This is a genomic window from Streptomyces sp. NPDC002092 (assembly GCF_053593775.1).
Genome location: NZ_JBSFDG010000004.1, coordinates 111431 through 169101 on the forward strand (window position 1 = coordinate 111431; position 57671 = coordinate 169101).

The window sequence follows — 57671 nt, forward strand, 5'->3', positions numbered from 1 at the left end:
GGCCGCATAGGCCTGCAGCAGAAGCTGGTGAAGGCGCTGCTGGAGCAGATCTCCTCGACGAACCTGTTCACCGACCCCGCCAAGCTGTACACGGTGGCCGAGGCGGTGACCAGCAGCCTGACCACCGACACCGGCCTGGACTCGCTGAGCGAACTGGTCGGCCTCGGCGAGAGCCTGAAGGGCCTGTCCGCGGACCGGGTGAGGACGGTGATGATGCCGGTGGTGACCGCGCCCTCGGACCCCAACCGGGTGGTGGCGAAGGAGCCCGCGGCGAGCGAACTCTGGGAGTCGCTCCGCTGAGCCCTCGCTGACGTGTTCACCGAAAAACTGGGCGGTTGCTGCAACCAGCGGGCGTCCAGGGGTGTCTGTTGCGGTGACCGCACAGCAGTAACAGGGGGAACACTGATGTCCAACTCGCGTTCGTACAACGCTTGGTCCGTACCGCTGATCGCCGGATTACTCGCGCTCGGCGGGATCCCCGCCCTCGCGGGCAGCGCCGCGGCCGCCCCGCAGTCCGTCCACAGCGTCAAGGACGACTTCAACGGCGACGGCTACAAGGACCTCGCCGTCGGCGCCCCGATCGCCACCATCGACGGCAAGCGGGGAGCGGGCTACGTCACCGTCATGTACGGCGGCCCGCACGGCCTGACCAAGGACCACCGCACCATCATCAGCCGCTCCACCAGCGGAATCCCGGGCGATCCCGCAGAGGGCGAGAACTTCGGCTACCAGCTGTCCACGGGGGACCTGGACGGCGACGGGCGCACCGACCTGATCATCGGGCAGGCCTCCTCGACCCGGGACGCGGTCGTCGTCTGGGGCGGCCAGAACGGCCTGTCCGGCGGGGTGTCCGTGCCGGCCGCGACCACCCAGGCCGGTGACTTCGACGGCGACGGCAAGCAGGACCTGGTCCTGTTCCGCGGCGGCCGCGCCCCGGGCGACGACCCGCTCGGCACCAAGGCCACCGTCTGGCGCGGCCCGGTCTCCAGGACTGGGAAGCCGACCGCCACGCAGGACTTCGGCTCGACCCGGGTGGAGCCCTTCGACGTGATGTACGCGGCCGCCGGGGACGTCAACGGCGACGGCCGCGACGACCTCGCGCTGACCGTCTACACCGGCGACGGCGGCATCGGTTCCCAGCTCTACCTGGCCAACCCCTCCGGAGGCGCCTTCACGTACGCCGCCTCCCCCGAGGGCAGCGGCCAGGTGGCCTTCGGCGACGTCAACGGCGACGGCTTCGACGACGTCGTCCGGGGCGTCCCGAACGACTCCACGGTCACCGTGGCCCTCGGCTCGGCCTCCGGTCTGAAGCCGGCTTCGACCTGGAAGTCGTACAGCCAGGACACCGAGGGAGTTCCCGGCGGCAAGGAGGAGGAGGACCTCTTCGGCTATGCGGTGTCCGCCGGTGACGTCAACGGCGACGGGTTCGCCGACGTGGCCGTGGGCGCGCCCGGCGAGAAGCTCGGCGACAAGAACGGGGCGGGCATGGTCGACGTCCTCTACGGCGGGCGCGACGGTCTGACCGGCACGGGCGCCCAGGGCTTCACCCAGGACACCGACGGCGTCCCCGGTGCCGCGGAGGCGAGCGACAACTTCGGCAACGCGGTCAGCCTCCTCGACATCAACGACAACGGCTACGCGGATCTCGCGGCGGCGGCGGCCGGCGAGAACAGGCCGGAAGGCGCGAGCACCGGTGAAGGCGCGGTCTGGTCGCTGCGGGCGCGTCCGGCAGGCATCGTGACGGACGCGGCGTTCACCTTCGGTCCCCGGACGGTCGGGGCGCCGACCGACCGGGCGTGGTTCGGCGGCTCGCTGTCGTAGCAGGTCAGGCCCCCGCCTGAGGGGCCGGAAAAAAATCTCCGAAGAAATCCGCGGGGTCTGTCGATCCCGGCCCCTCCCGATCGACGCACTGGTGAGAGGCCGGGAAGGACCGGCCCCGTAGGACCGAGGAGTCACCATGCCGCGTTACCTGTCGATCGTGAAGCTCGACGAGAGCACCGTGCCCGCGGAGGGCCCCAGCCCCGAGCTGATGGAGCGCATGGGCGAGCTGATCGAGGAGATCACCAAGGCCGGGGTCATGCTCGACACGGCCGGGCTGACCCCGCAGACCCAGGGCAAGCGGGTGCACTGGGAGGGCGGGGACCTCACCGTCACGGACGGGCCGTTCACGGAGTCCAAGGAGGTCATCGGCGGCTACGCCATCATGCAGTGCAAGGACATGGACGAGGCCCTGGAGTGGACCAAGCGGTTCGTGAAGGTCCACGAGGAGCACTGGACGGTGACCTGCGAGGTCCGGGAGATCGCGGAGGGCTGAGCGCCCTTCCTTGGCCTGACGCCGGGGCGGGTGTCGAATGGGGGGCTGTGAGCCCACAGCCCCCCGCCGACCCCCGCCACGCCATCGAGACCGTCTTCCGTCTCGAATCCCCGCGCATCATCGCCGCCGTCGCCCGTCTCGTCCGCGACGTCGGCATCGCCGAGGAGCTCGCCCAGGACGCCCTGGTCGCCGCCCTGGAGCAGTGGCCGCGCGACGGCGTCCCCGACAACCCGGGCGCCTGGCTCATGGCCACCGCCCGCCACCGCGCCGTGGACCTGATCCGGCGCCGGGAGAACTACGCCCGCAAGCTGCAGGAGATCGGCCGCACCCTCGACACCACCGCCCCGCCCGAGGAGCCCGCCGACCCCGACGACATCGACGACGACCTGCTCCGCCTGGTCTTCACCGCCTGCCACCCGGTCCTGTCCGCCGAGGCCCGCATCGCCCTCACCCTGCGCCTCCTGGGCGGCCTGACGACGGCCGAGATCGCCCGCGCGTTCCTCACCCCGGAGCCCACGGTCGCCCAGCGCATCGTCCGCGCCAAGAAGACCCTCGCCACCAGGAACATCGCCTTCGAGGTGCCCTACGGCTCCGAACGCGAGGCCCGGCTCGGCTCCGTCCTGGACGTCATCTACCTGATCTTCAACGAGGGTTACGCCGCCACGGTCGGCGACGACTGGCTGCGCCCCGCGCTCTGCGAGGACGCGCTGCGCCTGGCGCGCGTGCTGTCCGGGCTGATGCCCAAGGAGCCCGAGGTGCACGCCCTGACCTCCCTCCTGGAGTTCCAGGCCTCCCGCGCGGCCGCCCGCACCGGCCCCGACGGCGAACCCGTCCTGCTCAAGGACCAGAACCGCCGCCGCTGGAACCGCATGCTCATCGCCCGCGGCATCACGGCCCTCCACCGCGCCGACGCCACCGCCACGGGCGCCCCCGGCCCGTACGCCCTCCAGGCCGCCATCGCCGCCTGCCACGCACACGCGTACACCTACGAGGAGACCGACTGGAAGAGCATCGCGACGCTGTACGGCCTGCTCGCCGCCCGCGCCCCGTCCCCGGTCGTCGAACTCAACCGCGCCGTCGCCGTCTCCATGGCGGAGGGACCGGCGCAGGGACTGGCGATCGTCGATACCCTCGCCGCCGAACCCACTCTGCGCGGTTACCACTTGCTGCCCAGCGTGCGCGGCGACCTGCTGGCACGGCTCGGGCGTACGGCCGAGGCGCGCGAGGAGTTCGTACGGGCGGCGGGGCTTGCGCGCAACGAGCGGGAGCGGGAGCTGCTGCTGCGCCGTGCGGCCGGTCCGTCCTGATCAGACGGGGTGTCCGACAAGCATGGTCGGCGCTCCCGCCACACGGGTCAGGAACACGGTGGCCGAGCCCGGCCCCTGCGGCTTCACCTTCTTCCGCAACTCCTCCGGCTCCACGGCCGACCCCCGCTTCTTCACGGTCAGGATCCCGACCCCGCGCTCACGCAGCAGAGCCTTCAACTTCTTGACGTTGAAGGGGAGTTGATCGGTGATCTCGTACGCCGTGGCATACGGCGTCGGCCGCAACTCGTCGGCGGTGATGTACGCGATGGTCGCGTCGACCAGCCCGCCGTCCAGCTGCTCGGCCACCTCGGCGACCAGATGGGCCCGGATGACGGCGCCGTCGGGCTCGTACAAGTACCGCCCGACGGGCCGGACTTGAGGGTCGGGCAGCCCCTTCCCGAGCAGCGTGCGGGGCCCCGGGAGCAGTGTCGCCCGTACCGCCCCCGGTGTCACTTGAGGGCCGAACCACAGCACGGCCTCCTTCACATCCCCGCCGTCCGAGATCCACTCGGCCTCGGCGTCGGCGGGCACGGCCTCGTGCGGAATGCCGGGTGCGACCTTCAGCGCGGCGGCGCGGGACGCCTTGCGGGCGGCCTCGACGGCCCACGACAGCGGCGGCGAGTAGGCCTCCGGGTCGAAGATGCGGCCGCGCCCGCCGCGCCGGGCCGGGTCGACGAACACGGCGTCGTAGCCGGACGTGTCCACCTCCGTGACGTCCGCCTCCCGCACCTCGATCAGCTCGGCCAGCCCGAGCGCGTCGGCGTTCGCGCGCGCCACGGCCGCCGTCGCCGCATCCCGGTCCACGGCCAGCACCCGGATCCCGGCCCGGGCCAGCGCGATGGCATCGCCGCCGATCCCGCAGCACAAGTCGGCGAGCGAGGTAACCCCCAGCGCCTTCAGCCGCTCGGCCCGGTAGGTGGCGACACTCGCCCGCGTCGACTGCTCCACCCCGTTCGGCGTGAAGAACATCCGCTCCGCGTCCTCGGTGCCGAACTTGGCCGCCGCCCGCTGCCGCAGCCGCGTCTGCCCGAGCGCCGCCGACACCAGCTCGGCGGGGTGTCCGCGGCGCAGCCGGGTGGCGACGGCGAGCTCGTCGGCAGGGGCCGTGCCGCGTACCTCGTCGAGGAGGATGCGGCCTTCGGGGGTGAGCAGGTCGGCGAGGTCGGTCACCGGCCCATTGTGGGCCAGTCGGTGGACGGTGCGCCTCCGGCCGCGTGGCGGGCCGGGATCCGGACGGTGGCCTGCGATGATCCGGCACCATGCGAGCAGTAGTACAAAACGATAAAAATCGCGCCTATGGGGTGACATGGCTCCGCGGTGGGATCGCCGTGCTCGCCGTCGCGGCCATCGCCTCGGGCTGTGCCCAGTTCGGCGGCCCGCCGGTGCACCCGGCCCCCGGCCAGGAGCCGCCCCTGCACGCGCCCCCGGCCCGCGCCCTCGACTCGTACGCCGCGAACCTGCGCTCCGCGTACCTCGCCCGTGCCGCCGCGGCGCGCCACTGGGACCTGGCGAGGGTCCCGCTGACGGCTCCGCCGCCGCCCGTGAAGAAGCCGAAGATCAGGGCACGCAAGGGCTTCGAGGTGGACGACCAGGAGGAGCTGAACCTCCCGCCCGTCTTCACGACCGTCCCGACCAAGCAGAAGGTCGTCTTCCTGACCATCGACGACGGCGCCGAGAAGGACCCGGCGTTCCTGCGGATGATGAGCGACCTGAAGATCCCGTACTCCGCCTTCCTCAGCAACTTCGCGATCGAGGACAACTACGCCTACTTCCGCCGGATGCAGTCCGAGGGAGTGACCCTCAACAACCACACGCTCACCCACCCCTACCTGCCGGGCCTGTCGTACCGGGAGCAAAAGCACGAGATCTGCGGCATGCAGGCGATCATGCGGAAACAGTTCGGCGAGCGCCCCGTCCTCTTCCGCCCGCCCTTCGGCGACTACAACCAGGACACCCTGGTGGCCGCCAAGTCCTGCGGCATCAAGTACGCGCCCATCTGGGACGAGGAGGTCTTCGTCGACCACTGGGAGTACCGCGAGGACGACCGGGACCTGCACCCCGGCGACATCGTCCTCACCCACTTCCGCGGCCGTGACGAGTGGAACGGCACGATGGTCGACGACATGCGCCGCTTCCTGAACAGGGTCACGGCCGAGGGATACGCGGTGGCCCGCCTGGAGGACTACCTGTGAGCCTGAGGGGCCTGGCGGCCGCCGTCCTGGCGTGCGCGCTCCTCGGCGGCTGCGCCCAGTCCGTCGACCCCATCGAACGGCTGGGCGAGAAGGCGGCCCAGCGCGTACGGCCGCACGGGCCCACCGGAACACCCCGGCGGCCGTACCGCCGCCGGGGCCTCACGGGCCAGTATCCGTACCCACGACAAGGTCGTCTTCCTGACCTGCGAGGACGGCGCCGAGAAGGACCCCCGCTTCGTCGACCTGGTCCATGAACTGCGGCTGCCGGTCAGCTTGTTCCTCGCCGACGGCGTGGCCTGACCGGGGTACGGCCCCTTCGCCCGGCTGCGGTCGGACGGCGCGGGCATCCAGAACCACACCCTCGACCACCCCGCCGCCCTGCGCGGCCTGCCCTGCGCCGGCCGGCGCGCCGAGCCCGCCGAGCGGCCGCCGGCTGGGCATCGCGGCCCTGTTCCTGCGGCGGGCGTCGATGGCGGCAGAGCCCTGACGGTGGGCCGTCCGGAGGACTGCGTCTGGTTCCAGGGCCGGTGACTTTCCATCAGCGTCGGTCGCGGCATTTCAGCCCGTCCGACGTTCGAGGACGAGGCCGTTCAGGCCGAAGCGGGGGGTTCGGGGCGGCAGCCCCGGGACGTTCACCGAGCCCCCGGTCAACCGAAAACCCCGCCGACGCGCCGCAGGCATTGGCACTCCGCTTGACCGAGTGCTAATCGCGGTCATAGTCTCGGCTCTGGCACTCCCCACTGGAGAGTGCCAACCACGCGACGGGCAGGTCCGGCACCCGCGACGACGGATCCACCTGGTCGCCACCTCAGACAGTTAACCCCGTGAGATCTCCGAAGGGGGAGGTCGGATCGTGACGACCACCAGCTCCAAGGTTGCCATCAAGCCGCTCGAGGACCGCATCGTGGTCCAGCCGCTCGACGCCGAGCAGACCACCGCCTCTGGCCTGGTCATCCCGGACACCGCCAAGGAGAAGCCCCAGGAGGGCGTCGTCCTGGCCGTGGGCCCGGGCCGCTTCGAGAACGGCGAGCGCCTGCCGCTCGACGTCAAGACCGGCGACATCGTGCTGTACAGCAAGTACGGCGGCACCGAGGTGAAGTACAACGGCGAGGAGTACCTCGTCCTCTCGGCTCGCGACGTGCTCGCGATCATCGAGAAGTAAGGGGATCTGGGGGTCACCCCCAGAAATCCTGCACCGGCTTCCTTACCGAAGCACATTGCTTGTGAGCTGCGCCCCGGGCCCCCGCGACCTTATGAAGCCGGGCGTCAGGGGCGCAGTTCGTTTCACCCACGTTTTCCGAGAGGGCTGAACCGCTCCCATGGCGAAGATCCTGAAGTTCGACGAGGACGCCCGTCGCGCCCTCGAGCGCGGCGTCAACAAGCTGGCCGACACGGTCAAGGTGACGATCGGCCCCAAGGGCCGCAACGTCGTCATCGACAAGAAGTTCGGCGCGCCCACCATCACCAACGACGGCGTCACCATCGCCCGTGAGGTCGAGGTCGAGGACCCGTACGAGAACCTCGGCGCGCAGCTGGTGAAGGAGGTGGCGACCAAGACCAACGACATCGCGGGTGACGGCACCACCACCGCCACCGTGCTCGCTCAGGCGCTGGTGCGCGAGGGCCTGAAGAACGTCGCCGCGGGTGCCTCCCCGGCGCTGCTGAAGAAGGGCATCGACGCGGCCGTGGCGGCCGTCTCCGAGGACCTCCTCGCCACCGCCCGCCCGATCGACGAGAAGTCCGACATCGCCGCCGTGGCCGCGCTCTCCGCGCAGGACCAGCAGGTCGGCGAGCTCATCGCCGAGGCGATGGACAAGGTCGGCAAGGACGGTGTCATCACCGTCGAGGAGTCCAACACCTTCGGTCTGGAGCTGGACTTCACCGAGGGCATGGCCTTCGACAAGGGCTACCTGTCGCCGTACTTCGTGACGGACCAGGAGCGCATGGAGGCCGTCCTGGAGGACCCCTACATCCTCATCAACCAGGGCAAGATCTCCTCCATCGCCGACCTGCTGCCGCTGCTGGAGAAGGTCATCCAGACCAACTCCTCCAAGCCGCTGCTGATCATCGCCGAGGACGTCGAGGGCGAGGCCCTGTCCACCCTGGTCGTCAACAAGATCCGCGGCACCTTCAACGCCGTCGCGGTGAAGGCACCGGGCTTCGGCGACCGCCGCAAGGCGATGCTGCAGGACATGGCGATCCTCACCGGCGCCACCGTCATCTCCGAGGAGGTCGGCCTCAAGCTCGACCAGGTCGGCCTTGACGTGCTCGGCTCCGCCCGCCGCGTCACGGTCACCAAGGACGACACCACGCTCGTGGACGGTGCCGGCAACTCCGAGGACGTCGTCGGCCGCGTCGCCCAGATCAAGGCCGAGATCGAGAACACGGACTCCGACTGGGACCGCGAGAAGCTCCAGGAGCGCCTCGCGAAGCTGGCCGGCGGCGTGTGCGTGATCAAGGTCGGTGCCGCCACCGAGGTGGAGCTGAAGGAGAAGAAGCACCGTCTGGAGGACGCCATCTCCGCGACCCGCGCCGCGGTCGAGGAGGGCATCGTCTCCGGTGGTGGCTCCGCGCTGGTGCACGCCGCCAAGGTGCTCGAGGGCGGCCTGGGCAAGACCGGCGACGAGGCCACCGGTGTCGCCGTCGTCCGCCGCGCGGTCGTCGAGCCGCTGCGCTGGATCGCCGAGAACGCGGGCCTGGAGGGCTACGTCATCACCTCCAAGGTCGCCGAGCTGGAGAAGGGCCAGGGCTTCAACGCCGCCACCGGCGAGTACGGCGACCTGGTCAAGGCCGGCGTCATCGACCCGGTCAAGGTCACCCGCTCCGCCCTGGAGAACGCGGCCTCCATCGCCTCCCTCCTGCTGACGACCGAGACCCTGGTCGTCGAGAAGAAGGAAGAGGAAGAGCCGGCCGCCGCGGGCCACGGCCACGCCCACTGACCGCGGTCAGCAGTCGCTGGAAGGCCCGGCACCCCTGGGGGTGCCGGGCCTTCGGCGTCTACTGCTCCAGGGCGTCCAGCGCACCCAACTGCGCCATCAGCCCGAGCCGGTCGTACTGCCACCAGCCCTCGGCGATCTTCCCGTCCTCGTCGCACCGGAAGATGGTCGTCCCGGTCATGACGACGTTCCTGCCCGTGGGCGCCAGACCCATGAACTCGCCTTTGTGGGTCGCGTTCCCGGTCCACCGCGTGCACACGCGGTCCCCCTGGGAGATCTGGTCCTCGATGGTGAAGGCGATGTCGAAGCCGCCGCGCCACATCTCCATCTCGCGCCGCATGGCGTCCATGCCGATGGTGTCCTGGACGTTCGCGGGGTCGTGGTCGTGGTAGTTCTCGGCGAACAGGTCGTCCAGCGGCGGCAGTTCGCCCTGCGTGGCCAGCGTGTCGAAGAAACGCCGTACCGTGGCCGCGTACAGCTGGTCGTCCCGCACCACGTCCAGGTCCGTGAACGTCGGCATCTCGTCGCAGAGAGCCACCATCTCGCGGAAGATCTTGTCGGTCTCAGGCAGGTTGGAGTTCCGCATCGCCTCCTCGTACGACGGGAACTCCACGATCTCGATGAAGTGGGACGCGTCGGAGTGGTCCTTGCCGACCACCGCGTGCGTCGCCGTCCGCTTCCCCCTGGTCTGTTCGACCCATGTGTCCATCAGCCGGTTGATGTCGTCGAACCGGCTGGTCTTGCAGTCGATGATCTGAACGAAGGTCATGATCTTGCCTCCGGTCCCCGGGGTCCGGTTGAACAGCACCATTCTCCCACCGGGGCTCCACAGCGCCCCTTGAGCGCCTGGTGGCTACTGCGGCCCGTACTTCCGGCCGGTCCGGGAGGTGATGCCGCCCAGCAGGCCCCGGGGCGTCACCTTCACGATCCCCATCAGCGCCTTGTACCGCGCGTCCGGAACGGACAGCGACTTGCCCCGCGCCAGGTCCGACAGCGCCGCCGCCACCAGCTTGTCGGCATCGAGCCACATCCACCCGGGGATGTTGTCCGTGCCCATCCCGGCCCGCTGGTGGAACTCGGTCCGTACGAACCCCGGGCACAGCGCCATCAACCGCACCCCGCTGCCCGCCAGGTCCTTCGCCGCCCCCTGCGTGAACTGCACGACCCACGCCTTGGAGGCGCCGTACGTGCCGCGCGGCACGAAGGCGGCCACGGACGCGACGTTGACGACACCGCCGCGGCCGCGCTCGCGCATCGCCTCGGTCGCCGCCGCCGTGAGGCGCAGCACCGCCTCGCAGTGCACCTTGAGCATCGTCAGCTCGTCGGCCATCGCCACGTCGAGGAAGCGGCCCTTGTTGCCGAAGCCGGCGTTGTTGATCAGCAGGTCGACGGGGTTCTTGCGGTCGGCCAGGCGCGCGGCCACGGCCTCGATGCCCTCGTCCGTGGCGAGGTCGGCGGTGAGCACCTCCGCCTCGATGCCGTGCCGGTCGTGCAGTTCGGTCGCCTGTTCCTGCAGACGCTTGGTGTCGCGGGCGACGAGCACCAGATTGTGCCCGTCGGCCGACAGCCGCCGCGCGAACGCGGCGCCGATGCCCGCGGTCGATCCCGTAATCAGAGCCGTTGTCATGGCCCAAGGGTAGTGACCCGGACTGGGGGAATCCGATCTCTGCACAGGGCCCGACGATGGTGAAGCTCCTGGGTGCGGCGCCGAGCAGAGCGCGTGTCAGGAGCCGTACGTCTCCAGGTACTTCCGCGCCGCCGCCAGGCTCTCCGGATGCAGCGCCGCCCCGGCGGGCAGCAGGCGCGGCAGCAGCTCCCGCTCCGTCGTCGACGCACGGAACTGCAGCGCCACCGTCACCTCGTGCTCCGGTCGGTGCACGATCTCGACCGGGTCGCCGGACCGTATCTCGCCCGGCTCGATCACTCGCAGGTAGGCACCCGGCGCGCCCTTCCGCGTGAACCGCTTCACCCACCGCCGCTCACCCAGATGGCCCTGGAAGGTGCCGCAGGGAATCCGGCCGCAGGTCACCTCCAGGACCAGCTCCGGACCGATGCGCCAGCGTTCGCCGATCAGCGCGCCCGAGATGTCCAGGCCCTCGGTCGTGAGGTTCTCGCCGAAGGAGCCGTTCGCCAGCGGGCGGGCCAGCTCGCGCTCCCAGTCGTCCAGGTCCTCGCGCGCCATCGCGTACACGGCCTGGTCGTTCCCGCCGTGGTGCTGTCTCTTGCACACCGCGTCCCCGGCCAGCCCGCTGCCGCCGATGCCCTTCGGTCCGGGCGCGGCCACCCGCACCGGCCCGTCCACCGGCCGCTTGTCGATACCGGTCAGACCCTCGGGGTTGTCCGTGTAGGGCACGGCCTTCGCATCGCCCAGATTCACCGACAGAAGCTTCATGACGGCACGGTAGGCGACGATGTCTCAAAGTGTCGACGCATTATCGAGCGCCCAACCAAAGGATCACTTATCCTCAAACCGTGATCGAAGCCCGCCATCTGCGCGTTCTGCGCGCCGTCGCCACCACCGGCTCCTTCTCGGCCGCGGGTCGCGAACTGGGCTGTACGCAGCCCGCCGTCAGCCAGCAGATGAAGGCCCTGGAGGCGTCGGTCGGCACGCCGCTGCTCGTCCGCGGCGGGCGTGAGATGCGGCTGACCCAGGCCGGTGAGGCGCTGGTGCGGCACGCCTCGGGAATCCTGGCCGGGCTCACGGCGGCGGAGGAGGAGGTCGCCGCCATCGCGGGGCTGCGCGCCGGACGCGTACGGCTCGTCTCGTTCCCGAGCGGCAGCTCGACGCTCGTGCCCACCGCCCTCGCGGCCCTGCGCGCCGCGCACCCCGGCACCCGGGTCTCCTTGGAGGAGGCCGAACCGCCCGCCTCCGTCGAGCTGCTGCGCGAGGGTGACTGCGACGTGGCGCTGGCCTTCCGCTACGAGCGCGCGGCGGGCGCGGAGGAGTGGGACGACCTCGTCGTACGGCCGCTGCTGAGCGACCGGCTCGTCGGGCTCGTGCCCGAGCGGCACCGGCTCGCGCAGGCCCCGGCGGTGTCCATCGGGGACCTCGCGCACGAGCCGTGGATCGCCGGGTGCCCGCGCTGCCGCGGGCAGTTGGTCGAGGTGTGCGAGAGCGCGGGGTTCACGCCGCGCATCGACTTCGCCACCGACGACTATCCGGCCGTGGTCGGCCTGGTCGGCGCCGGCCTCGGCGTCGCGGTCCTGCCGCAGCTCGCCATCGAGTCGGTACGGCCGCGGCACGCGCGCGTGCTGACGCTGGAGCCGGCGGTGCGGCGGGAGATCGTGGCGCTGACGCTGCCCGACCTGGCGCAGGTGCCCGCCGTCGCGGCGACCCTGGAGCAACTCGCGCGCGCAGCCGCCCGGCAGTGAAGAAGGGCACGTACGCGTGCCCTTCTCATGGGGAGCTCGGGTTCCGGGAGCTCAGGGACCCGGGAACGCAGAAACGTTCCTTCAATTGTTCGAGCCGCCGTCCCCGGCGGTCGCCGCCGCCACCAGCCGGTTCCGCGCCCGCCCCATCAGCTCTTCGCGCTCGTCCTCGGTCAGGCCGCCCCACACGCCGTACGGCTCTCTCACCGCCAGCGCGTGCGCCGCGCACTGCGCGCGCACCGGGCACCTCATACAGACCTCCTTGGCCGAGTTCTCGCGAGCGCTCCGGGCCGCACCGCGCTCACCCTCCGGATGAAAGAAGAGCGAGCTGTCCACTCCGCGGCAGGCGGCCAGGAGCTGCCAGTCCCACAGGTCCGCGTTCGGTCCGGGAAGGCGGGAGAAATCTGCCATTGCGTGACCCCTTGTAGCCGTTCTGAGCGGATACGGTGCCCATGACCGTATATCTACGATCTAAGGAAATGAAAATATGACTCATTGCGAATCTAGCCTCAGACACCAGTAGATGGGAAGAAAAAGGGCTAAATGGGGCATGGGTTGTGATGAAACGTTGAGGGTCCGCCCTGCATGTCTGCACCGTGTCCGTGCCCTCACGTAGAGTGCCGAAGATGGCACACGCCCCCGTAACTCTTTCGAGTGACCATCGTTGAGAGTGCGGAGGCGGTTGAAGCAACAAGTGCTCGGGCAGGCGTCCGAGACGGTCGACCGCACAGGTGACGATTTCGTACCAGCCTGGAGGCTCAAGGTGACGTGCATCAGCTGCGGAGGGCGGCCATGACATCCGTCCTCGTCTGCGACGACTCCCCGCTTGCCCGAGAGGCGCTCCGCCGCGCGGTCGCGACCGTGCCCGGCGTCGAGCGCGTGACGACCGCGGCCAACGGCGAGGAAGTCCTCCGCCGCTGGGGCGCCGACCGTTCGGACCTGATTCTGATGGACGTACGCATGCCCGGACTGGGCGGCGTGGAGACCGTCCGTCGGTTGCTGTCCGCCGACCCCGGCGCGCGCATCATCATGCTCACCGTGGCCGAGGACCTGGACGGCGTGGCCCTCGCGGTCGCCGCGGGTGCCCGCGGCTATCTGCACAAGGACGCCTCGCGCGCGGAGCTGCGTGCGACCGTCACCCAGGCGCTCGCCGACCCGACCTGGCGGCTGGCGCCGCGCCGGCTGCGCTCCGCCGAGATGGGCGCCGCGCCCACGCTCACGGCGCGTGAGATCCAGGTCCTGGAGGGCATGAGCCACGGCCGCTCCAACGCGGAGATCGGCCGCGAGCTGTTCCTCTCCGAGGACACCGTGAAGACGCATGCCCGGCGGCTCTTCAAGAAGCTCGGCGCCTCGGACCGGGCGCACGCCGTGGCGCTCGGGTTCCGCTGGGGCCTGGTCCGCTAGGCCGGTCGGGTGTGTTGCAGCGGGGGTTCGAGAACCCCCGCCCACCGCAAGGTGGGCCGGACCGGGCGACCCCGAGGAAGTTCGGGCACGCGCCCACGCCGCCCGGCACGCGCGCTTCGGTGCACCGGTCAAAGGCCCTGGCGGCTCTGCTGCGAGGGCCTTCGTCCGGCATGCCGTGCGCACGCACCGGCCTCGACGCCGGCCGCTGCCGTGGGGTGCGGGAAAAGGCACCCGTGCCCTCTCGGAGCCGCTTGTCAAAAGGCCCCGCCGGGTACCCGATGCTCGTTTCGGCGCGGATGCCGCATCCTTGAGGTGTGGAGTCTCTCGGGGACGAGTCGGTCGAGCGGAAGGGGAGGGCGCAAGGGATGAGTTCCGGCGCACCTGCTCATAACGCTTCGGTGCACAACATCGGACACGGTGCCACGGCCCGCGCGGCCGCAAGGCACCATGGACCGATGCGCGACGACGAGGCGGCGAACGCCGCAGGGGCGATCGGTGCACTCGTCCACCGCGCCGTGGACGGGGACGAGCAGGCCACACACGACCTGCTGGCCCATGTCCACCCCCTGGCGCTGCGCTACTGCCGCACCCGTCTGTCCCGGCTGCCGGGTGATGCCCGGCACTTCGTGGAGGACCTCGCGCAGGAGGTCTGCGTCGCCGTCCTGCTCGCGCTGCCGCGCTACAAGGACACCGGCCGTCCCTTCGAGGCGTTCGTCTTCGCCATCGCCGCGCACAAGGTCGCGGACCTGCAGCGGGCGGCGATGCGGCACCCGGGGTCGACGGCGGTCCCGTCCGACGAGATGCCGGAGCGGCCGGACGACTCGCTCGGCCCGGAGGAGCGGGCGCTGCTCAGTAGCGACGCCGAATGGGCCAAGAAACTGCTGGCCAACCTGCCGGAGAACCAGCGCGAGCTGCTCCTGCTGCGGATCGCGGTGGGTCTCACGGCCGAGGAGACGGGACAGATGTTGGGAATGTCACCCGGAGCGGTGCGGGTCGCACAGCACCGGGCACTGAGCCGGCTCAGGGCACTCGCGGAGCAGTGACCGCACTGCCGTAAGCGCCTTCCTTGAACAGGGCTCTCGGCGATTCCGTACGAACATACGAAGCCCGGAGTCACGCGGAACCGTGGAATTCGAGAGCCATGCTTCCCGTTAGCATGGACATCCGCACCGATCAAGGCCATTTGGGGAAGGTGTCATGACTGCAAACGTCGACGGAGTGCCCGGTAAATTCGCGACACTCGGGCTGACCTACGACGACGTGCTGCTGCTGCCGGGCGCATCCGAGGTGCTCCCCAACGCGGTCGACACCTCGTCCCGCATCTCCCGCAACGTCCGGGTCAACATCCCGCTGCTCTCCGCGGCGATGGACAAGGTGACCGAGTCCCGCATGGCGATCGCGATGGCCCGCCTCGGCGGCGTCGGCGTGCTGCACCGCAACCTGTCCGTGGAGGACCAGGTCAACCAGGTCGACCTGGTCAAGCGGTCCGAGTCCGGAATGGTCACCGACCCGATCACGGTGCACCCGGAGGCGACGCTCGCCGACGCGGACGCCCTGTGCGCCAAGTTCCGCATCAGCGGTGTCCCCGTCACCGACCCGGCCGGCAAGCTCCTCGGCATCGTCACCAACCGCGACATGGCCTTCGAGTCCGACCGCAGCCGCCAGGTGCGCGAGGTCATGACGCCGATGCCGCTGGTCACCGGCAAGGTCGGCATCTCCGGTGTGGACGCCATGGAGCTGCTGCGCCGCCACAAGATCGAGAAGCTTCCCCTGGTCGACGAGGCCGGTGTCCTCAAGGGCCTGATCACGGTCAAGGACTTCGTCAAGGCCGAGAAGTACCCGAACGCCGCCAAGGACGCCGAGGGCCGGCTGCTCGTCGGTGCCGCGGTCGGCGCGAGCCCCGAGGCCCTGGAGCGTGCCCAGGCGCTCGCCGAGGCCGGTGTGGACTTCCTGGTCGTCGACACCTCGCACGGCCACAACAGCAACGCCCTCAGCTGGATGTCGAAGATCAAGTCGAGCGTCTCCGTCGACGTGATCGGCGGCAACGTCGCCACCCGCGACGGCGCCCAGGCCCTCATCGACGCCGGTGTCGACGGCATCAAGGTGGGCGTGGGCCCCGGCTCCATCTGTACGACCCGTGTGGTCGCAGGCATCGGCGTCCCGCAGGTCACCGCCATCTACGAGGCCTCCCTGGCCGCCCGCCCGGCGGGCATCCCGCTGATCGGCGACGGCGGCCTCCAGTACTCCGGTGACATCGGCAAGGCCCTCGCCGCCGGCGCCGACACCGTGATGCTGGGCTCGCTGCTCGCGGGCTGCGAGGAGTCCCCCGGCGAGCTGCAGTTCATCAACGGCAAGCAGTTCAAGTCGTACCGCGGCATGGGCTCGCTCGGCGCCATGCAGTCCCGCGGCCAGGCGAAGTCGTACTCGAAGGACCGCTACTTCCAGGCCGAGGTCGGCTCCGACGACAAGCTCGTGCCCGAGGGCATCGAGGGCCAGGTGCCCTACCGCGGCCCGCTGTCCAGCGTTCTGCACCAGCTCGTCGGCGGTCTGCGCCAGACCATGGGCTATGTGGGCGCGGCCACCATCGAGGAGATGGAGTCCAAGGGCCGCTTCGTGCGGATCACCTCCGCGGGCCTCAAGGAGAGCCACCCGCACGACATCCAGATGACGGTCGAGGCGCCGAACTACAGCCGCAAGTAGTCGCACAAGCAGTCAGCAGGCTCCTTCAAGGGCGGTCCCGCAAGCACCGGGGCCGCCCTTGTCGTACCCGTCGGCGATACTGGAAGACGCTGAAACGCATCAGGGAAAGGCCACAGACGTGACTGAGATCGAGATCGGGCGCGGCAAGCGCGGCCGCCGGGCGTACGCCTTCGACGACATCGCCGTCGTCCCCAGCCGCCGTACGCGGGACCCGAAGGAGGTCTCGATCGCCTGGCAGATCGACGCCTACCGCTTCGAGCTGCCGTTCCTGGCCGCCCCCATGGACTCCGTGGTCTCCCCGGCCACCGCGATCCGCATCGGTGAGCTCGGCGGCCTCGGCGTGCTGAACCTCGAGGGCCTGTGGACGAGGTACGAGGACCCGCAGCCGCTGCTCGACGAGATCGTCGGCCTCGACGACGACCGGGCCACGCGCCGGCTCCAGGAGATCTACGCAGCCCCCATCAAGGAGGAGCTGATCGGCGCGCGTCTGAAGGAGGTGCGCGACTCCGGCGTGGTCACCGCCGCCGCGCTCTCCCCGCAGCGCACGGCGCAGTTCTCCAAGGCGGTCGTGGACGCGGGCGTGGACATCTTCGTCATCCGCGGTACGACGGTCTCCGCGGAGCACGTCTCCGGTTCGCACGAGCCGCTGAACCTGAAGCAGTTCATCTACGAGCTCGACGTCCCGGTGATCGTCGGCGGCTGCGCCACGTACACGGCGGCCCTGCACCTGATGCGCACGGGCGCGGCGGGCGTGCTGGTCGGCTTCGGCGGCGGCGCCGCGCACACCACGCGCAACGTGCTGGGCATCCAGGTCCCGATGGCGACCGCGGTCGCGGACGTGGCGGCGGCGCGTCGCGACTACATGGACGAGTCCGGCGGCCGGTATGTGCACGTGATCGCCGACGGCGGTGTGGGCTGGTCCGGTGACATCCCGAAGGCGATCGCCTGCGGCGCGGACGCCGTGATGATGGGCTCCCCGCTCGCCCGCGCCACGGACGGGCCGGGGCGCGGCCACCACTGGGGCATGGAGGCCGTCAACGAGGAGCTGCCGCGCGGCAAGAAGGTCGACCTCGGCACGGTCGGCACCATCGAGGAGGTGCTGACCGGTCCGTCGCACACTCCTGACGGCTCCATGAATCTCTTCGGTGCGCTGCGGCGGGCGATGGCCACGACCGGGTACAGCGAGCTGAAGGAGTTCCAGCGGGTCGAGGTGACGGTGGCGGACTCGCAGCACAAGCGGTAGGGCTTACGGCGCCTGAAGGGCCGGTCATCCCGAGGGGTGGGTGACCGGCCCTTTTGCGTGCCCAAGTGGGCTGGTGGGGGCGCGCGTCGAGGGGTGGGGGCGCGCGGTTGCGTTCGGGGCGAATGTGGGCCGAACGGGCGTAAGCGGGCGGTAGTGTCTTTGATCGGCGACCCAAGCTCTCTTGGCCGCCCCCTTCCAAGGACACCGGTTCCGGACCCCGCCGTCGGGACCCGGCCCGAGTTCCGACGTGCTGCCTACCGGGTCAATGGGTGGCGTCGTGGAAGGGGGCGTGCCGATGGGCCGTCACCGCAAGCCCACCCGCTGGGATGGCATTCGGCTTCGGCTGGTGAAGTTCCGGAGGAGGTGTGTCTTGTGGATCAACAGCTGGTGAGCGGCCGCCCCCATGGAGACTAGGGGCGGACACCCGTGAACCAGCTCGGAGCCCGCTGCAGCGACCTCTGCGGTGGGCTCCACCTTGTCGGTGTGATGGTTAAACGGCCGCCCCTATAGAGAGTAGGGGCGGACACTCCGAGATCCATCCACGAGCCTGCCGCAGCAGCCACTACGACCGGCCCCACCTGTCTCCGTAAGGTACCCGCGCCGCGCCCCGCATGCCACCAGCCCCGGAGCCCTCCGCACCCGCGCGCCCCCCCTTCACCACCGACGCGCCGCCCCGGCCCCGCACCGGCAGCGTCAGACCGCCGCCTTCTTGGCGCCGGTGAACGCGACATACGCGGCGATCGCGAAGAACACGAACGTCAGCGGGTCGGCGTCCGCCTTCCAGGCCTCCTGGACCACGCTGAGGTGCTGGAAGAAGACCTCGTTGAAGCCGACCTTCACCTGGTCCGCGATGAGCATGGCCTCGCCCACCAGCTGGCCGACGTAGACGGCGCCCAGGGACAGGACCGCGCTCGCGACCGGCAGGACCGGGTTGCGGCCGCCGAGCCGGCCCGCGGCGAGGCCGATCAGGAAGCCGACGCCGACCGCCGCCCAGCCGATCTCGTGCTTGGTCAGGCCGATGATCACGCCGTAGACACCGGCGACGACCACGGCGGCAGCGAACGCGGCCCCCAGACCGAGCCCGATGTTGTTCTTCGCCGGAACGGGCGCGGGAGCGGGCGCGTACGGAACGCCCGGCGCCGGAGGCTGCGGTGCCGCGTCGGGCTGCTGGGCGTCCGCGTTGGCGTCGACCGGCTGGGGCTGCGGCGGCGGAGTTGGAGCTGACTGGCTCATGACAGAGATCCCCCCACGGGATGGAACGAGCGAATGGTGAAGCGAAGAATGTGTGCGCACGCGTGTGCGACGAGTGGAGGGAGAGTAACAGGTGGGGGTGACGGCGCGGCCAGCGAAATATGCGGTCAGAGGCGGTGGGCGGCCCCCGTCGGAACGGCTCCGCGCGTGTCCAGCAGCAACTGCGCCTTCACCGACAGGCCTTGGAGGTCGTATGTCCGGTGCTGCTGGAGCAGGATCGTCAGATCGGCCTCGGCCGCGGCCTCGTAGAGGGCGTCCGCGCGCGGGACCGGGCGGTCCTGGACGCTCCAGGACGGGACGTGCGGGTCGTGGTAGCTGATCGAGGCGCCCAGTTCCATGAGGCGGACGGCGATCTCCGGGGCAGGAGTGCCCTGTTGGTCGGCGAGGTCCGGCTTGTAGGTGACACCGAGCAGCAGCACGCGTGCGCCGCGGGCCGACTTGCCGTGCTCGTTGAGGAGCGCTGCGGCGCGCTGGACGACGTAACGGGGCATCTGGCTGTTGACCTGCTGGGCCAGTTCGACCATGCGCAGGCGGCCCGGGGCACCGGTCAGGTCCTGCGGGACGGCGTGACCGCCGACGCCGGGGCCGGGGCGGAAGGCCTCGAAGCCGAACGGCTTGGTCTCCGCGCAGCGGATGACGTCCCAGACGTCCACGCCGAGGTGGTTGCAGAGGACGGCCATCTCGTTGACGAGGGCGATGTTGACGTGTCGGAAGTTGGTCTCGAGGAGCTGCACGGTCTCCGCCTCGCGCAGTCCACGCGCGCGTACCACCTTGTCGGTGAGGCGGCCGTAGAACGCGGCGGCGGACTCGGTGCAGGCGGAGGTGAGGCCGCCGATCACCTTGGGGATGTTGGCCGGGGTGAAGGCGCGGTTGCCGGGGTCGACCCGGCTGGGGGAGTAGGCGAGGTGGAAGTCGCGGCCTGCCTGCAGCCCGGAGCCCTCCTCCAGGAGGGGGCAGAGGAACTCCTCGGTGGTGCCCGGGGGGACCGGCGACTCCAGGATGACCGTGGTGTGCGGGCGAAGCCGCTCGGCCAGGGCGCGGGCGGCCGCCTCCACCTGGCCGAGGTCGAGCTTGCCGTCGGCGCCGCGCGGGGTCGGCGCGCAGATGACCGCGGTGCGTACCCGGCCGAGCTCGGCCGGGCTGGTGGCGTGCCTGAAGCCCCCCGAGAGCATCCGGCGCAGTTCGGCGGGGCTGAGGGAGCCCTGCTCGGGCCCGGTCCGATAGCCGAGTGTGGGGATGCCGGCCGCGACGGCTGCCTGGGCCAGGGGCAGGCCGAACGGGCCGAGTCCGATGACGGCGAGATCTGCGGGCATGGGGTGGGCCGTCCTCCCAGTAACCGAAGCGGGGCAGGTGCGCAAGTCCTGTGGACAGGACAGGCGAAGTGCAATGTCACACTAGGAGTAAATATGACCGATTTGCGGGATTGGTTGTCCGTGTTTTCCGCAGGTCTCGGGAATGTTGTCCACAGGCTGGGGGCGACTGGTGGCTGAAGCCGGGCAAGACGGTCAGAATTTGGGCATGGGGGATGAGAACCGGGCTTCGCCCGACGGGTGCGGCCGACGCTACCGACAGCGGGAGGCAGCGGTGAGGACAGCGACACTGGGGCCGGCGCAGCGAGCCGAGGCACTGGCGGGAATGGCCGAGCGCGAGCTGGACGTACTGGTGGTGGGCGGCGGCGTGGTCGGTGCGGGCACCGCCCTGGACGCCGTGACACGCGGACTGTCCACCGGCCTGGTCGAGGCGCGTGACTGGGCGTCGGGCACCTCCAGCAGGTCCAGCAAGCTGATCCACGGCGGACTGCGCTATCTGGAGATGCTCGACTTCGCGCTCGTACGGGAGGCGCTGAAGGAGCGCGGCCTGCTGCTGGAGCGGCTCGCCCCGCATCTGGTGAAGCCGGTGCCGTTCCTGTACCCGCTGCAGCACAAGGGCTGGGAGCGCCTGTACGCCGGCTCGGGCGTCGCGCTCTACGACGCGATGTCGATGGCCCGCGGACACGGGCGCGGCCTGCCCACGCACCGTCATCTGACCCGCCGCCACGCCCTGCGCGTGGCACCCGCCTTGAAGAAGGACGCCCTGGTCGGGGCCCTGCAGTACTACGACGCCCAGATGGACGACGCGCGTTATGTGGCCACCCTGGTGCGCACGGCGGCGGCGTACGGCGCGAAGGCCGCCAACCGCGCGCGCGTGACGGGCTTCCTGCGGGAGGGCGAACGCGTCGTGGGCGCGCGTGTGCAGGACGTCGAGGGGGGCGGCGAGTACGAGATCCGCGCCAAGCAGATCGTCAACGCGACCGGGGTGTGGACCGACGACACCCAGGCGATGGTGGGCGAGCGCGGCCAGTTCCACGTCCGGGCGTCCAAGGGCATCCACCTGGTCGTACCGAAGGACCGCATCAGCTCCTCGTCCGGGCTCATCCTGCGCACCGAGAAGTCCGTGCTGTTCGTCATTCCCTGGGGCCGGCACTGGATCGTCGGCACCACGGACACCGACTGGGACCTCGACAAGGCGCACCCGGCCGCGTCCAGCGCGGACATCGACTATCTGCTGGAGCATGTGAACTCGGTCCTCGCGGTGCCGCTGACCCGGGACGACGTGCAGGGCGTGTACGCGGGACTGCGCCCGCTGCTGGCCGGCGAGTCGGAGGCCACCAGCAAGCTGTCGCGCGAGCACACGGTCGCCCATCCCGCGCCCGGCCTCGTCGTGGTCGCGGGCGGCAAGTACACGACGTACCGGGTGATGGCCAAGGACGCGGTGGACGAGGCGGTCCACGGCCTCGACCTGCGGGTCGCCGAGTGCGTGACGGAGGACGTGCCGCTGCTGGGGGCCGAGGGCTACCGGGCGCTGTGGAACGCGCGGGCGCGGATCGCGGCACGGACGGGTCTTCATGTGGTGCGCGTGGAGCATCTGTTGAACCGGTACGGGTCGATGGCGGAGGAGGTCCTCGACCTCATCGCCGCCGATGCCTCGCTCGGGGAGCCGCTGCAGGCCGCCGACGACTATCTGCGCGCCGAAATCGTGTACGCCGCTTCGCACGAGGGCGCCCGGCACCTGGACGACGTCCTGACCAGGCGCACCCGCATCTCCATCGAGACCTTCGACCGGGGGACGCGCAGCGCACGGGAGGCGGCGGAGCTCATGGCGCCGGTGCTCGGCTGGGACAAGGGCCAGATCGAGCGCGAGGTCGAGCACTACGAGAAGCGGGTGGAGGCCGAGCGGGAGTCGCAGCGGCAGCCGGACGACCTGACGGCGGATGCGGCGCGGTTGGGGGCGCCGGACATCGTGCCGCTGTAGGACGCCGGGCTTCCAGGCGCCGGGACCGCACTCGAACGAGTGGCGCGATCCGGGATCTTCGTTGGGAACCCGGCCGTTCTACGGAGTGCGAGGGCAGAACTCGGCGGCGAGCAGGGCCGGTTCGAGGCCGGGATCTGCGATCGCCGTCGTGTTCACGCGGAAGGTGAGGACATGCCGGCCGTCGGCGGTGGCTGCGGTGCGCACGTAGCTGCCGGTGATGCGTCCGTTGTGTCCCCACACCGTGATGCCGCACGGCAGCTTCTCGGGAAACAGCCCCATGCCGTACAGGCCGTGTGCGGTTCGGGTGTCGCGCATCTCGCGCAGCCAGTGCGAGGGCAGCAGTTCGCCGCCCAGCAGGGCCGCGTAGAAGCGGTCCAGGTCGGCGAGTGTGGTCACCAGCTCGCCCGCGGCTCCGGCCACCCGCGGGTCGAGTGCGGTGACGTCGGTTCCGTCGGTGGCGTAGGCGCGGCCGTGCGGAGAGGGCAGAGAGGTGCGGGAGCCGGGGAAGGAGGTGCCCGTCAGACCCAGCGGAGCGATGATGCGGCGCTCGGCCTCGGTGGCGTACGAGTGGCCGGTGACCTGCTGGATGACCATGCCGAGCACCACGTAGTCGGTGTTCGAGTAGGAGTAGCGGCCGGGGTCGGCCGGGGGGTGGGTGAGGGCGATGCGTACGGCTTGACGAGGGGAGAGGGGAACGAGGCCTTCGGTCTCCGCGGTGAAGTCGTTCAGGCCGCTGGTGTGGGTGAGCAGGGCACGCAGGGTCATGGTGCGGCCGTCGTTGCCGGCTCCGTGTACCAGGCCGGGCAGATGCTGCTCGACGGTGTCGGACAGGGACAGCCGTTGTTCCGCCGCGAGTTGCAGGACGACCGTCGCGATGAAGGTCTTCGTGATGCTGCCGGCGCGGAAGCGGTCGGCACGGGCGATGCCGCGGCCGGCCCGGGCGTAGCGGGTGCCGGAGCCCTCGCGGGAGAGGAGGGCTGCGGCAGGGGCTCCGCCCTGCGTGACCAGCAAGGGCAGGAGCGTGTCCGCGGCCGGTGCAGCGAGGGCCGAGGAGGGTGCCGGCGACAGGGTGAGGAGCACCAGCGACACGGGCGCGGCCAGTAGCGTCCTGAGCGGCGGCATCGCGAGGTCCTCCCTTGTCGCAGCCCATCATCCAGGGTGGCGCGACGTGCCGTCCGGCGGGGGCCCGGGTGCACAGGCTCCTCGTACGGCGCCACGGGCACCCTGGGCGTCGGGCACTTGTCGGGTGAGGGACAATGGAGGCTCTGTCAGGGCGGGTTGCATGAGGGGACGCATGTCGGAGGCGGAGCGGGCGGGGACATCTCGTCAGGACACTCGTCAGGACAACAGCGAGCGTCTTCTCGCCGGGCGGTACCGGCTGGGGAGGGTGCTCGGCCGCGGCGGCATGGGCACGGTGTGGCGGGCCGAGGACGAGACCCTCGGCCGGACGGTCGCCGTCAAGGAGCTGCGGTTCCCGTCGAACATCGACGAGGACGAGAAACGGCGGCTGATCACGCGCACGCTGCGCGAGGCCAAGGCGATCGCGCGGATCCGCAACAACAGCGCGGTGACGGTCTTCGACGTGGTCGAGGAGGACGACCGCCCGTGGATCGTGATGGAACTCGTCGAGGGCAAGTCGCTCGCCGAGGTCATCCGGGAGGACGGCCTGCTGGAGCCGAAGCGGGCCGCCGAGGTCGGACTGGCGATCCTCGACGTGCTGCGCTCGGCGCACCGCGAGGGCATCCTGCACCGTGACGTGAAGCCGTCCAACGTGCTTCTGGAGTCCGACACCGACCGGGTCGTGCTCACCGACTTCGGTATCGCCCAGGTCGAGGGCGATCCGTCCATCACCTCGACCGGCATGCTCGTCGGCGCGCCCTCCTACATCTCCCCGGAGCGGGCTCGCGGTCACAAGCCGGGCCCCGCGGCCGACCTGTGGTCGCTCGGCGGGCTGCTGTACGCGGCCGTCGAGGGCGTGCCGCCGTACGACAAGGGTTCCGCGATCGCCACCCTCACCGCGGTGATGACCGAGCCGATGGAGGAGCCGAAGAACGCGGGGCCGCTGAGGGACGTCATCTACGGTCTGCTGACCAAGGATCCCGCCAAGCGGCTCGACGACGCGGGTGCGCGGGCGATGCTGAACCGCGTGATCCACGCGCCCGAGCCGAAGGAGGCCGAGCCGGAGCCGCCGCTGGACGCGACGCGGGTGGTGCCGCTGCCGGTGCAGCCCGATGCGCCCAAGGGCAAGGGGAGTTCGGGCGGTTCCGGGAGCAAGCGGGGCGAGGAGGCGGCGGAGAAGCTGCGCGGGGCGCTGCGTTCCGTGCGGAAGGCCGCCGTGGCGGCGGGAGCGGCGGCCGGTTCGGCGGCTGCGACCCGCGGCAGGTCGGGGAGCGGTACGGGCGGTTCGGGGTCCGGCGGCACCAAGCCCGCCGGGGCGTCGGGAGCGGCCGGTTCCTCGGCTCCGTCGGCACCTTCTGCTCCTCCGTCCCCTCCCGCTGCGACGACTCCGATGCCTGCGGTGCCGCCGGCTCCGCGGTCGGCCGCGTCGCCGTCTTCGGCTCCGGTTCAGTCCTCGGCTTCGTCGGCGGCTTCGGGAGCCAAAGCGCCTACCGGTACCGCTGCCGATTCCGGTTCATCCGCGGCTTCGGGTTCCGCGGGTGCCTCGGCCTCGTCGGCCGGTGCGGCTTCCGGGGGCCGGGAGAGCGCTGCGCAGGGGACGGATGCGCAGGCCGGGGGGCGCAGTTCGGGGTGGCCGGTCGTGCCGCCGCCGGATCTGCCGCCGCGGCCCGTGCCCAGGGCGCCGCTCACCGACGTGGTGCCGAAGCGGACGCTGGTGATCATCGCGGTGGTGGTCGTGCTCGCCGTGGTCGGGACCGTGCTGGCCATCGTGCTCGGCGGGGACGGCAAGAGCTCGAACGGCAGCAAGAACAGCGGCGGGAAGGCGGCGGCCAGTGCCTCCGCCGGTGCCCGCACCAAGGAGGACGCGAGCGGTGGCACCCGTGCGGGCGGAGCCGACTCGAAGTCCGGGGCGGCGTCGACGGACGGCGGCACTCCCAGCAACAGCCCGACCGCGTCCGGCGGCAGCAGCGCGGGAGCGGGCGGGTCGTCCGACGACGGCGCGGCGCAGACGAAGTACACGGGGAGCCAGGGGTACTCGATAGGACTGCCCAAGGGGTGGAAGTACCAGTCGGCGAGTTCCGCCGGGGACCGGTTCACGGGGCCCGACGGGCAGAAGCTGCTCGTCGCCTGGACGTCCACGCCCAAGGGCGACCCGGTGGCCGACTGGAAGAACCAGGAGCGCTACATGACGCGCTCGCAGTACCAGAAGATCCGGATAGAGCAGGTGGACTACCGCAGCTGGAACACGGCCGACTGGGAGTTCACCTATGTGGAGAGCGGGACGGAGTACCGCACGATCGACCGCGGGTTCGTCGTCAACGAGCATCTCGGATATGCGCTGATGTACACGGCGAAAGCCGCGAACTGGGACAGCGACCTGCGTAAGGCCACCTGGAACACCCTTGCGAAGACGTTCGAACCCACGTCGTGAGCTGACCGAACCCGTGTTTGAGCCGTGAGATCTGGCATCCCCTCATTGCGGGTTGCCTCCGGCACGTATCGTGAGTGTTTGCGGACCGTACGCAGCCAGGTATGGGTGCGGAACGGGGCGCAAGGCGAACGGAATTGACCAACCGGGCGGCCGGGGGAGGCAACGTGGACGACTATGCGGGACGGGTCCTTGCCGACCGCTACCGCCTGCCGCTGCCACCCGCCGACGAGTACGAACTCACCGACACCCGCGCCTTCGACACCTACAGCGGTCAGGAAGTCCTGGTCAGGCAGGTGCCGTTGCCCGAAGTCGTCGAGGCGGAGGTGCTCGACGCGGAGGGTCTGCCGGACGGTTTCACGGCGCGTGACCCGCGGCAGCGGGGCAGCGGGCGGTCCGCGGCGCGCACCGGGGTGCGGCGGCCCACCGACCCGGCGGTCCGGCGCGCGGTCGAGGCCGCGCAGGCCGCGGCGCAGATCCCCGACCACCCGCGGCTCGACCAGGTCTTCGACGTGTTCGCCGAGGGCGGTTCGCTGTGGATCGTCAGCGAGTTGGTGTCGGCACGGCCGCTGGCGGCGCTGCTCGCCGAGAAGCCGCTCACGCCGTATCGGGCGGCCGAGGTGGCCTCCGACGTCCTGATGGCACTGCGGGTGCTGCACGCCCATGGCTGGGTGCACCGGAACATCACCGCCCGTACGGTGCTGGTCTGCGACGACGGCCGGGTGATGCTGACCGGGCTCGCGGTCGGGGCGGCGGAGGAGGCGCTGTGCGGGTACGACCCGGTGCCGGCTCCGGAGGGTGACGGGGACGGCGGGTTCGGACCTGCTGGCGGTTCCGTTGGTGGGCCGGGCGGCCCGGGTCTGCCGGGTGCCCAGGGGGCGCAGACTGACCAGGGCCCCACCGGATACCAGGCTGCTCAAGGCGGTCCCGGGGGCGGCGACCCCGAGGCCGCTCGGCGTGCCGCCATCCGGGCGCGTACCGCCGGGGGGCTGCCGAGCGCCGGGGCGGACACGGCGAACGGCGCGGGGGCGCCGGGTGCGCTCGCGCCCAAGGCCCTGGAGACCGGCGGGGACATCCGGGCCGCGCGGGCCGGGGCGATCGCCGCGTACCGGGCGGGCGCCCGGGCCGCGGCCAGGGTGCAGGAGGCGCAGCAGAGCGGGCGGGCGGCGCTGCCCGGTGCCCGTTCCGCGCCCGAGGGCGGCCCTGCCTCGCAGGCCAACGGCACCGCGCAGCCCCACACGTCCGGCGACGGCGTCGAGACCTCGCCGCGCACCACGAACGCGCCGGGGCAGATAGCCGACCCGTACGGAGTGAGCGCCTGGCACGGGGCCGCGCCCCGCAGCGGAGTCGGCGGCGCGCCGGCCGTCGAGGGCGGTGAAGCCGCCGGTCTCGCGGGCCAGGGCGGTCGTACGGCACTCCCGCCGGGCGACGGCGGCCCCTACACCGGCGGGGGCCCCTACGGCAACGGCGGCAGCTCGGTGCCGGGCGCCGGTGCTCCCTCGACCTCCGGCGTTCCGACCCCCCGCCTCGACAAGGCTCCCCCGACCGGCGTTCCGGCGCCCGGCTCCCACACTCCCGCCCCGCTCCCGTCCGGTGCCGCGCCCCCCGGCCGCTGGGACGACCTCGTGGCCGGCACCCCCGCCCCGCGCGGCCCCGCCACCCCGCTCGCCGCGGAGCGGGCCCGACAGGCGCGGATGGCCGTGGTGGGGCCCGTGACGGAGCGGTGGGCGCCGGAGCAGGCCGGGCCCGTGCACGAGAACTGGCAGCTGGCTGCGCCCATCGGACCCGCGACCGACCTGTGGGCGCTCGGGGCGCTGCTCTTCAGGGCCGTACAGGGGCATGCGCCGTATCCCGAGGAGTCGACGGCCGAGCTGGTGCAGATGGTGTGCGCCGAGCCGCCCGCCTTCGCGGAGGAGTGCGGGCCGCTCAGGCCGGTCGTGGAGTCGCTGCTGCGTCAGGACCCGACCGAGCGGCTGGACTTCGAGGAGCTCAGGGGCTGGCTGCGGTCCCTCGTGCGGTCCGCGCCCGAACCCGACGCCGGTGCGCACGTCATCGCCGCGCCGCCCGCCGACGCCAGCCGGCTGCCCGTCGTACGGCGGCGGGGCGAGCTGGTGCGCAGGCGGCGCGCCGGACTGCCCGCGACCAGCGCGCACGGACGGCACAAGCGGGCCAAGGAGCAGGCGGGTTCGCCGCGCAGCCTCGGCCGCATTTTGCTGGTGCTGATACTGCTCCTGCTGGCCGCGGCGGTCGCGTACGCTGTGCTCTTCATGCCGAAGGCCGGGCAGAAGGACGCGGGCAGCGACCGTACCGGCAGCACGGGGGAGGTCAGCCCCGCCCCGGAGCAGTCGGGCAAGGGGGCGAGCAGCCAGCCCCGCCCCGACCAGACCTCGCCCAAGTCCAAGGACAGCCCGTCCAATTCGGCGACCGCGACGGAGAGCCAGACCAGCGGGCCGGCCCTCGCCGACGGTTTCACGCTGCGCAACGATCCGGAGGGCTTCCGGATCGCCGTGGCCAAGGGCTGGTCCCGGGCCGGCAAGAACGACTGGAACCAGGTGGTGTACTCGCACGGCGCCTTCGAGCTCATCGTCGTGAAGGGACGCGACGGCGCGGTCACCTACGGCAGCGACCCCATGGCGTACCAGCGGGACACGGAACACGAGTTGCAGCCGTACCGCAGCTCCAGCTGGGCCACCGCGACCGGGCTGCGCACCGTCACGGTGGGGACCCGCACCATGGCCGAAGGACAGTTCACCTGGACCGACGACAGCGGGAACGACCTGTATGTGCGCAACCTCGTGATGCTCATCGACGGGCGGTACCACATCGTGCAGGTGCGCGGTCCCGAGTCGCAGCGGGACGAGGTGACGAAGCTGTACGAGCAGGCGTCGGCCACCTATCAGGTGACCCGCTGATCCCGTTTGTGAACAGCCCGTGAGGGGCCGAACGGTTGCGTCCTGCGCACCGAAGCGACAACCGTCACAGTGCGGTCTCCTTGGGACCCCCGTTGTTCCCTGTTGACGGACCGGTCCTTAGTCTGACCCTGTCAAGAGCATTGCGGGGCAACGTGAATCAGATGCAGGGCCAGCTTGTCGCGGGCCGCTACCGGCTCGCCGACTCGATCGGCAGCGGCGGCATGGGCCGCGTGTGGCGCGCACACGACGAGGTGCTGCACCGTGCCGTCGCCATCAAGGAGTTGACCGCCGCGCTCTATGTGTCCGAGAGCGAACAGGAGCGGCTCCTCGCCCGCACCCGGGCGGAGGCGCGCGCCGCCGCGCGCATCAACCACTCCGCCGTGGTCACCGTGCACGACGTGCTCGAACACGACGGCCGCCCGTGGATCGTTATGGAGCTCGTCGAGGGCCACTCGCTGGCCGACGCCGTCAAGGAGCGGGGCCGCGTCGAGCCCGCCGAGGCCGCGCGCATCGGACTGTGGGTGCTGCGCGCGCTGCGGGCCGCGCACGCCGCCGGGGTGCTGCACCGCGACGTGAAGCCCGGCAACGTCCTCATCGGGGACGACGGCCGTGTCCTGCTGACCGACTTCGGCATCGCCCAGATCGAGGGCGATACGACGATCACCCGCACCGGAGAGGTCGTCGGCTCCGTCGACTACCTCGCCCCCGAGCGGGTCCGCGGCCACGACCCGGGCCCGGCCTCCGACCTGTGGGCGCTCGGCGCCACGCTGTACACGGCGGTGGAGGGCAGGTCGCCGTTCCGCCGCACCTCGCCGCTGTCCACCATGCAGGCGGTCGTGGAGGAGAACGCCGCCGATCCGCAGCACGCCGGCCCGCTCGGGCCCGTCATGGCCGCGCTGCTGCACAAGGACCCCGCCGCACGGCCGTCCGCGGCCGAGGCCGAGCAGATGCTCGCCGAGGCGGCGGAGGGACGGCGGTCGAACGCGGCGCAGGCGTACGTGCCGACCCAGCACACCGGCTCCCGCTACGAGACCGGGAGCACCGCCACGGGGCCGCACACCGGTTCCGGCACGGCACCGCAGACGGGCTCCGGCACGCCGTACCCGCCGACGACCGGGCCGACGTCGATCGGGCCGACCGGGCTGGGCCCGGAGCACCGGACGAGCACCGGCCCCGCGCCGAAACGCCGTCGCCTGCGCACCTTGGTCCTCTCGATCGCCCTCGCGGCGATCGTCGGCGGGGGCGCGGCCGTGGCGCTCCAGTCGTGGGACAAGGAAACGCCGAGCGGCACGGCCGGTACCTCCGCATCGCAGAGCCCGACTCCCACGAGCTCGCCCAGCCCGGACGCCAACGGAACCGTTCCTGCCGCGTGGCAGGCGTACCACGACCCCTGGGGCTTCACCGTCTACCTGCCCAAGGGCTGGAGCCGGAAGGTCGTCGGAGTCCCGAGCGAGCTCAGGCAGGTCGACTACACCCCCGACAACGGCAAGCACTTCGTCCGCATCGCCAAGGACACCGCACCGGACTTCAAGGACGCCCGCTCCCACCAGTTGAACCTGGAGCAGACGCTCAAGCAGCGCTTCGCCGACTACCACCGCGTGCGGCTGGAATCGAACATCTACCGCGACCGGCCCGGCGCCGTCTGGGAGTACACCTGGACTGCGTTGGAGGGGCAGGAGGGGGTCCCCTTCCCCGGTCCGCGGCGCGCCGTCGAGGAGACGTACATGTCCGGGGACGGCACCGAGTACGCGATCTACATCTCGTCGCCCGCGGCCGACTGGGCCACCACGAGCAAGCAGTTCAGGTGGGTCCTGCAGGGCTGGCAGGAGAAGACCTCCCCGTAACCGTTGGGCCGGACGGGGGTTGGCCGGTCACCGCCCCGGAGCACATCCGTCCGGTGGGGCATGATGGGGCGCATGGGGACCGAGGGGGAAGGCGTCCGTGTCATAGCGGGCCGTTACCGGCTCGAGGCGAGACTCGGGCGCGGTGGCATGGGCGTGGTGTGGCGGGCGACCGACGAGCTGCTCGGCAGGCAGGTGGCGGTCAAGGAGCTTCCCCTCGACCTCGACGAGACGCTCTCCGCGGAGGAGACCAGGCGGCAGCGCGACCGCACCCTGCGCGAGGCGCGGGCGGTGGCCCAGTTGCGCCACCCGCACATCATCGTCGTCCACGATGTCGTCGAGTACGACGAACGGCCGTACATCGTCATGGAGTTGATCGGCGGCGGCTCCCTCGCCGACCGCATCTCCCAGCGCGGACCGCTCACCCCCGCCGAGGCCGCCCGGATCGGCGCCGCCCTGCTCGGCGCCCTGCGCACGGCGCACGAGGCCGGGGTGCTGCACCGCGACATCAAGCCCGCCAACGTCCTGCTGGAGTCCGGCACGGACCGGGTCGTCCTCACCGACTTCGGCATCGCGCAGGTCGCGGGAGCCACCACGCTCACCGAGACCGGCTCGTTCGTCGGCTCGCCCGAGTACACCGCGCCGGAGCGGATGTCCGGGGCGAGGACCGGCCCCGAGTCCGACCTGTGGTCGCTGGGCGCGCTGCTGTGCACCGCGCTGAGCGGCGAGTCCCCGTTCCGGCGCGACTCGCTCGGCGGCATCCTGCACGCCGTCGTGTTCGACGAGATACGGCCGCCCGCGCAGGCCGAGCCGCTTCTTCCCGTCGTACTGGGCCTGTTGGAGCGCGATCCGGACCGACGGCTGACGGCGGAGCAGGCCGAGCGGATGCTGCGCGCCTACCGCGACACCGGCCGCACCCCGGCCCTGCCCCCCACTTACACACCGACCGAGCAGGACGTGCCCCGCCCGTCCTCGCCGCTGCCCACGCCGGCACCGACTCCGTCGCCCACCGTGGAGACCAGGCAGTCCACCCGGGGCGTGCTGGTGGCCGCGCTGCTGGTCGCCGCGATGGCCGGGGCGGGGGTCTCGGCGGCGGCGCTGCTCATGAACGGGGGCGGCGAAGGGGGTGGTACGCCGACGAGTCCGGCGCCACGGACCTCGGTGAGCGCATCCCCGTCACCCACCCCCACAACCCCGAGCCCCTCGCGCACGCCGTCCAAGTCCCCCGTCACGGCGACCCGCCCCTCCGCCCCCTCCGGCTACCGCGTCGCCGAGGACCCGGCCGGCTTCTCCCTCGCCGTACCGGAGGACTTCACCCGCTCCCCGCAGGGCGAGCGTGTCTTCTACCTGTCACCGGGGGAGACCTTCCGCCTCGGCATCAAGGCCACCGGCCCCGACACGGGCGGCCCGCTCGCGGTGATGCGGCGCGCCGCCGCCAAGGGCTCCGACACCAACCCCGGCTACCACGACGGCCGGGTCACCTCGACCACCCAGCACGGACAACCGGCCGCCCTCTGGGAGTTCACCTGGAACGGCTTCAGCACGGCCGAGGGTCCTCGGCACACGTACGACCTGTGCTGGGAGGAGGGCGGCCGGATGTACGACGTGTGGGTGTCGGCGCCGGTCGGCAAGGTGCGGGAGGCGAAGGAGTACTTCGACGTCGCAGCGGACACCTTCGTGGCCGGATGACGCGCAGGTCCTGGATCACCCAGGGATACGTCACGGGTGTGTGACCGGAATGCGCCGGCCCTGGCTGCACGGGCGTCTGGCGCGATATGGATGGTCCATGAGCAGCAGCGGGGGCGTCGGCCATGAGTCCGACGACACGACGAGTTTTGTTCTGCAACCTCCCAGGCCTCGGCAGTCGGAGCCCGGCGCCGGGCGTCTCGTCGCGGGCCGTTACCGGCTGCTGGCCAAGCTCGGGCACGGTGGCATGGGCACGGTGTGGCGCGCCAAGGACGAGACTGTCGACCGCGAGGTCGCCGTCAAGGAGCCCCGCGTCCCGGACCATCTTCCCGAACGCGAACGTGTCAACGCCTATGAGCGGATGCGTCGCGAGGCCCGCGCCGCGGCCCGTCTCGACCACCCGGCGGTGGTCACCGTCCACGATGTGGCGGTCGTCGACGGCCGGCCGTGGATCGTGATGGAGCTGGTGCAGGGCCGTTCGCTCGGCAGCGCCCTCCAGGAGGGCACGCTGGACGCCCGCGAGGCCGCCAGGATCGGCCTGGAGGTGCTCGGCGCGCTGGAGGCCGCGCACGCGGCGGGCATCCTGCACCGCGATGTGAAGCCGGACAACGTGCTGCTCGGCCGCCACGACCGCGTGGTCCTGACCGACTTCGGCATCGCCCAGATCGAGGGCGAGACCAGCCTGACGGACACGGGGGGCTTCGTCGGCTCGCCCGAATTCATCGCCCCGGAACGGGTGCTGGGCCAGCGCCCCGGTCCGGCCTCCGACCTCTGGTCCCTCGGCGTGGTCCTCTACGCGGCCACGGAGGGCGTCTCCCCCTTTCGCCGCAGCAACACACCGGCCACGCTCCAGTCGGTCCTCAACGCCACGCCGGCGCCGCCCGCTTCCGCGTCGGGACCGCTCGCCGAGCTGATCACGGGCCTGCTGCAGAAGGACCCGGCGAGACGTCCGAACGCCGCCCAGGTCCGGGCGCTGCTGGAACGGACCGCGAACCCGCCGGTCGCGGCGCCCTTGCAGCCCACACAGCCCGGGCGGATCGTCACCCGGGGGTTCCGGTTCGGCCGCAAGGCGTGGTTCGGGGCCGCAGCGGGCGTCCTCGTGGCGGCCGTGGCGGCGTACCTGGTGATCGCGAATCCCTTCGCGGGGCCGTTGCCCGACGGCTGGAAGACCCACCACGAGAGCGACGTGGCCGCGACGCTGGCGGTACCGGGCGGCTACGAGCGGCAGGTGCCCGACCGGAAGACCGACAAGAACCACTGGGTCACGTACAGCGACCCGAGCGGCGCGATCGGGATCACCCTGAGCCTCCAGAAGAAGTCCGAGGACACCGGTGGCGCCATAAAGGACTCCGCGGCCGCCCAGATGTACGACGACAACGGCACGTTCAAGCAGAGCGGGGCGTACGAACTGAACATGCCCGGCGGTCCGCAGACGAAGACGAAGACCAGGCTGACGACGTACAAGAACAAGCCATCGGCCGAGAACACGGTGGACTACAAGACCAACGACAGTCAGCACCCGCTCCAGCGCGAAGTGCGGATCTTCTACTACAAGTCCTCGGCCGGCGACCTCTACAAGCTGATCGTCAGCTACCCCGGCAGGGGTGACTTCACCGGGCGCGGACGCGAGGTCGCGCAGGCGGCGATCGCGAATCTCGCCATCGACAAGCCCTGACCCCCCGTCAGCGCCGCACCTGAGCGCGATACCTCCCCGGCGTCACCCCGAACTCCCTGCTGAACGCGTGCGACAGGGCGTACGGGCTGCTGTACCCGGCCGAACGGGCCACCGAGGCCAGCGGGGCGTCGCTGTCGCGCAGGAGCGTGGCCGTGCGGGTCAGCCGCCACCAGGTCAGATACGCCATGGGCGGGCGGCCGACCAGGGCGGTGAACCGGCGGGCCAGCGTCGCACGGGAGACGCCCGCCTCGGCTGCCAGGCGGTCGTTGGTCCAGGGGGCGGCCGGGTCCGAGTGCAGGGCGCGGAGGGCGGCCGTGGCCACCGGGTCGCTGAGTACGGCCGGCCAGGCACCCGTCGCCGTGTCCGCCTCCGTCGTCCACGCCCGCACCATGTAGATCAGCAGCAGGTCGAGCAGGCTCGGCAGGGCCAGGCAGGAACCGGGGCGGCGCTCGTCGAGCTCGCGGGCCAGCAGGTCGACGGCAGCGCGCAGTTCGGGATGGGAGCCGACCCGGTTCGGCAGATGGACGACCTGTGGCAGCTCCGCAAGCAGTGGGTGCACGCGGCTGCGGTCGAGGCGGTACTTGCCGCACAGCAACTCCACCTCACGGCCGCCCGGCCTACCCGCCGGCTCTCTCATCTTCTCGAAGGGCACGGCACGCGCCGTATCGCCCGGTGCGTCCGCCAGCACATGCCCGGCCCCGTGCGGCAGCAGTACGACGTCCCCCGCGCCCAGCGTCACCGGCTCGCCTCCTCCGTCGGGCAGCAGCCAGCAGCCGCCCGCGAGGACCACGTGGAACCCCGCGCCCTCGTACGGGGAGAGCCGCGTGCACCAGGTGCCGGCGACCCGCAGCCGGTTCGAGGAGGGCTGGCCGATGCGTACGGCGGAGATCGCGTCACTCACCACGTCCATGAGACGCAAGCGTATCCGAATGAGCGGGACAGGCATTGGAATGCTCACCGCGGCGCTTCTAGAGTTCCTGTCATGGCTGACGACAACGTGCAGAGTTTCATGATCGGTGACGTCGAGGTGCTCCGGGTCGTCGAGTGGCGGGCGCCCTACGCCCCCGCCCGGGACCTCGTTCCGGGCGTCGGCCCCGAGGTGTGGCAGGGCAACCGGGAGGCGCTCGTCCCGGACCACTGGGAGCCCGGCAGCGACCGTGCCGTGGTCGCGCTGCAGACCTGGGTGGTCCGCAGCGGCGGCCGCACCGTCCTCGTCGACACCGGCGTGGGCAACGGCCGCGAGCGGCCCGGCAACGCCCTTTTCCATCAGCGGCAGGGTGACTTCCCGGACCGCCTGGCCCAGGCCGGAGTGCTGCCTCAGGACGTCGACGTCGTCGTCAACACCCACATCCACGGGGACCACGTCGGCTGGAACACCCATGATGTGGACGGCAGTTGGGTGCCCACCTTCCCGAACGCCGACTACCTCCTCCCGGCAGCCGACGACCGTCATTTCGGCCCCGAGGGCGGATACGGCGGCGGCGTACGACCGGACGACCGGCTGATCCACGAGGACAGCATCGCGCCCGTGCACCGGTCCGGGCAGGCCGTGCTGTGGGACGGCGAGCACCGCATCGACGAACACCTCACCCTGGAGGCCGCCCCCGGCCACACCCCCGGCTCGTCCGTCCTGCGCGTCGCCTCACGCGGTGAACGGGCCGTGTTCGCAGGGGACTTGCTGCACAGCCCGGTCCAGATCCTGCACCCCGAGTGCAGCAGCTGCTTCTGCCTGGACCCCGGGCAGGCGGCCACCAGTCGCCGCCGGGTACTCGAACGAGCCGTGGACGAGGGCGAGTTGGTGATCCCCGCGCACTTCGGCGGATCGGGGGTCGTGGAGGTGCGGCGCCGGGGCGACACGCTCGCCTTCGCACCCTGGACGCCGTGACACAGGCCCCGCGTCGACAAGTCCCCGTTCCGCAAGGTACTCATGAGGCATGAGTGCAGGCGGCGAACGGACGCGCGAAGGTCGGCTGCTCGGCGGGCGCTACCGGCTGACCGAACGCATCGGCTCCGGCGGCATGGGCACCGTCTGGCAGGCGTACGACGAACTCGTGGAGCGGGACGTCGCCGTCAAGCAGCCGCGGCTGCCCGGAGAACCGGAGGACGAGCACCACCGGCGGGCCGCCCACCGCCTCCACCGCGAGGCCCGCGCCGCCGCTCGCGTCGACCACCCGGCCGCCGTCTCCATCCATGACGTCGTGGTCGAGGAGGACGGACTGCCCTGGATCGTCATGGAGTTGATCCGCGGCGAGTCCCTCCACGAAGTCCTCCAGCGCGGTCCCGTCGAGGCCTCCGAGGCCGCCCGTATCGGCCTCGCCGTCCTCGGTGCCCTGGACGCGGCGCACGCCGTCGGCATCGTGCACCGGGACGTCAAGCCCGCCAACGTCCTGCTCGGCGCGCACGGCCGTGTCGTCCTCACCGACTTCGGCATCGCCCACGTCCAGGGCGAGGAATCCCTCACCGTCAGCGGGGAGTTCGTCGGCTCCCTGGAGTTCGTCGCACCCGAGCGGATGTCGGGCCGGGGCGCCGGTCCCGCCTCAGACCTGTGGTCGCTGGGCGTGCTGCTGTACGCGGCCGTGGAGGGGGTCTCCCCGTTCCGGCGTACGACGGTGGAGTCCACGCTCGCCGCGGTCATCGCCTCCGAGGCACCCGAGCCGAAACAGGCCGGCCCGCTCGGCCCGCTGATCGCCCGGCTGCTGATGAAGGACCCGGAGCAGCGGCCGGGCGCGAAGGAGACCGGCGCGGTGCTGGAGGCGGTGGCGGAGGGCTGGCCGGTGCCGCAGGCCGCGGCCGGTGTGGTGGCGGTCCAGGACGCGGCCGGGCTGCGGGAGTTCTCCGACGACGTGGGGACCGTGCGACTGGGAGCGGCGCCGGTGCCGGACGCGCCGGCCCCTGCGGCGGAGGCGGTGGCCCCCGCGGCCGTACCGGAATCCGACACCGCACCCACCTCCGGCTCTCGCCCGGCATCCGAGCCGTCCGCCGGGCCTCAGCCGTCCGGCTCTCGATCGCCCGAAGGACCCGAGTCGTCGTGCCCTCGGTCGTCCGCTGGCTCTGAGCCGTCCGCAGGGCCTGAGCCGTCCGGCACGGAGTCGTCCGCCGGGCCTGAGTCGTCCGCCGGACCCGATCCGTCCGCCGGACCCGATCCGTCCGGCCCCGAGCCGACCGCCGAACCCGCGACCGCGAGCGTCCCCCACCCGGGCCCCGCCCCGAAGCGCGCCCTCCTGCGCCGCCGAACCTCCCTCGCCGCGCTCGCCGCCCTGCTCGTCGGCGGCACCTGGCTCGGCACCTCCTACTTCGTCGAATCCGACAGTGGAGGCGTCACCGAACGGACCGCCACCCTCACCGAGACTCCGGCCCGCGAGGCGACCCCCGGCCCCAGCGCCGCCGTCTGGACCGCGCACCGGGAGCAGGGCATGAACGCGGTGCTGACCCTGCCCAGCCGCTACCGGGAGTCCGCCAGGGAAGGCAGCGCCGCGCGCCCGCCCCGTCTCGTCGAGTACGACGGACCCGACGGCAAGGTCACCATCCGCCTCACCCAGTGGGACAAGGCCCCCCGCTCCCCGATGGCCCAGGCGCAGCAGGCGCACGCCGGCTGGAACAGCTACAACGGGGACGCCCGCACCCAGTACACCCGCACCACCTTCCACGGCTACGAGGCCGTCCAGGCCGACACCACCTACGGTCTGGACGGCACCCCGGCCCGGGTGATGCAGCTGATGATCCGCACCGATGACGGACGCATGTACGAACTGCGCGTGGACATGCCCAAGGGCACCCCGGCCGAGAAAAAGGGCACCACCCTCTTCAAGGGCGCACGTGACCGCCTCGTGATCGGAAAAAGCTGAACCGCTCCCCGTCGTCCCCGCGCAACGCCTGATCAGCGCAAACCTTGCCAGTGAGCACTGGCGGCGTGTGTGTACTGCGTGAAGCCGCGTTACCGACGGGTACCCAAAGGCCCCGCGCCGTCATACCCTGCGGCTCATGACGGAAGCGCATGCCGAGGCCAAGACCGGCACGAACCCTCTCGCCCCCGCCCCCGAAGGCGCCCGTACCGCCGCCGACGTGGTCACCCCCGAGCTGGTCGCGCAGCTCACCAAGGGCGTGGTCGGCTCCGGACGCACCGCCAACCACACGCCGTTCACCGGCGAGAAGCTGGCCGACCTGCCCGAGTCCACGCCCGAGGACGTCGCCAAGGCCTTCGACGCGGCCCGCGCGGCGCAGGCGGTCTGGGCGCAGACACCGGTCCGGCAGCGCGCGGCCGTCCTACTCCGCTTCCACGACCTGATCCTCGCCCGCCAGGCGGAGGTCCTCGATCTGATCCAGCTGGAGACCGGCAAGGCCCGGCTGCACGCCCACGAGGAGGTCCAGGCCGTCGCGGTGGCGAGCCGCCACTACGGCCGCCGGGCCGCCGCCTACCTGAAGCCGAAGCGCCACGCGGGCGCCATGCCGACGCTGACCAAGGTCACCGAACTCCGTCACCCGCGCGGTGTGGTCGGCCAGATCGCCCCCTGGAACTACCCCCTGGAACTCTCGGTCGGCGACGCCCTCCCGGCCTTCGTGGCGGGCAACGCGGTCGTCATGAAGCCGGACACGGAGACCTGCCTGACCGCCCTGTGGGCCCGCGACCTGCTCATCGAGGCGGGCCTGCCGGCCGACGTCTTCCAGGTCGTCCTCGGCGAGGGCCCCGTCGTCGGCCCCGAGGTCGTCAAGCACGCCGACTACGTCTCCTTCACCGGCTCCACCCGCACCGGCCGCGAGGTCGCCCAGGGCGCCGCCGCCCGCCTGGTCGGCGTCTCCCTCGAACTCGGCGGCAAGAACGCCATGCTGGTCCTGGAGGACGCCGACATCGAGAAGGCGGCCGCCGGCGCGGTCCGCGCCTGCTTCTCCTCCGCCGGCCAGCTCTGCATCTCCATCGAGCGGCTCTACGTCCACGAGTCGATCGCCGACGCCTTCCTGGAGCGCTTCGCCACCCGCACCAAGGCCATGCGCCTCGGCACGTCCCTCGCGTACGGCGCCGACATGGGCTCCCTGGTCGGCGAACGCCAGCTGGAGACCGTCACCCGCCATGTCGAGGAGGCCGTGGCGAAGGGCGCGAAGGTCGTCGCCGGGGGTGTCGCCCGTCCCGACATCGGCCCGTACTTCTTCGAGCCGACCATCCTCGACGGCGTCACCGAGCCCATGTCGGTCTGCACCGAGGAGACCTTCGGCCCGGTCGTCTCGATCTACCGCTTCAAGACCGACGAGGAGGCGATCGAGCACGCCAACTCCACGCCGTACGGCCTGAACTCCTCGGTCTGGACGAAGAACGGCAGCCGCGGCCGCGAGGTCGCCGCCCGCCTGCGCACGGGCACCGTGAACGTCAACGAGGGCTACGCCCCCGCCTACGGCAGCGTCCAGTCGCCCATGGGCGGCATGAAGGACTCCGGCCTCGGCCGCCGCCACGGCTCCGAGGGCATCCTCAAGTACACGGAGGCCCAGACGGTCGCCCACCAGCGGCTCCTGCCGATGGCCCCCTCGCTGGGCATGGACGACGAGAAGTACGCGCAGTTCATGAGCCGCAGCCTCCGGCTGATGAAGGCCCTGCGCTTCAAGTAGAAACACCCGTTCTCAACGAGGAGAGCACGTGTCACAGGACACCTACGACTACGACGTCATCGTCGTCGGCTCCGGCTTCGGCGGTTCCGTCACCGCCCTTCGCCTCACCGAGAAGGGCTACCGCGTAGGTGTCCTGGAGGCCGGCCGCCGCTTCACCCGGGAGTCCCTCCCCAAGAACTCCTGGGACCTCAGGAACTACCTGTGGGCGCCGAAACTCGGCATGTACGGCATCCAGCGCATCCATCTGCTGGGCAACGTCATGGTCCTGGCCGGCGCAGGCGTCGGCGGCGGCTCCCTCAACTACGCCAACACCCTCTACGTACCGCCGAAGCCGTTCTTCGAGGACCCCCAGTGGCGTGACATCACGGACTGGCAGGAGGAGCTGAAGCCGTACTACGACCAGGCCCAGCGCATGCTCGGCGTACGGCTGAACCCGACGATGACCCCGTCCGACGTGCACCTGAAGGCCGCGGCCGAGCGGATGGGCGTCGGCGACACCTTCCACATGGCGCCGGTCGGCGTGTTCTTCGGTGACGGGAAGGACGCGGAGGGGAAGGCGAAGGCGGCGCCCGGCGAGCAGGTCGACGACCCCTACTTCGGCGGTGCGGGCCCGGCCCGCAGGGCGTGCACCGAGTGCGGCGAGTGCATGACCGGCTGCCGGCACGGCGCGAAGAACACCCTCAACGAGAACTACCTCCACCTCGCCGAGAAGGCGGGCGCGGTGGTGCACCCGATGACGACGGTCGTGTCGATCACGGACGACTCGCAGGGCGGCTACGCCGTCGCCACCCTCCCCACCGACCAGAAGAAGAAGGGCAAGGGCCGCACCTTCAAGGCCCGCCGGGTGGTCCTGGCCGCCGGCACCTACGGCACCCAGACCCTGCTGCACCGCATGAAGGCCGGCGGTCAACTCCCGTACATCTCGGACAAGTTGGGAGAGCTGACCCGTACGAACTCCGAGGCGCTGGTCGGCGCGCAGACGGACAACCGCCGCTACCGCAAGGCGACCGGCGCTCCGAAGGTCGACTTCACGCAGGGAGTCGCCATCACCTCGTCCATCCACCCGGACGAGAACACCCACATCGAGCCGGTCCGCTACGGCAAGGGCTCCAACTCGATGGGCAGCCTCTCCATCCTCCAGGTGCCGTACGCGGAGGGCTCGTCGAGGGTCATGGGCTGGCTCGCGAACGCGGCCCGCCACCCCGTCCTCGTACTGCGCTCCCTCTCCAACCGCCGCTGGTCGGAGAAGACCATCATCGGCCTGGTGATGCAGTCGCTGGACAACTCCCTGACCACGTACCTCAAGCCGGACGGCGTCGGAAAGGGCCTGCTCACCGCCCGCCAGGGCCACGGCGCCCCCAACCCCAAGCAGATCAGGGCCGCTTCGGAGGGCGCCTCCGCGATCGCCGCCGACATCAACGGCTTCGCGGGCTCGAACGTCGGCGAACTCATGGGCACCCCCCTCACCGCCCACTTCCTCGGCGGCTGCCCGATCGGCAGCTCGCGCGAGACCGGCGTGATCGACCCGTACCACCGCCTCTACGGCCACCCCGGCATCTCGGTGGTGGACGGCGCGGCGGTCTCGGCCAACCTGGGCGTGAACCCGTCCCTCACCATCACCGCCCAGGCCGAGCGCGCGATGTCGTACTGGCCCAACAAGGGCGAGGAGGACCCGCGTCCGGCCCAGGGAGCGGCGTACGAACGCCTGAAGCCGGTGGAGCCCAAGGCCCCCGCGGTCCCGGCGGACGCCTTCGGCGCACTGAAGCTGCCGTTCCTGGGGATGCCGGCCATGCCGCCGAAGAAGTAGCCGCTCGGGCGCAGAAGCCGCTCAGACACAGCGAAGGACCCGCACCCCCCTCCGAGTGCGGGTCCTTCTTTCCTTGCAGTGAGCTGCTGTTACGCGCCCGCGCCGGCCCGACGGCGACGCACCGCGAACACCGCACCGGCACCGGCGACGACGGCGACACCGCCGACGAGGCCGATCACCGGCAGGGCGGAGCTGGAGCCGGTCTCGGCGAGGCTGCCGGTGACCTTCGGTGTGTCGCTGGACGGCTTCGTGTCCGTGACCGGAGCCTCGCCGCCTTCCTGCGGCTTGGTGCCGGACGTGTCCGTGCCGCTGGACACGATCTGGAACTTGTAGGCGACGTCGCCGTAGCCGGTGCACTCGCCGTCGCTGTCGCCGTAGATCGTGGCGCCGAGCGAGAAGCCGGCGCCCACCGGGGCGGACGAGGTGACGTTGACACGGAGCGGGATGTCGATCGCGTAGTCGGGCTTCAGCTCGTCGGCGTAGCCGACGTAGCCGACCGCGTAACCGCCCTCGTCGAGGTCTTCCCAGACCTTGTCGTCCGGGTTCCACGCCTGGAGCCGGACCTGCTTGCTCTTGAACAGGTCCTCGCCGTTCTTGTCGGGGGAGGCCCCCGCGAAGAAGTCGAGGTCGTTCAGCGTGGAGTCGGAGTTGTTGGCGACGTTCAGCGAGAACTTGTGCCAGCCGCTGCCCGCCGCGATCTTGCCCGGCAGGCCGGTGATGCTGACGTCGACCTTGGAGTCCTTGCACTCGCCGACCGGTCCGTCGGAGGGCGACGGGTCCTCACTCGGCTCGGCCGACGTGGAGGCCGTGGGCTTGCCCGACTCGCTCGCGGTCGGCGCCGAGCTGGAGGCCGGGGTGCTCGGGGTGGCCGTGCCGGTGGGCAGGCCGGTGTCCGTCGCCGTCGCCGTGGCCGTGTCGCTCGGCGTCTCGGTGGGCGTCTCGGACACGGTCTCGGTGGCGCTCGCGGTCGGCGTCTCGTCCGCGAAAGCGGCGGGCGCGGACAGCAGCGCGAGGGGCGCGATGACCGCGGCGGCGGCCGCGACGCCCATGGCACGACGAAGCTTCATGACAACCTCAGGGGAGTCCAGTCCAATGGGAGGGCTCCGCGTGTGGGGCGCGGGTGTGGCCCTTGGTTCGCAGGGTTGGACCCGTGCAACCTGTGAACGGTTGTGTCGGCATTCACAGAATTCTTATGTGGCCTACGTCACTCACTACCGGCAAGCGGCAGTTCACGAAGCTGCATTCTTAATGCGAGCCCGGTCACGTACGCTCTGCCTGCTCGACAGACGATGCACATGACAGCCGCCTGACGAGTACCTCGATGAGCCCCTGTAGAACCCCCCGAGAGCCCTCACAGAAAGGCGTCCGCGCCGTGGCCGACAGACCGTCCGACGAGCGGAGATCCGGTTCCGGCGAGGAGCCTTCCATACCCGACGACGTGTGGGACAAGTTCCTCAAGGACACCGAGGCGGAGCTCGGCTCCGCACCCAAGGAGCCCTCCGCCCGCGCCCGCATGGTCACCGAGCGGCTGCGGCAGCAGGACGCGCGCGGCGAGAGCCCGGAGAACTGGCGCGCCGGTCCGGCCCGCCCCGAACGGCGCCGCCGCATCTGGCCGGTGCTCGGCGTGCTCCTCGCCGCTGCCGTGGCCGTCGTGGCCGTGAAGCCGTCGGTCATCCCCGGTGACCCCTTCGGCACTAAGGACCACGCGGGCCCCTCCGTCTCCCCCCTCCCGGCGGAGACCGCGGCCCCCACCGCCCCGCCCTCCCCGGCCGACTCCCAAACCCCCTCCTTCGCCCGGCCGTTCGCCGGCTCCCCGGCCGAGCGCTGGGCCGACGGCGCGGCGGGCATCGTCCTGCCCAAGGCGACCGCCGTCGGCACGCTCTCCAAGGCCCAGGTCGAGCAGGCCCTGCAGCAGACCAGGACCCTTCTGGTCGACGCGAACCTCAACTCGGCCACCCTGCGCGGCGAACGCCCCGCCACCGCGCTCGGCGTGATCGAACCGCAGCAGAAGGACCTCCTCGCACGGCTCAACACGGCCTTGGCCAAGCCGGACGAGAAGCACGATCCGCTGTCCCTGTTCAGCCGCTTCGACCCGGCGCAGGTCAAACTCGTCGGCGACGTGATCAAGACCCGCGGCCGCATCACCTTCACAGCCGGCGAACAGTCCTCCGTCGCCGTGCACGCCGACTACACCTTCGTCTACCCGGTCGCCCGCACCGACGGCTCGAAGGAGGTCACCCGCACCATCGTGCGCCGCGTCCTCGACATCCAGATGTCCGACCCGGCCCGCTACAAGGTCACCCCCGGCAAGATCACCATCCGCCGCTACGACCGCGACATCGGCAACTCCGCCTGTGATGTGTACGACGGCTATCTGCACCCGGGGTTCACGTCGGACACCGCGACCGGCGCCCCTCCCACGGGCCCGACGACGGACCCGTACGACCGCAGCAAGGGCATCGACGACGGCCTCACGAAGGGCTGCGGGACGGTGTCCAGGGTCTGACCGGTGCACGAGGGTCCGACCGGTACACGGAGGCCCGATCGGCACACGGACATGCGAAGGGCCCCGCGGGCTTGCGCCGCGGGGCCCTTCTCCGTCAGCACCGACGTCAGGGCAGCGCCGGTGCCTGGGAGCGGCGCCGGGGGGTTGCGCCGCTTGTCCTGTGTGCCCTGGGTCGCCGCCCCGGCGCATTCGGGGCGCACGGATGGTCTCGACCTCTGACGGTACGGAAGTGCAAGCAATGCAGTTGTCTGCGACGGGACTTGGGGGCTTTCTACGCATCGTGCTGGATGGACGGGGCGTACGCAACCGTTTGACCCAGGGTTGTGCATTTTTGCATTTTCCGCCGGTCGGCCCCGGGCGTCCCCGGAGCCGACCGTTCTCTTGGGTGACCGGGCTGCTGTCCCCTGCCGTCCGGTCACAACCCTGGAGTGAGGTCCCACGACGTTCGGCACGACCCGTACGTCTCATCACTCCAGCAAGCCACGCGTGGTTCTTTCGGGCCCGCCCCTGGCTGGCACGGACACCACCACCAACGAAGGGGCTCGCCGGGCGGTCACGCGCCGTACGGGTTAAAGGGTCTGCGAACTCAGATGCGACCGCGGCACAGTTCGAGCATCGTCATGGCGAGGGACGTACCGGGCTTGCCGAGGGCCTCGCTGTAGTGGCCGAGGACCTCCATCTCGCGGGACAGGTTCACGCGCCGCCCGCCTGAGGCGATCCGGGCCTCCTGGATGACGGCGGAGACGGCCATCCGTTCCTGGATCAGGCCGATGATCCGGTCGTCGAGAGCGTCGATGCGCTCCCGCGCGCCGGTGATCACTCCGGCGGCCTCGGGGGTACGGGCGCCGGTCTTCTCCGCGACGTTCTTCTCGGCTGCGGTGGCGGTCATGTCGGGGCTCCTCATCGGTGGGTGGGTGCGGTGCCCCGGAGCGGCAGGACCCGGAAAACGACAGGCGCCCCGGGCCTTGTCGGCCCGGGGCGCCTGGGAAGTCGCTTGTCAGTAGCTCAAGCGGCACGACCATGGCAGCCGGCGGGCCGGTTGCCATAGGTAAAGAGGAAGGTCGCGAGCGTGAGCATGGGGCCAGTATGCCCGGCCCGACGGTGACGTCCAACATGGTTCGCATCGTGAGACCTGGGCGGGCATTGTCAGCCCGTCCGGCGTTTGAGGACGAGGCCGTTCAGGCCGAGAGTGGGGGTCTGGGGGCGGCAGCCCCCACAGGGACGGTGAGGTCACCCACCAGCACCCCGGTTAGACTCGGTACCACAACCCCTCGCCCAACCGCCGGAAGGCACCCCGTGTCATCAGCGACCTCCGCTGCCGCCGCTCCCGACACCGTCCTGGTCGTCGACTTCGGCGCGCAGTACGCCCAGCTCATCGCCCGTCGCGTCCGCGAGGCCCGGGTCTACAGCGAGATCGTGCCGAGCACCATGCCGGTCGCTCAGATGCTCGCCAAGAACCCGGCGGCGATCATCCTCTCCGGCGGCCCCTCGTCGGTCTACGCGGAGGGCGCCCCGCGCCTCGACCGCGAGATCTTCGAGTCCGGCGTCCCCGTCTTCGGCATGTGCTACGGCTTCCAGCTGATGGCCACGGCCCTCGGCGGCATCGTCGACAACACCGGCGCCCGCGAGTACGGCCGTACTCCTCTGCACGTCTCCAAGACCGGCTCCACCCTCTTCGAGGGCACCCCGGACGAGCAGTCGGTGTGGATGTCGCACGGCGACGCCTGCTCCGCCGCCCCCGAGGGCTTCACCGTCACGGCCTCCACGGACGTCGTCCCGGTCGCCGCCTTCGAGAACGACGAGAAGAAGCTCTACGGCGTCCAGTACCACCCCGAGGTCATGCACTCGACGCACGGCCAGCAGGTGCTGGAGCACTTCCTGTACCGGGGTGCGGGCCTGACCCCCTCCTGGACCACCGGGAACGTCATCGAGGAGCAGGTCGCCGCGATCCGCGAGCAGGTCGGCGACAAGCGCGCCATCTGCGGTCTGTCCGGCGGCGTCGACTCCGCCGTGGCGGCGGCGCTCGTCCAGAAGGCCATCGGCTCCCAGCTGACCTGCGTGTACGTCGACCACGGACTGATGCGCAAGGGCGAGACCGAGCAGGTCGAGAAGGACTTCGTGGCCGCGACCGGCGTCCAGCTGAAGGTCGTGGACGCTCAGGAGCGGTTCCTCAAGGCGCTCGCCGGGGTCTCCGACCCCGAGGAGAAGCGGAAGATCATCGGCCGCGAGTTCATCCGGGTCTTCGAGCAGGCCCAGGCGGAGATCATCGCCGACGAGGGCCCGGCGGTGGAGTTCCTGGTCCAGGGCACCCTCTACCCGGACGTCGTCGAGTCCGGCGGCGGCACCGGCACCGCCAACATCAAGTCCCACCACAATGTCGGCGGCCTCCCCGAGGACCTCGAGTTCCAGCTGATCGAGCCGCTGCGCAAGCTGTTCAAGGACGAGGTCCGGATGGTCGGCCAGGAGCTGGGCCTGCCGGAGGAGATCGTCCAGCGCCAGCCCTTCCCGGGCCCCGGCCTCGGCATCCGTATCGTCGGCGAGGTCACCAAGGAGCGTCTGGACCTGCTGCGCGAGGCCGACGCCATCGCCCGCGAGGAACTGACCGCGGCCGGCCTCGACCGCGACATCTGGCAGTGCCCGGTGGTCCTGCTCGCCGACGTCCGCTCGGTCGGCGTCCAGGGCGACGGCCGGACCTACGGCCACCCGATCGTCCTGCGCCCGGTCTCCTCCGAGGACGCCATGACGGCGGACTGGTCGCGCCTGCCGTACGACGTCCTCGCGAGGATCTCGACCCGGATCACGAACGAGGTCGCGGACGTCAACCGGGTCGTCCTCGACGTGACGTCGAAGCCGCCGGGCACCATCGAGTGGGAGTAGGTCCCTGCGGTGAAGGGGCTCAGGTGCGCTTGATGGTGCGCAGGGGTTCACCGGGCTTCCAGACCTGGACGACGAGGTACTCGTCGTCCTCCACATAGGTCCTCACGACCTCGGTCAGCTCGGTACGGAAGAGGTGGAACGGCTCCGGCGGTTCCACCTCTTTGCTGTACGCCGCCTTCGCCTCGCCGTCCTCGACGCCGACCGCCCGCCCGCCGATCCGCACGTCACCGCCGCCCATGGCGGTGCCCGGCCCCGGATTCGCCTGGAGCGCGAAGCGCGGGTCGCGGTTCAGATCGAGGGCCTTGAGCGAGCCCGGCATCATGCCGAGCCACAGCTCACCGTCGAGGAAACGGACCTCCAGGCCGGTCGTACGCGGGGAGCCGTCCTTGCGGAGGGTGGCGAGAACGTGGTGCGTGAAGGCGCCGAAGCGTTCCTCGACGGTCCGGGCCAGCTCCGGTTCGGCGGCGAGGAAAGCCGCCCAGTTCGCTGCCGTATTCGCTGTCATACGGCGAGTGTGGCCCCGATACCCGACACCCTGTGTCGGGTATCTGCCGGGTGGGCGCGTCATCTTTACAGAACATCTCTGTTCTCCTGGGCTGACCGACGGTAACTTCCGCCCCGTAGAGCAACCCAGTGCTGGAGGACAGATGCACGGGACCCCCGGGACCGGGCCCACCCCGCCGCCCGCCGTTCCCAGCGACCGGCTGCGGTTCGCGATGCCGCCGATGCACGACTCGGTCGACGACGAGCGCCGGCATCGCAAGGAGCGGCTCGCGGGCGCGCTGCGGATCTTCGGGCGGTTCGGCTTCGAGGACGGCGTCTCGGGGCACATCACCGCGCGCGACCCCGAGTACAGCGACTGCTTCTGGGTCAACCCGTTCGGGATGCCGTTCAAGCACGTCACGGTGAGCGACCTGGTGCTCGCCAACTCGGACGGGCAGGTGATCGAGGGGCGCTACCACGTCAACCAGGCCGCCTTCACCGTCCACGCCCAGGTCCACGCGGCCCGTCCGGACGTGGTGGCCGTCGCCCACTGCCACTCCGTGCACGGCCGCGCCCTGTCCGCGCTCGGCGACCTCCTGGACCCCATCACCCAGGAGAGCTGCGCCTTCTACGAGGACCACGCCCTCTACGACGCCTACACGGGCGTCGCCGTCGACGCCGAGGAGGGCCGCCGTATCGCCACCGCACTGGGCTCCCGCAAGGCGCTCGTCCTGCGCAACCACGGACTGCTGACGGTCGGCGACTCGGTGGACGCCGCGGCCTGGTGGTTCCTGTCCATGGAACGCTCCGCCCAGGTCCAGCTCACCGCCAAGGCCGCAGGACGTCCCCTGCTCATCGACCACAGGGCGGCGGTGGCGACCCGCGAGCAGCTCGGCGGCGACCTGGTGGCATGGATCAACTACCAGCCGTTGTGGCAGGACATCAGCCGCAGCGAGCCGGATCTGCTCAGCTGACGGTTTCAGAATCCTCGCAGTACGGCCGCCTTGGTCATCGCGAACTCCTCGTCCGTGAGGACCCCCTCCCGGTGCAGCTCGCCCAACTCCCGCAGCCGCCGCAGGAGTACGTCGTGGTGGTCGGCAGCGGGCGGCACGGCGGCCGTCGGCGGCCGTCGCTGCGCCTGCTCGCCGCCGCCCCGGGTGGACGGATGCGGCAGCCGCGCGGTGATCGCGGTGGCGACGAGCGCGGTGAGCAGGTCGCGCCGGGCGCTGCCCCACAGGTCCAGGGCGTACGGGTCCTTCTCCGGCGGCAGCTTGGAGAACACCGTCTCGCGGGTCACGAAGCGCAGGAAGCCGTCCTCGTAACCGGAGTTGGGCAGCCACTCGACCTGCACGAGGTCTCCGACGGCGATGATCCGCGGCCCGGTCGCCCGCTTCACCCGGTCGGAGGTGTCGGCCCAGTCGATGCGCACCTGGGTGCCGTCGAAGGAGACGGTGCCGTCGGAGGACCGCACCGAGACCGGGACGGGCGGCCCCGGCAGCAGATACGCCTTGGTCGGCTCCTTGGGGATCTGGTCGAGCAGCAGGGCCCGGCGGATCTCCTCGGCGACGTACTCGGCCACCCCGGCCCGGTCCACATCCACCACCAGCCGGTACGGATCGGCCGGATCCGGCAGCCGCCCGCCGGTCGCCTGGAGCAGCGGATCGGCGCCCTCGCGCAGCCGTATCCGCAGCCGTCCGCGCTTGCGCTCCGGTTCGAAGACCACGCCCGCGACGGCTTCGAGGGGCACCGCGACCTCCCCGTACGTCTGCCGGAACAGCGGTACGGAGCGGTGGAGACCCGGCGTGATCCTGACCGTGGTGCCGTCGAAGGCCCAGGTCCCGTCCCGCTGGATGATCTCGGCCATAGGGAAATTCTCGCAGCCGGGTCAACACGACGGCCCCACTTCACCCCGGGCTGACCAGACCTGGCGGGCGCAGGTGGCGTGGCGTAGGGCACAATTCGCTGTCATCACACGGGTGTTGCAGGGCGGCGGCCGACTGCCGGACAGGGCCGCCGGCCGTAGGCGTTGCGGGGAAGGCGGGCGGCGGGCGTGGCGGTGCAGGAGGCGAGAGGCGGCGCGGACGCGGGCGCCCGCAGAGGTGCGCACGGCGGTGGCTGCACCTGCGGGGACTGCCCGCACGGGGCGCGCGAGGGGCACCGGCGCGCGGTCGCCGAATTCCTGCTGATGCGCGACGGTTTCGCGGCCGGGAAGGGGCTGCCGGCCGCCGTGGCGCACTCGGCCTCGGCCTCCCGCCAGTGGGTCTCGGAGGAGCTCACACAGTCCGCGGAACTCGTCGCCGAACGCGGCCGCGCCGAGGGCGAGGCATGGCTGGCCCGGCTGTGGCGGCGGACCGTGTGTGCGGTGTGGGCGCTGGTGTTGCTGTTGCTGCTGGTGCAGTCGCTCACGGCCATCGGCGCGGGCTGGACGACGGCACGCACGGCGGGCCTCCTCGCGGCTGTGATCGTGGGCGGTGTGCTGACCGCCGCGTCCTGGTTCCACCGGGCGCGCGGCGGAGTGCTGGCGCCCGTCGTCGGTGAGGACAACCGCCTGTCCACGTCCCGCACGGTGGCGGCGGCCTGGGTGGTGTTCGTCGCCTACGCCGTGCTGCACCTGGCCGGCCGTCTCGCCGCGGCCTCCGACCACGCCGAGCGCGACGCCGTGATCTCCGGTCTCGAACTCGCCCGCGGCGCCGGTGTCGTCACCGTCCTCGCCGTGGTGTGCGGCATCGCGGTGCTGGTGCGGCGCGTGGTGGGGCTGCGGGTCCTCGGCCAGCGGCTGCAGAAGGTACGGGCGGACCGGCCCCGGGCGGCCGACCTGCTGACCGACGACTCGGGGCGGGGCACCTTCGCCGACATCCAGTACGTCGTGATCAGCACCGTCGCCGCCCTGTTCGCCGCCGTACGGCTGGCCCGCCGCCCGGACCAGCTGCCGGACCTGCCGTGGGGTCTCGCGGTGGTGGTGCTGGTGTCGGCGGCGACCTATGTGGCCGGCAAGTACGCGGAGGGCGGCCGCCCCGTGATCCTCTCCGTGGTGCGCGCCCGGGAGGCCGGTGACCTAGACGCGCCGATCCGCACGGGCGACGACATCGAGATCCGCGGCGCGGGCTTCGTCCCGCCGGGCGCCCAGGGCGCCGACCGGCTGACGCGGATGGTGGTCCGCATCGGCACGGTGAACGTCCATGTGCCCCTCGTCCCGGTGACCGGCGGCTTCAGCAACCCGACCGACGCGGCACTGACGGTGCCCGTGCCGGCGGAGGTGGAACCCGGGAGGGTCGAGGTGCAAGTAGTCACCGCAGCGGGGGTAGAGACGAACAGATACGCGATCGACGTGACGGACTGACTGATCCTCACGGACTGAACAGGACAGCCCCTCTCTACACAGGGCACGGGCGCTGAAATCGGCACGAACGCATTGAGCGCACCGTCCTCGACGTACGTATCGTCTTGTGAGGGGTCCCGGCACCGCGGGCGAGAGGCGACAGCGATGACTCACGGCATACGCACCGAAACGCACACCCCGTACCTCGACGGCGATCGGAGCTGGCGCGATTCCGTCACCCGACACGCCCTCCTTCCGCTCCGCGTCTTCCTCGGCGTCACCTTCATCTACGCCGGGCTGGACAAGCTCACCAACAGCGCGTTCATGAAGGGCTCCGGCTCCGGGTCCATCGGCGACATGATGCGCAACGTCCGCGACTCCTCCGCCATCCCGGCCATGGTCGACATGGCCCTGAAGAACCCCGTGGGCTTCGGATACGCCATCGCCCTGGGTGAGTTGGCGGTCGGCATCGGCACCCTGATCGGCCTGTTCGCGCGCCTGGCGGCGCTCGGCGGCGCACTGATCTCCCTCAGCCTGTGGCTGACCGTGAGCTGGGCCTCCGACCCGTACTACTACGGCAACGACCTCGCCTACCTGATGGCCTGGCTCCCCCTCGTCCTCGCGGGCGCCGCCACGTTCTCCCTGGACGCCGCACTCCGCGCACGGCGCAGGCAACGGGCGGCCGGCTACCGGTAGCTCGGCACGAAGTGGGCCTGGTCAGGTTCCCGGTGCGTTCAGCTGTGCCTCACTCGTGCCCTTTCCGGACACCGCAGCCCTGCGTCGCCGTATGCCCCGGGCCAGTGCTCCCGCTACGCCGGCCAGGCAGAGGCCGCCCGTGACGAGCGGGATCACCGCGAACCACGGTGTCTCCCACAGGCCGGCCGCGTCACCGGCGTAGAGGGCGCCCGCAAGGGCCAGGGAGACGCCGGCGACCAGCTTTCCCGGCTGGAACTCATGACGCAGCACGGCTCACCTCCGCCTGTCCGAGACCGACCCGGAGCCCGAGGTCGAGCGTGCCGGTGTTCTTGCCGCCCGAGACCGGCGGCAGGGTCACCTCCTTGTGTTTGCCCGGCTCCACGTCCACGTCTCCCGGCTTGTCGCCCGGCAGCTGGATGTCGCCCAGCCCCACGTCGATGCTCAGCTTCACGGTCACGTCCTTCGGCACGATCACCTTCAGCCGGCCCAAGCCGACGTCGGCTCTGGTGCTCACCGTCTCTCCCTCGGCCGGGTGCAGCCGGCTCAGGTCCAGGGTGCCGACCCCGCTGCCGACCTCGTACTTCCCCCGCACGTCGGCCGCCGAGGTCGGCTGCCAGGTCGCGCGTATCCAGTGTGTGCCGACGTCCTTGGGCAGGGCCGCCGAGCCGGCGAGCAGGGCCGCCGTGATGATGGCGAGGAAGACCGAGCCCGCGCCCGTACGCCCCAGGAACGCGCTGACCGCGATGCCCAGACCGAAGACCAGGAGCGCGCAGGACAGCCCGGTCTGCAGGCTGGTGCCGAGCGTATGGTCGTCCCAGGTCAGCCCGGTGCCGAGGCCGCCCGCGAGCAGCGCCAGCAGGAAGACCCAGCCGCCGATCCAGCGTGGGCCGCGCGGTCTGGGTGCCGCAGGACGCGGTGTGCGGATGTCCGCGCGGTTGGTCCAGGACGTGCCGAGGCTGATGTTGACCGCCGCCGCGACGTCCCGGTCGCGGGAGTCCCGGGGGCCCCACAGATAGCCGGTGCCGCCGACATGCGTGCCGTCCTTGACGATGGGGTCGCGCCACCACGAGGGGTAGGTGACCATGATCGGCGGTGCCTGGGCCTCCGGCGGGGCGTCGGCGACGGCCTGCGCGGCCAGCGGGTCGGGGTCGGGGGCGCCGCGCTGCCGCGACCAGTACCCGGCGCCCGCGAGGAGCAGCGAGAGGACGACGGCGAAGGCGAGCACCCCGCCGTTCTTCAGCAGGGACAGGAACACCCCGCAGCCGACCAGCGCGAACATCACCGCGGTCAGCCCCTGGCCGTCGACGCGGCCGGTGAGCAGCTTGCGGACCTCGTTCTCCTCCTCGTCCTCGTACGGGATGAGGAGCCAGGCGAAGCCGTAGAAGAGCAGACCGATGCCGCCGGTCGCGGAGAGCACCGCGAGGGTGATCCGGAAGATCACCGGATCCATGTCGCACTGCCGCCCCAGACCGGCACAGACCCCGGCGAGCACCTTGTACCGGCGGTCGCGGCGGAACCTGCGGGGAGCCTCGGTGCCCTCCGCGTCCGCAACCCCCTCTTCCCGCGCGCCCGCTCCCGCAACGGGCCCGGCCCCGGCGCCCGGAGCGGGGCGCGGGCCGGAGCCGGGCCTGGGGCCCGTCGCGCCGCGCTCGTGATCTGTCATGTGTCCATGGTGACGGCCGAGCCGCTCGGACGGGAGTCGGTACGACCCTGGCCGGACCCTGATATCGCCCCTGAGCCGGCGCCCGGGAACCGTTCGACGGGGCCCGGGCTCGAAGATCAGGGGCGTCTCGGGGGTCGACCCTGATGCCCCTGTCCGCCGACCCTGCGAGTATCGATGGCATGCCGGAAGCCGCTGCAGCGCCACTTGTCGAACCGCGGCCGCCGCGCAAGCTCTACCGCAGCAGCGACGGACGCTGGCTCGGTGGCGTGGCGCGGGGGCTCGCCGGGCATCTCGGGCTGCCGGTCATCTGGGTGCGGCTGGTCTTCGTCGGACTGTTCATGGCGGACGGCCTCGGCGCGCTGCTGTATGCCGCGTTCTGGTTCTTCGTGCCGCTCGGCGTCGGTGGCGTCGGCGGCCAGAGACCCCCTTCGCTGGTCAGTACGGAAACCTCGCCGGACGGCCGTCGCAGACTCGTCGCCCGCAAGCCGGACAAGGGCCAGATCGTCGCCCTGCTCCTCATGGTCGTCGTGGCCCTGGTCTTCGTGGGCAATGTGAAGGTGGGCGGCGGAGCCAAGGCCTACCTGTGGCCCGCCGTCCTCGTCGGCGCGGGCGTCGCCCTCGTCTGGCGCCAGGCGGACAACGCCCGCAGGGCCCGCTGGGTGGAGGTCGGCAGCCGCCGGCGCACGCTCACCCTGCTGCGCGCGGCAGGCGGTGTCCTCCTCGTCACCGTCGGCGTCTCCGGCATCTTCGTGCTCCAGGGCTCCGCCGCCCACCTCGGCTCCGTCCTGCAGGCAGCCCTCGCGGTCCTCGTCGGGATAACGCTCCTCGCGGGGCCCTACCTCGTCCGTATGACCCAGGACCTCTCCGAGGAGCGCCTGATGCGCATCCGCGCGCAGGAGCGCGCCGAGGTCGCCGCCCATGTCCACGACTCCGTGCTGCACACCCTGACCCTGATCCAGCGCAACGCGGAGAACGCGAACGAGGTCCGCCGCCTCGCCCGCGCCCAGGAGCGCGACCTGCGCACCTGGCTCTACAAGCCCGAGGGCACCGGCAAGGACGAGGCCGACGAACCCACCGACCTGGCCGACGCGGTGCGCCGCAACGCCGCGGAGGTGGAGGACAAGCACGGCGTCCCCATAGAGGTCGTCATCGTCGGCGACTGCCCGCTCGACGAGAGGATCGCCGCACAGATGCAGGCCGCGCGCGAGGCGATGGTGAACGCCGCCAAGTACGGTGGCGAGGGCGGCGCCGTACAGGTCTACGCCGAAGTCGAGGGAAGGACCGTCTTCGTGTCGGTCCGGGACCGCGGCCCCGGCTTCGACCTGGACTCGATACCCGCCGACCGTATGGGCGTCAGAGAATCGATCATCGGCCGCATGGAGCGCCACGGCGGTACGGCGCGGCTGCGCGCGGTGCCGGACGGCGGCACGGAGGTCGAGCTGGAGATGGAGAGGGCGGAGAAGACGTGATGAGCGACCCGACCGAGGCGAACGCGGAGCCTGTGGAGCCGACGGCCGGCGCCGGCGCGGGTGAACGGCATGTGCGTGTGGTCCTCGTCGACGACCACCGCATGTTCCGTACGGGCGTCCAGGCCGAGATCGGCCAGACCGAGCAGACCGGAGTCGAGGTCGTCGGCGAGGCCGCGGACGTCGACCAGGCGGTCACGGTCATCACCGCGACCCGCCCGGAGGTGGTCCTCCTCGACGTCCACCTCCCGGGCGGCGGCGGCGTCGAAGTCCTGCGTCGCTGCGCCGCGTTGATGACGGACACCGAGCAGCCCGTCCGCTTCCTCGCGCTGTCCGTGTCGGACGCGGCGGAGGATGTGATCGGCGTGATCCGGGGCGGCGCCCGCGGCTATGTCACCAAGACGATCACCGGCACGGACCTCGTCAACTCCATCTTCCGCGTGCAGGAGGGCGACGCCGTCTTCTCCCCGAGGCTGGCGGGCTTCGTCCTCGACGCGTTCGCCTCCACCGACGCCCCGCCGGTGGACGAGGACCTCGACCGTCTCACCCAGCGCGAGCGGGAGGTGCTGCGTCTGATCGCCCGGGGATATGCGTACAAGGAGATCGCCAAGCAGCTGTTCATCTCCGTGAAGACGGTCGAGTCCCATGTCTCGGCGGTCCTGCGGAAGTTGCAACTGTCGAACCGGCACGAGCTGACCCGGTGGGCCACGGCGCGACGGCTGGTCTGAGGACCTCCGTCCGAAGCTCACACCACCCTCGTGGCGCCCGCGAACGGCATCTCGTCGACCGGCGCGATCTTCACGGGCTCCGACGGATTCGGGGCGTGGATCATCATCCCGTTGCCGACGTAGATGCCGACATGGCTGATGCCGGAGTAGAAGAACACCAGGTCGCCCGGGGCCAGTTCGGAGCGGGAGACGCGGCGGCCGGCGTCGATCTGGGCATAGGTCGTGCGGGGCAGGGAGATGCCCGCGGAGCGGTAGGCGGCCTGGACGAGCCCCGAGCAGTCGAAGGCGTCCGGACCGGTCGCGCCCCACACATAGGGGCTGCCCAGCTTGGAGTACGCATACGAGAGGGCCGCCGCGGCACGGGAGTCGGGCGCCTCGGCGGTAGCGGAGCCGAGGGACACAAGGCCGTCCCGGGCGCCCGCGGCTGACCGTGAGGCGCGGTCGGTGCCCTCCCCGAGCCGAGCGTGCTCGGCGGCCGACAGCCGGGCCACCAGGCGCCGCGCCGCATCCAGCTTCCCGGTGATCGTCTTCTCGTCGCGCTTCAGCTCTGCCTGCCGCGACCTGAGTCCGGCCAGCTCGACGCGGGCGGCCCCGCGCAACTGCTCGATCTCCCGCAGCTGTTCGCGTACGTCCGCCACAGCCGCCGCCTGCCGGGTGCCCGCCCGGTCGACGAACTCGGCGCCCTCGAGATAGCGGTCGGGGTCGTCCGACAGCGCGAGTTGCAGTGCCGGGTCGAGACCGCCGTCCCGGTACTGCGCAGCCGCAATCGAACCCAGCTCGTCCCGCGCCGAGTTGAGTTGGTCCGTCTTGCGCGCCGCTTCGTCCCGCAGTGCCGACAGCCGCCGTTCGGCGGCGTCCGTCTGCTCCTTCGTCCCGTCGTACTTCTCGGTGGCGACCTCCGCCTCCTGGTACAGCCTGTCCACCTCCGCCCTGACCTGCGTCGGCGTCAGTTCCGGCTCGGCGTGCCCGGTCCCGTCGAAGCCCGTCGCGGTCGCCGCGCCCGCCACGGCGATCGTGAACGCCGTCCGGGCCGGACGGCCGTTGAGCGAGCGCCGACTGGGTTTTCGGTGCGCTGCCACGTGGGCTGCCCGTCCTTTCGTACGACCGCTCCGTTCCGGGGCGGCTTACGCGTCCGGCGGCGGCCCGCACAGGGGGAGCGGGCCGCCGCCGGACCTTCTCGGCGGTGGTGGCCGGCTGCCGCCCCTGGCCCGGGCGGCGGTGGGGAGCCGGTCACCTGGTGGAGGACGCTAAACCTGTCTGTGTCGGCCTGGTAACGCGATGTGCGGAAGTGCCCCGGGCGGATCGCCGGGTGACCGTATGCGGCCGTGATCCAGGACTCACAGCGTCGACTTCACGCAGAGCGCTGACCGATGTGGCGGTTCCGGGACACATGGGGGTGGCGGAGTGCTATGGGCCGCATATATGCAGGATCCACCGATGAGGCCGGGGCGGTGTCCGGAGCCCCGTGCGCCTCTGTTTAAGCTCCGGCCTCATGGACGTACTCATCCATCTCTTCGTCGGCCTGCACATCATCGGCATCGCCGCGCTCCTCGGCGGCTTCTTCACCCAGATGAAGGCGATGGGCCGCGGCGAGGCCCGCTTCGTCCCCGCGATGCTGCACGGCGCGCTGACGATGCTGGTCACCGGCGCGATCCTGGTCGGCCTCAACCAGGCCGACGACCATCACGTCAACACCATCAAGATCGGGATCAAGCTGGCCCTGCTGATCGTGATCCTCGGCCTGGTCTATGTGAAGCGGGACGACGAGAAGATCGACAAGAGCCTGTTCGGGCTGGTGGGCCTGCTCACCACGGCGAACATCTTCATCGCGGTGCTGTGGACCTGATGCCGGCGCGGGCCGCGGCGACGGCCCCCGCGGCAACGGCCAGCCACGCCGCCACCGCGATCCACAGCAGCACCTCCCCGGGCCGCTTCAGCCGCGGGGCGTCGAGGACGGCGGCGATGGACAGCACGGCCGTCGCCGTCATCCCCAGCGGGAAAACGGTCGCCCAGCGCCGCACGTCGTAGCCGCGCCGCGGCCGGACCGCTTCGGCGACGAGCAGTACGGCGTACCAGGCCAGGTCGAGCACGAGCAGCGCCACGGTGACGGCGCGCAGGACACCCCGGTCGTCGCCGTCCCACAGGTACAGACGCGCGCTGTCCGCCGCGAGGAGCCTCGATCCGGCGAGCGCCGAGATGGCTAGCGCGCCGCCCGCCACCCACTGGTCGCCCAGCCCTTCCGTCACCTGTCGCAGATCGAAGAGGGCGAGCACACAGCCGTAGAGGACGAGTCCGAACCAGAACAGCACGAGCGCCGCGTGCGCGAGCCATGCCGTCGCCTCGACCTCGGCGAGCGTGGCGCCGAGCACAGCGAGCCCTTGCGTGGCCACGCTGCACAGGAACACCGCGCCGGGCATGCGACGCTGCCAGTGCCGTGCGACCTGCACCAGCAGCAGCGGCCACAGCACGGCCGCCAGCGCGAGCAGGGCCTCGGCGAGGGTCTGCCGTCCGAGGGCGGAGAACCGGGTGCCGAGGACGGTGGTCGCCGCGACGGCGGTCAGCGCCCCCGGCGTCCCCGCCTCCGCCCGCCACCTCTCCGGTTCCCGCACCAGCCGGACGCCGAAGCCCGCCGCAAGTACCGCCCAGGCGACACAGGACAGCCCCAGGACGACTCGCGACAGCACCTCGTACCCCGTCAGATGCAGTCCGAGCGACACACTGCCGGTCGCCATGACGGCGGCCCCGGCCGCCGGCGAACGCTGCGCCCACCAGGCACGGAGGAAGGTCGGGCCGGACATGGGGCCGATGCTAAGGAGTGCGGGGCGCGTTGAGGGCGGGCCACGCGCGCGTGCATCACAAACTG

At 71.4% G+C, this 57671-nt stretch carries 47 protein-coding genes and 1 pseudogene (1 of these 48 cut by a window edge); 31 read left to right on the plus strand and 17 right to left on the minus strand.

The features are described from left to right. The 4 genes from ACWCRD_RS10615 to ACWCRD_RS10630 form a co-directional block, all read left to right on the plus strand. A protein-coding gene (locus ACWCRD_RS10615; protein ID WP_450965824.1) for an LCP family protein crosses the window boundary here: on the plus strand, positions 1–300 show its final stretch. 663 nt of this gene lie to the left of the window's left edge; only the last 300 of its 963 coding nucleotides appear in the window; its start codon lies beyond the left edge, outside the window; its stop codon occupies positions 298–300. 105 nt (positions 301–405) lie between these two features. Continuing rightward, entirely contained in the window at positions 406–1821 is a 1416-nt protein-coding gene (locus ACWCRD_RS10620; RefSeq protein WP_450965493.1) for an FG-GAP and VCBS repeat-containing protein, read from the plus strand. A gap of 136 nt (positions 1822–1957) precedes the next feature. Further along, positions 1958–2314, plus strand: a complete 357-nt coding sequence (locus tag ACWCRD_RS10625; protein ID WP_450965494.1) for a YciI family protein — start codon at positions 1958–1960, stop codon at positions 2312–2314. A 47-nt stretch (positions 2315–2361) separates the two neighbouring features. Beyond that, on the plus strand, positions 2362–3621 hold the full coding sequence (locus ACWCRD_RS10630; RefSeq protein ID WP_450965495.1) for an RNA polymerase sigma factor: 1260 nt from the start codon (positions 2362–2364) through the stop codon (positions 3619–3621). Here the strand turns inward: ACWCRD_RS10630 and ACWCRD_RS10635 are convergent, their stop codons facing one another. After that, the gene (locus tag ACWCRD_RS10635; protein ID WP_450965496.1) at positions 3622–4791 is read right to left on the minus strand and encodes a class I SAM-dependent methyltransferase; all 1170 of its coding nucleotides are present in this window, start codon (positions 4789–4791) and stop codon (positions 3622–3624) included. An 89-nt stretch (positions 4792–4880) separates the two neighbouring features. Here ACWCRD_RS10635 and ACWCRD_RS10640 point away from each other — a divergent pair, with 89 nt between their 5' ends. From ACWCRD_RS10640 to groL, 4 genes and pseudogenes are all read left to right on the plus strand, one after another. Beyond that, on the plus strand, positions 4881–5813 hold the full coding sequence (locus ACWCRD_RS10640) for a polysaccharide deacetylase family protein (protein ID WP_450965497.1): 933 nt from the start codon (positions 4881–4883) through the stop codon (positions 5811–5813). Further along, positions 5810–6227 (plus strand): annotated as a pseudogene (locus ACWCRD_RS10645) (polysaccharide deacetylase family protein); the annotation flags it as partial. The gene ACWCRD_RS10640 and the pseudogene ACWCRD_RS10645, both read left to right, overlap by 4 nt. 439 nt (positions 6228–6666) lie before the next feature. After that, positions 6667–6975, plus strand: coding sequence for a co-chaperone GroES (gene groES, locus ACWCRD_RS10650; protein WP_003998759.1), 309 nt, complete (start codon positions 6667–6669; stop codon positions 6973–6975). Positions 6976–7132: 157 nt separating this feature from the next. Then, entirely contained in the window at positions 7133–8752 is a 1620-nt protein-coding gene (groL, locus tag ACWCRD_RS10655; protein WP_450965498.1) for a chaperonin GroEL, read from the plus strand. A gap of 58 nt (positions 8753–8810) precedes the next feature. On the opposite strand, the gene ACWCRD_RS10660 is transcribed toward groL, so the two are convergent. The 3 genes from ACWCRD_RS10660 to ACWCRD_RS10670 form a co-directional block, all read right to left on the minus strand. Continuing rightward, entirely contained in the window at positions 8811–9518 is a 708-nt protein-coding gene (locus tag ACWCRD_RS10660) for an ester cyclase (RefSeq protein ID WP_450965499.1), read from the minus strand. An 84-nt stretch (positions 9519–9602) separates the two neighbouring features. Beyond that, the gene (locus ACWCRD_RS10665; RefSeq protein WP_365834859.1) at positions 9603–10376 is read right to left on the minus strand and encodes an SDR family NAD(P)-dependent oxidoreductase; all 774 of its coding nucleotides are present in this window, start codon (positions 10374–10376) and stop codon (positions 9603–9605) included. Between the two features lie 96 nt (positions 10377–10472). Further along, positions 10473–11141 carry an MOSC domain-containing protein gene (locus ACWCRD_RS10670; protein ID WP_450965500.1) on the minus strand — a complete coding sequence of 223 codons (669 nt, stop codon included), beginning with the start codon at positions 11139–11141 and terminating at the stop codon, positions 10473–10475. Positions 11142–11221: 80 nt separating this feature from the next. On the opposite strand from ACWCRD_RS10670, the gene ACWCRD_RS10675 reads away from it, so the two are divergent. Next, complete coding sequence (locus tag ACWCRD_RS10675; protein ID WP_398956711.1) at positions 11222–12121, plus strand: LysR family transcriptional regulator; 900 nt, start codon at positions 11222–11224, stop codon at positions 12119–12121. Positions 12122–12202: 81 nt separating this feature from the next. Here the strand turns inward: ACWCRD_RS10675 and ACWCRD_RS10680 are convergent, their stop codons facing one another. Continuing rightward, complete coding sequence (locus ACWCRD_RS10680) at positions 12203–12529, minus strand: WhiB family transcriptional regulator (protein WP_450965501.1); 327 nt, start codon at positions 12527–12529, stop codon at positions 12203–12205. A 381-nt stretch (positions 12530–12910) separates the two neighbouring features. Here ACWCRD_RS10680 and ACWCRD_RS10685 point away from each other — a divergent pair, with 381 nt between their 5' ends. The 4 genes from ACWCRD_RS10685 to ACWCRD_RS10700 all read left to right on the plus strand — a co-directional run bounded on the left by ACWCRD_RS10685 (position 12911) and on the right by ACWCRD_RS10700 (position 17465). Continuing rightward, on the plus strand, positions 12911–13522 hold the full coding sequence (locus ACWCRD_RS10685; protein WP_003948568.1) for a response regulator transcription factor: 612 nt from the start codon (positions 12911–12913) through the stop codon (positions 13520–13522). A 455-nt stretch (positions 13523–13977) separates the two neighbouring features. After that, on the plus strand, positions 13978–14565 hold the full coding sequence (locus ACWCRD_RS10690) for a sigma-70 family RNA polymerase sigma factor (protein WP_115906402.1): 588 nt from the start codon (positions 13978–13980) through the stop codon (positions 14563–14565). 154 nt (positions 14566–14719) lie between these two features. Beyond that, positions 14720–16222, plus strand: coding sequence for an IMP dehydrogenase (guaB, locus tag ACWCRD_RS10695; protein ID WP_450965502.1), 1503 nt, complete (start codon positions 14720–14722; stop codon positions 16220–16222). Positions 16223–16340: 118 nt separating this feature from the next. Then, the gene (locus ACWCRD_RS10700; RefSeq protein ID WP_450965503.1) at positions 16341–17465 is read left to right on the plus strand and encodes a GuaB3 family IMP dehydrogenase-related protein; all 1125 of its coding nucleotides are present in this window, start codon (positions 16341–16343) and stop codon (positions 17463–17465) included. Positions 17466–18158: 693 nt separating this feature from the next. Here ACWCRD_RS10700 and ACWCRD_RS10705 read toward each other — a convergent pair. Further along, positions 18159–18698 carry a hypothetical protein gene (locus ACWCRD_RS10705; RefSeq protein WP_450965504.1) on the minus strand — a complete coding sequence of 180 codons (540 nt, stop codon included), beginning with the start codon at positions 18696–18698 and terminating at the stop codon, positions 18159–18161. Between the two features lie 125 nt (positions 18699–18823). Next, positions 18824–20029: a nucleotide sugar dehydrogenase gene (locus ACWCRD_RS10710; RefSeq protein ID WP_450965505.1), complete on the minus strand. Its 1206-nt coding sequence runs from the start codon at positions 20027–20029 to the stop codon at positions 18824–18826. A gap of 271 nt (positions 20030–20300) precedes the next feature. Between ACWCRD_RS10710 and ACWCRD_RS10715 the strand changes: the two genes are divergently transcribed. Continuing rightward, the gene (locus ACWCRD_RS10715; protein WP_450965506.1) at positions 20301–22007 is read left to right on the plus strand and encodes a glycerol-3-phosphate dehydrogenase/oxidase; all 1707 of its coding nucleotides are present in this window, start codon (positions 20301–20303) and stop codon (positions 22005–22007) included. Between the two features lie 78 nt (positions 22008–22085). Here the strand turns inward: ACWCRD_RS10715 and ACWCRD_RS10720 are convergent, their stop codons facing one another. Further along, positions 22086–23129: a serine hydrolase domain-containing protein gene (locus ACWCRD_RS10720; protein ID WP_450965507.1), complete on the minus strand. Its 1044-nt coding sequence runs from the start codon at positions 23127–23129 to the stop codon at positions 22086–22088. 172 nt (positions 23130–23301) lie between these two features. Between ACWCRD_RS10720 and ACWCRD_RS10725 the strand changes: the two genes are divergently transcribed. The 5 genes from ACWCRD_RS10725 (at position 23302) to ACWCRD_RS10745 (ending at position 33668) form a co-directional block, all read left to right on the plus strand. Next, the gene (locus tag ACWCRD_RS10725) at positions 23302–25557 is read left to right on the plus strand and encodes a serine/threonine-protein kinase (protein WP_450965508.1); all 2256 of its coding nucleotides are present in this window, start codon (positions 23302–23304) and stop codon (positions 25555–25557) included. A 164-nt stretch (positions 25558–25721) separates the two neighbouring features. Then, positions 25722–28466, plus strand: a complete 2745-nt coding sequence (locus ACWCRD_RS10730) for a protein kinase (RefSeq protein ID WP_450965509.1) — start codon at positions 25722–25724, stop codon at positions 28464–28466. A 161-nt stretch (positions 28467–28627) separates the two neighbouring features. Continuing rightward, a complete protein-coding gene (locus tag ACWCRD_RS10735) occupies positions 28628–30310 on the plus strand; it encodes a serine/threonine-protein kinase (RefSeq protein ID WP_450965510.1) in 1683 nt (560 codons plus the stop codon). 72 nt (positions 30311–30382) lie between these two features. After that, positions 30383–31996 carry a serine/threonine-protein kinase gene (locus ACWCRD_RS10740; RefSeq protein ID WP_450965511.1) on the plus strand — a complete coding sequence of 538 codons (1614 nt, stop codon included), beginning with the start codon at positions 30383–30385 and terminating at the stop codon, positions 31994–31996. A gap of 97 nt (positions 31997–32093) precedes the next feature. Beyond that, entirely contained in the window at positions 32094–33668 is a 1575-nt protein-coding gene (locus ACWCRD_RS10745; protein WP_450965512.1) for a serine/threonine-protein kinase, read from the plus strand. Between the two features lie 7 nt (positions 33669–33675). Here the strand turns inward: ACWCRD_RS10745 and ACWCRD_RS10750 are convergent, their stop codons facing one another. Then, positions 33676–34578, minus strand: coding sequence for an AraC family transcriptional regulator (locus ACWCRD_RS10750; RefSeq protein WP_450965513.1), 903 nt, complete (start codon positions 34576–34578; stop codon positions 33676–33678). A gap of 72 nt (positions 34579–34650) precedes the next feature. Between ACWCRD_RS10750 and ACWCRD_RS10755 the strand changes: the two genes are divergently transcribed. The 4 genes from ACWCRD_RS10755 to ACWCRD_RS10770 all read left to right on the plus strand — a co-directional run bounded on the left by ACWCRD_RS10755 (position 34651) and on the right by ACWCRD_RS10770 (position 41070). After that, complete coding sequence (locus tag ACWCRD_RS10755) at positions 34651–35553, plus strand: MBL fold metallo-hydrolase (protein ID WP_450965514.1); 903 nt, start codon at positions 34651–34653, stop codon at positions 35551–35553. 49 nt (positions 35554–35602) lie between these two features. Then, entirely contained in the window at positions 35603–37513 is a 1911-nt protein-coding gene (locus tag ACWCRD_RS10760; RefSeq protein WP_450965515.1) for a protein kinase domain-containing protein, read from the plus strand. Between the two features lie 136 nt (positions 37514–37649). After that, positions 37650–39263: a succinic semialdehyde dehydrogenase gene (locus ACWCRD_RS10765; RefSeq protein ID WP_450965516.1), complete on the plus strand. Its 1614-nt coding sequence runs from the start codon at positions 37650–37652 to the stop codon at positions 39261–39263. A gap of 28 nt (positions 39264–39291) precedes the next feature. Further along, positions 39292–41070, plus strand: a complete 1779-nt coding sequence (locus ACWCRD_RS10770; protein WP_450965517.1) for a GMC family oxidoreductase N-terminal domain-containing protein — start codon at positions 39292–39294, stop codon at positions 41068–41070. 89 nt (positions 41071–41159) lie between these two features. Here ACWCRD_RS10770 and ACWCRD_RS10775 read toward each other — a convergent pair whose 3' ends face one another. Continuing rightward, positions 41160–42137, minus strand: coding sequence for an LAETG motif-containing sortase-dependent surface protein (locus tag ACWCRD_RS10775; RefSeq protein ID WP_450965518.1), 978 nt, complete (start codon positions 42135–42137; stop codon positions 41160–41162). Between the two features lie 305 nt (positions 42138–42442). Here ACWCRD_RS10775 and ACWCRD_RS10780 point away from each other — a divergent pair, with 305 nt between their 5' ends. Further along, positions 42443–43576 carry a hypothetical protein gene (locus ACWCRD_RS10780; RefSeq protein WP_450965519.1) on the plus strand — a complete coding sequence of 378 codons (1134 nt, stop codon included), beginning with the start codon at positions 42443–42445 and terminating at the stop codon, positions 43574–43576. A gap of 586 nt (positions 43577–44162) precedes the next feature. Here ACWCRD_RS10780 and ACWCRD_RS10785 read toward each other — a convergent pair. Beyond that, entirely contained in the window at positions 44163–44465 is a 303-nt protein-coding gene (locus ACWCRD_RS10785; RefSeq protein WP_344404597.1) for a chorismate mutase, read from the minus strand. 407 nt (positions 44466–44872) lie between these two features. On the opposite strand from ACWCRD_RS10785, the gene guaA reads away from it, so the two are divergent. After that, a complete protein-coding gene (gene guaA / locus ACWCRD_RS10790; RefSeq protein ID WP_450965520.1) occupies positions 44873–46453 on the plus strand; it encodes a glutamine-hydrolyzing GMP synthase in 1581 nt (526 codons plus the stop codon). A 19-nt stretch (positions 46454–46472) separates the two neighbouring features. On the opposite strand, the gene ACWCRD_RS10795 is transcribed toward guaA, so the two are convergent. After that, on the minus strand, positions 46473–46958 hold the full coding sequence (locus tag ACWCRD_RS10795; RefSeq protein WP_450965521.1) for a pyridoxamine 5'-phosphate oxidase family protein: 486 nt from the start codon (positions 46956–46958) through the stop codon (positions 46473–46475). Positions 46959–47100: 142 nt separating this feature from the next. Here ACWCRD_RS10795 and ACWCRD_RS10800 point away from each other — a divergent pair, with 142 nt between their 5' ends. Then, positions 47101–47910, plus strand: coding sequence for a class II aldolase/adducin family protein (locus ACWCRD_RS10800; protein ID WP_450965522.1), 810 nt, complete (start codon positions 47101–47103; stop codon positions 47908–47910). Between the two features lie 5 nt (positions 47911–47915). Here the strand turns inward: ACWCRD_RS10800 and ACWCRD_RS10805 are convergent, their stop codons facing one another. Beyond that, positions 47916–48800, minus strand: coding sequence for a DUF4429 domain-containing protein (locus ACWCRD_RS10805; RefSeq protein ID WP_450965523.1), 885 nt, complete (start codon positions 48798–48800; stop codon positions 47916–47918). A 186-nt stretch (positions 48801–48986) separates the two neighbouring features. Here ACWCRD_RS10805 and ACWCRD_RS10810 point away from each other — a divergent pair, with 186 nt between their 5' ends. Continuing rightward, the gene (locus ACWCRD_RS10810) at positions 48987–50276 is read left to right on the plus strand and encodes a hypothetical protein (RefSeq protein WP_450965524.1); all 1290 of its coding nucleotides are present in this window, start codon (positions 48987–48989) and stop codon (positions 50274–50276) included. 144 nt (positions 50277–50420) lie between these two features. Further along, positions 50421–50951, plus strand: coding sequence for a DoxX family protein (locus tag ACWCRD_RS10815; protein ID WP_450965525.1), 531 nt, complete (start codon positions 50421–50423; stop codon positions 50949–50951). 21 nt (positions 50952–50972) lie between these two features. On the opposite strand, the gene ACWCRD_RS10820 is transcribed toward ACWCRD_RS10815, so the two are convergent. Together ACWCRD_RS10820 and ACWCRD_RS10825 are read right to left on the minus strand one after the other, a co-directional pair. Next, a complete protein-coding gene (locus ACWCRD_RS10820; RefSeq protein WP_450965526.1) occupies positions 50973–51221 on the minus strand; it encodes a hypothetical protein in 249 nt (82 codons plus the stop codon). Continuing rightward, positions 51208–52614: a PspC domain-containing protein gene (locus tag ACWCRD_RS10825; RefSeq protein ID WP_450965527.1), complete on the minus strand. Its 1407-nt coding sequence runs from the start codon at positions 52612–52614 to the stop codon at positions 51208–51210. Before ACWCRD_RS10825 ends, ACWCRD_RS10820 begins: the two co-directional genes overlap by 14 nt. Positions 52615–52793: 179 nt before the next feature. Here ACWCRD_RS10825 and ACWCRD_RS10830 point away from each other — a divergent pair, with 179 nt between their 5' ends. Together ACWCRD_RS10830 and ACWCRD_RS10835 are read left to right on the plus strand one after the other, a co-directional pair. Beyond that, positions 52794–54083 (plus strand): ATP-binding protein, encoded by a 1290-nt coding sequence (locus tag ACWCRD_RS10830; RefSeq protein WP_450965528.1) that lies wholly within the window; start codon positions 52794–52796, stop codon positions 54081–54083. Further along, a complete protein-coding gene (locus ACWCRD_RS10835) occupies positions 54083–54808 on the plus strand; it encodes a LuxR C-terminal-related transcriptional regulator (RefSeq protein WP_450965529.1) in 726 nt (241 codons plus the stop codon). Before ACWCRD_RS10830 ends, ACWCRD_RS10835 begins: the two co-directional genes overlap by 1 nt. Positions 54809–54825: 17 nt before the next feature. Here ACWCRD_RS10835 and ACWCRD_RS10840 read toward each other — a convergent pair whose 3' ends face one another. Continuing rightward, the gene (locus ACWCRD_RS10840) at positions 54826–55887 is read right to left on the minus strand and encodes an NlpC/P60 family protein (RefSeq protein WP_450965530.1); all 1062 of its coding nucleotides are present in this window, start codon (positions 55885–55887) and stop codon (positions 54826–54828) included. Between the two features lie 413 nt (positions 55888–56300). On the opposite strand from ACWCRD_RS10840, the gene ACWCRD_RS10845 reads away from it, so the two are divergent. Continuing rightward, on the plus strand, positions 56301–56654 hold the full coding sequence (locus tag ACWCRD_RS10845; RefSeq protein ID WP_450965531.1) for a hypothetical protein: 354 nt from the start codon (positions 56301–56303) through the stop codon (positions 56652–56654). On the opposite strand, the gene ACWCRD_RS10850 is transcribed toward ACWCRD_RS10845, so the two are convergent. After that, the gene (locus ACWCRD_RS10850; RefSeq protein ID WP_450965532.1) at positions 56632–57606 is read right to left on the minus strand and encodes a tellurite resistance/C4-dicarboxylate transporter family protein; all 975 of its coding nucleotides are present in this window, start codon (positions 57604–57606) and stop codon (positions 56632–56634) included. The two genes, ACWCRD_RS10845 and ACWCRD_RS10850, sit on opposite strands and share 23 nt — an antisense overlap. Positions 57607–57671: the final 65 nt, after the last annotated feature.

What these genes read in the sequence shown, in the direction of transcription:
- ACWCRD_RS10620 (WP_450965493.1), top strand. Translation starts at nt 406, where the DNA reads ATGTCCAACTCGCGTTCGTACAACGCTTGGTCCGTACCGCTGATCGCC.
- ACWCRD_RS10625 (WP_450965494.1), top strand. Translation starts at nt 1,958, where the DNA reads ATGCCGCGTTACCTGTCGATCGTGAAGCTCGACGAGAGCACCGTGCCC.
- ACWCRD_RS10640 (WP_450965497.1), top strand. Translation starts at nt 4,881, where the DNA reads ATGCGAGCAGTAGTACAAAACGATAAAAATCGCGCCTATGGGGTGACA.
- groL (WP_450965498.1), top strand. Translation starts at nt 7,133, where the DNA reads ATGGCGAAGATCCTGAAGTTCGACGAGGACGCCCGTCGCGCCCTCGAG.
- ACWCRD_RS10660 (WP_450965499.1), bottom strand. Translation starts at nt 9,518, where the DNA reads ATGACCTTCGTTCAGATCATCGACTGCAAGACCAGCCGGTTCGACGAC.
- ACWCRD_RS10665 (WP_365834859.1), bottom strand. Translation starts at nt 10,376, where the DNA reads ATGACAACGGCTCTGATTACGGGATCGACCGCGGGCATCGGCGCCGCG.
- ACWCRD_RS10670 (WP_450965500.1), bottom strand. Translation starts at nt 11,141, where the DNA reads ATGAAGCTTCTGTCGGTGAATCTGGGCGATGCGAAGGCCGTGCCCTAC.
- ACWCRD_RS10680 (WP_450965501.1), bottom strand. Translation starts at nt 12,529, where the DNA reads ATGGCAGATTTCTCCCGCCTTCCCGGACCGAACGCGGACCTGTGGGAC.
- ACWCRD_RS10685 (WP_003948568.1), top strand. Translation starts at nt 12,911, where the DNA reads ATGACATCCGTCCTCGTCTGCGACGACTCCCCGCTTGCCCGAGAGGCG.
- ACWCRD_RS10690 (WP_115906402.1), top strand. Translation starts at nt 13,978, where the DNA reads ATGCGCGACGACGAGGCGGCGAACGCCGCAGGGGCGATCGGTGCACTC.
- guaB (WP_450965502.1), top strand. Translation starts at nt 14,720, where the DNA reads ATGACTGCAAACGTCGACGGAGTGCCCGGTAAATTCGCGACACTCGGG.
- ACWCRD_RS10705 (WP_450965504.1), bottom strand. Translation starts at nt 18,698, where the DNA reads ATGAGCCAGTCAGCTCCAACTCCGCCGCCGCAGCCCCAGCCGGTCGAC.
- ACWCRD_RS10710 (WP_450965505.1), bottom strand. Translation starts at nt 20,029, where the DNA reads ATGCCCGCAGATCTCGCCGTCATCGGACTCGGCCCGTTCGGCCTGCCC.
- ACWCRD_RS10720 (WP_450965507.1), bottom strand. Translation starts at nt 23,129, where the DNA reads ATGCCGCCGCTCAGGACGCTACTGGCCGCGCCCGTGTCGCTGGTGCTC.
- ACWCRD_RS10725 (WP_450965508.1), top strand. Translation starts at nt 23,302, where the DNA reads ATGTCGGAGGCGGAGCGGGCGGGGACATCTCGTCAGGACACTCGTCAG.
- ACWCRD_RS10735 (WP_450965510.1), top strand. Translation starts at nt 28,628, where the DNA reads ATGCAGGGCCAGCTTGTCGCGGGCCGCTACCGGCTCGCCGACTCGATC.
- ACWCRD_RS10740 (WP_450965511.1), top strand. Translation starts at nt 30,383, where the DNA reads ATGGGGACCGAGGGGGAAGGCGTCCGTGTCATAGCGGGCCGTTACCGG.
- ACWCRD_RS10745 (WP_450965512.1), top strand. Translation starts at nt 32,094, where the DNA reads ATGAGCAGCAGCGGGGGCGTCGGCCATGAGTCCGACGACACGACGAGT.
- ACWCRD_RS10750 (WP_450965513.1), bottom strand. Translation starts at nt 34,578, where the DNA reads ATGGACGTGGTGAGTGACGCGATCTCCGCCGTACGCATCGGCCAGCCC.
- ACWCRD_RS10755 (WP_450965514.1), top strand. Translation starts at nt 34,651, where the DNA reads ATGGCTGACGACAACGTGCAGAGTTTCATGATCGGTGACGTCGAGGTG.
- ACWCRD_RS10760 (WP_450965515.1), top strand. Translation starts at nt 35,603, where the DNA reads ATGAGTGCAGGCGGCGAACGGACGCGCGAAGGTCGGCTGCTCGGCGGG.
- ACWCRD_RS10765 (WP_450965516.1), top strand. Translation starts at nt 37,650, where the DNA reads ATGACGGAAGCGCATGCCGAGGCCAAGACCGGCACGAACCCTCTCGCC.
- ACWCRD_RS10775 (WP_450965518.1), bottom strand. Translation starts at nt 42,137, where the DNA reads ATGAAGCTTCGTCGTGCCATGGGCGTCGCGGCCGCCGCCGCGGTCATC.
- ACWCRD_RS10785 (WP_344404597.1), bottom strand. Translation starts at nt 44,465, where the DNA reads ATGACCGCCACCGCAGCCGAGAAGAACGTCGCGGAGAAGACCGGCGCC.
- ACWCRD_RS10795 (WP_450965521.1), bottom strand. Translation starts at nt 46,958, where the DNA reads ATGACAGCGAATACGGCAGCGAACTGGGCGGCTTTCCTCGCCGCCGAA.
- ACWCRD_RS10800 (WP_450965522.1), top strand. Translation starts at nt 47,101, where the DNA reads ATGCACGGGACCCCCGGGACCGGGCCCACCCCGCCGCCCGCCGTTCCC.
- ACWCRD_RS10805 (WP_450965523.1), bottom strand. Translation starts at nt 48,800, where the DNA reads ATGGCCGAGATCATCCAGCGGGACGGGACCTGGGCCTTCGACGGCACC.
- ACWCRD_RS10815 (WP_450965525.1), top strand. Translation starts at nt 50,421, where the DNA reads ATGACTCACGGCATACGCACCGAAACGCACACCCCGTACCTCGACGGC.
- ACWCRD_RS10825 (WP_450965527.1), bottom strand. Translation starts at nt 52,614, where the DNA reads ATGACAGATCACGAGCGCGGCGCGACGGGCCCCAGGCCCGGCTCCGGC.
- ACWCRD_RS10830 (WP_450965528.1), top strand. Translation starts at nt 52,794, where the DNA reads ATGCCGGAAGCCGCTGCAGCGCCACTTGTCGAACCGCGGCCGCCGCGC.
- ACWCRD_RS10835 (WP_450965529.1), top strand. Translation starts at nt 54,083, where the DNA reads ATGAGCGACCCGACCGAGGCGAACGCGGAGCCTGTGGAGCCGACGGCC.
- ACWCRD_RS10845 (WP_450965531.1), top strand. Translation starts at nt 56,301, where the DNA reads ATGGACGTACTCATCCATCTCTTCGTCGGCCTGCACATCATCGGCATC.
- ACWCRD_RS10850 (WP_450965532.1), bottom strand. Translation starts at nt 57,606, where the DNA reads ATGTCCGGCCCGACCTTCCTCCGTGCCTGGTGGGCGCAGCGTTCGCCG.